The 57,671-nt window shown below is 31.2% G+C and carries 43 protein-coding genes and 1 pseudogene (1 of these 44 running past the window's edge); 28 read left to right on the top strand and 16 right to left on the bottom strand.

The annotated features are described in order from the left end of the window. The 3 genes in view from dapF to mltG are tightly spaced (at most 29 nt apart) and all read left to right on the top strand, a layout consistent with a single transcriptional unit that may run on beyond the window. Positions 1–754, top strand: the 3' portion of a protein-coding gene (gene dapF, locus AQ1689_RS10720) for a diaminopimelate epimerase (protein ID WP_101956074.1). It extends 20 nt beyond the left edge of the window; 754 of the gene's 774 nt are visible here — the last part of the coding sequence; its start codon lies off the left edge, out of view; it ends in the stop codon at positions 752–754. Positions 755–760: 6 nt separating this feature from the next. Then, the gene (locus AQ1689_RS10715; RefSeq protein ID WP_101914498.1) at positions 761–1,297 is read left to right on the top strand and encodes a GNAT family N-acetyltransferase; all 537 of its coding nucleotides are present in this window, start codon (positions 761–763) and stop codon (positions 1,295–1,297) included. 29 nt (positions 1,298–1,326) lie between these two features. Next, complete coding sequence (gene mltG / locus AQ1689_RS10710; RefSeq protein ID WP_101956073.1) at positions 1,327–2,355, top strand: endolytic transglycosylase MltG; 1,029 nt, start codon at positions 1,327–1,329, stop codon at positions 2,353–2,355. 1 nt (position 2,356) lies between these two features. On the opposite strand, the gene AQ1689_RS10705 is transcribed toward mltG, so the two are convergent. From AQ1689_RS10705 to AQ1689_RS10690, 4 genes are all read right to left on the bottom strand, one after another. Further along, positions 2,357–2,878 carry a thioredoxin family protein gene (locus tag AQ1689_RS10705; RefSeq protein WP_101907061.1) on the bottom strand — a complete coding sequence of 174 codons (522 nt, stop codon included), beginning with the start codon at positions 2,876–2,878 and terminating at the stop codon, positions 2,357–2,359. 8 nt (positions 2,879–2,886) lie between these two features. Beyond that, positions 2,887–5,448, bottom strand: coding sequence for a carboxypeptidase-like regulatory domain-containing protein (locus AQ1689_RS10700; protein WP_262509582.1), 2,562 nt, complete (start codon positions 5,446–5,448; stop codon positions 2,887–2,889). Between the two features lie 115 nt (positions 5,449–5,563). Next, positions 5,564–6,235, bottom strand: a complete 672-nt coding sequence (locus AQ1689_RS10695) for a GLPGLI family protein (RefSeq protein WP_101907059.1) — start codon at positions 6,233–6,235, stop codon at positions 5,564–5,566. Positions 6,236–6,296: 61 nt separating this feature from the next. Next, positions 6,297–6,488 (bottom strand): hypothetical protein, encoded by a 192-nt coding sequence (locus tag AQ1689_RS10690; RefSeq protein WP_101956071.1) that lies wholly within the window; start codon positions 6,486–6,488, stop codon positions 6,297–6,299. A gap of 211 nt (positions 6,489–6,699) precedes the next feature. Between AQ1689_RS10690 and AQ1689_RS10685 the strand changes: the two genes are divergently transcribed. From AQ1689_RS10685 to AQ1689_RS13340, 3 genes are all read left to right on the top strand, one after another. Beyond that, the gene (locus AQ1689_RS10685; protein WP_101956070.1) at positions 6,700–6,915 is read left to right on the top strand and encodes a helix-turn-helix transcriptional regulator; all 216 of its coding nucleotides are present in this window, start codon (positions 6,700–6,702) and stop codon (positions 6,913–6,915) included. Positions 6,916–7,222: 307 nt separating this feature from the next. Further along, complete coding sequence (locus AQ1689_RS10680) at positions 7,223–11,587, top strand: collagenase (RefSeq protein WP_101956069.1); 4,365 nt, start codon at positions 7,223–7,225, stop codon at positions 11,585–11,587. A 397-nt stretch (positions 11,588–11,984) separates the two neighbouring features. Further along, positions 11,985–12,548 (top strand): lysozyme family protein, encoded by a 564-nt coding sequence (locus AQ1689_RS13340; protein WP_369800861.1) that lies wholly within the window; start codon positions 11,985–11,987, stop codon positions 12,546–12,548. 91 nt (positions 12,549–12,639) lie between these two features. On the opposite strand, the gene AQ1689_RS10675 is transcribed toward AQ1689_RS13340, so the two are convergent. Both AQ1689_RS10675 and dnaA read right to left on the bottom strand, forming a co-directional pair. After that, complete coding sequence (locus AQ1689_RS10675; RefSeq protein ID WP_101914493.1) at positions 12,640–13,344, bottom strand: SAM-dependent methyltransferase; 705 nt, start codon at positions 13,342–13,344, stop codon at positions 12,640–12,642. Positions 13,345–13,399: 55 nt separating this feature from the next. After that, positions 13,400–14,824 (bottom strand): chromosomal replication initiator protein DnaA, encoded by a 1,425-nt coding sequence (dnaA, locus tag AQ1689_RS10670; protein WP_058885343.1) that lies wholly within the window; start codon positions 14,822–14,824, stop codon positions 13,400–13,402. Between the two features lie 181 nt (positions 14,825–15,005). On the opposite strand from dnaA, the gene AQ1689_RS10665 reads away from it, so the two are divergent. From AQ1689_RS10665 to AQ1689_RS10640, 6 genes are all read left to right on the top strand, one after another. Then, positions 15,006–15,413: an acyl-CoA thioesterase gene (locus tag AQ1689_RS10665; protein WP_101914492.1), complete on the top strand. Its 408-nt coding sequence runs from the start codon at positions 15,006–15,008 to the stop codon at positions 15,411–15,413. A 16-nt stretch (positions 15,414–15,429) separates the two neighbouring features. Further along, positions 15,430–16,002, top strand: a complete 573-nt coding sequence (locus AQ1689_RS10660) for a cob(I)yrinic acid a,c-diamide adenosyltransferase (protein WP_058885345.1) — start codon at positions 15,430–15,432, stop codon at positions 16,000–16,002. Between the two features lie 66 nt (positions 16,003–16,068). Beyond that, a complete protein-coding gene (locus AQ1689_RS10655; protein ID WP_058885346.1) occupies positions 16,069–16,290 on the top strand; it encodes a DUF2795 domain-containing protein in 222 nt (73 codons plus the stop codon). 129 nt (positions 16,291–16,419) lie between these two features. Beyond that, the gene (gene secA / locus AQ1689_RS10650) at positions 16,420–19,776 is read left to right on the top strand and encodes a preprotein translocase subunit SecA (protein ID WP_101956068.1); all 3,357 of its coding nucleotides are present in this window, start codon (positions 16,420–16,422) and stop codon (positions 19,774–19,776) included. A 206-nt stretch (positions 19,777–19,982) separates the two neighbouring features. Continuing rightward, positions 19,983–20,855: a UDP-2,3-diacylglucosamine diphosphatase gene (locus tag AQ1689_RS10645; protein WP_101956067.1), complete on the top strand. Its 873-nt coding sequence runs from the start codon at positions 19,983–19,985 to the stop codon at positions 20,853–20,855. Between the two features lie 5 nt (positions 20,856–20,860). Continuing rightward, positions 20,861–21,880 carry a glycosyltransferase family protein gene (locus tag AQ1689_RS10640; protein WP_101956066.1) on the top strand — a complete coding sequence of 340 codons (1,020 nt, stop codon included), beginning with the start codon at positions 20,861–20,863 and terminating at the stop codon, positions 21,878–21,880. On the opposite strand, the gene ung is transcribed toward AQ1689_RS10640, so the two are convergent. Then, positions 21,867–22,532, bottom strand: a complete 666-nt coding sequence (gene ung, locus AQ1689_RS10635; protein ID WP_101956065.1) for a uracil-DNA glycosylase — start codon at positions 22,530–22,532, stop codon at positions 21,867–21,869. The genes AQ1689_RS10640 and ung overlap by 14 nt on opposite strands. A 51-nt stretch (positions 22,533–22,583) precedes the next feature. Between ung and AQ1689_RS10630 the strand changes: the two genes are divergently transcribed. The 4 genes from AQ1689_RS10630 to AQ1689_RS10615 are packed head-to-tail and all read left to right on the top strand — an operon-like array spanning position 22,584 to position 28,979. Beyond that, entirely contained in the window at positions 22,584–23,813 is a 1,230-nt protein-coding gene (locus tag AQ1689_RS10630) for a hypothetical protein (RefSeq protein ID WP_101956064.1), read from the top strand. A 26-nt stretch (positions 23,814–23,839) separates the two neighbouring features. Next, a complete protein-coding gene (locus AQ1689_RS10625) occupies positions 23,840–25,579 on the top strand; it encodes an L-lactate permease (RefSeq protein WP_101914486.1) in 1,740 nt (579 codons plus the stop codon). Positions 25,580–25,604: 25 nt separating this feature from the next. Continuing rightward, positions 25,605–26,756 (top strand): alpha-hydroxy acid oxidase, encoded by a 1,152-nt coding sequence (locus tag AQ1689_RS10620; protein ID WP_101914485.1) that lies wholly within the window; start codon positions 25,605–25,607, stop codon positions 26,754–26,756. 15 nt (positions 26,757–26,771) lie between these two features. After that, positions 26,772–28,979, top strand: coding sequence for an endonuclease MutS2 (locus AQ1689_RS10615; RefSeq protein WP_101956063.1), 2,208 nt, complete (start codon positions 26,772–26,774; stop codon positions 28,977–28,979). A gap of 747 nt (positions 28,980–29,726) precedes the next feature. Here AQ1689_RS10615 and AQ1689_RS10610 read toward each other — a convergent pair. Both AQ1689_RS10610 and AQ1689_RS10605 read right to left on the bottom strand, forming a co-directional pair. Beyond that, positions 29,727–29,951, bottom strand: coding sequence for a hypothetical protein (locus tag AQ1689_RS10610; protein ID WP_058885356.1), 225 nt, complete (start codon positions 29,949–29,951; stop codon positions 29,727–29,729). A gap of 21 nt (positions 29,952–29,972) precedes the next feature. Next, positions 29,973–31,367, bottom strand: coding sequence for an MATE family efflux transporter (locus tag AQ1689_RS10605; RefSeq protein ID WP_180947582.1), 1,395 nt, complete (start codon positions 31,365–31,367; stop codon positions 29,973–29,975). Positions 31,368–31,478: 111 nt separating this feature from the next. Here AQ1689_RS10605 and tpx point away from each other — a divergent pair, with 111 nt between their 5' ends. The 6 genes from tpx to ribB are packed head-to-tail and all read left to right on the top strand — an operon-like array spanning position 31,479 to position 38,688. Further along, complete coding sequence (tpx, locus tag AQ1689_RS10600) at positions 31,479–31,976, top strand: thiol peroxidase (protein ID WP_101914481.1); 498 nt, start codon at positions 31,479–31,481, stop codon at positions 31,974–31,976. A gap of 5 nt (positions 31,977–31,981) precedes the next feature. Continuing rightward, positions 31,982–32,362, top strand: a complete 381-nt coding sequence (locus tag AQ1689_RS10595; protein ID WP_101914480.1) for a diacylglycerol kinase family protein — start codon at positions 31,982–31,984, stop codon at positions 32,360–32,362. Positions 32,363–32,389: 27 nt separating this feature from the next. Beyond that, positions 32,390–35,317, top strand: coding sequence for a DNA translocase FtsK (locus AQ1689_RS10590; RefSeq protein WP_101914479.1), 2,928 nt, complete (start codon positions 32,390–32,392; stop codon positions 35,315–35,317). 37 nt (positions 35,318–35,354) lie between these two features. Next, positions 35,355–36,008, top strand: coding sequence for a LolA family protein (locus AQ1689_RS10585; protein ID WP_101914514.1), 654 nt, complete (start codon positions 35,355–35,357; stop codon positions 36,006–36,008). Positions 36,009–36,031: 23 nt separating this feature from the next. Then, complete coding sequence (locus tag AQ1689_RS10580; protein WP_198913844.1) at positions 36,032–37,543, top strand: LptF/LptG family permease; 1,512 nt, start codon at positions 36,032–36,034, stop codon at positions 37,541–37,543. 2 nt (positions 37,544–37,545) lie between these two features. Next, on the top strand, positions 37,546–38,688 hold the full coding sequence (ribB, locus tag AQ1689_RS10575; protein WP_101956062.1) for a 3,4-dihydroxy-2-butanone-4-phosphate synthase: 1,143 nt from the start codon (positions 37,546–37,548) through the stop codon (positions 38,686–38,688). Positions 38,689–38,916: 228 nt separating this feature from the next. On the opposite strand, the gene AQ1689_RS10570 is transcribed toward ribB, so the two are convergent. The 4 genes from AQ1689_RS10570 to AQ1689_RS10555 form a co-directional block, all read right to left on the bottom strand. After that, on the bottom strand, positions 38,917–39,858 hold the full coding sequence (locus AQ1689_RS10570; RefSeq protein WP_101956061.1) for an NAD(P)H-dependent flavin oxidoreductase: 942 nt from the start codon (positions 39,856–39,858) through the stop codon (positions 38,917–38,919). After that, positions 39,859–40,668 carry a toxin-antitoxin system YwqK family antitoxin gene (locus tag AQ1689_RS10565; protein ID WP_145993762.1) on the bottom strand — a complete coding sequence of 270 codons (810 nt, stop codon included), beginning with the start codon at positions 40,666–40,668 and terminating at the stop codon, positions 39,859–39,861. Between the two features lie 151 nt (positions 40,669–40,819). Continuing rightward, positions 40,820–42,007, bottom strand: coding sequence for a tRNA 2-thiouridine(34) synthase MnmA (gene mnmA, locus AQ1689_RS10560; protein ID WP_101956059.1), 1,188 nt, complete (start codon positions 42,005–42,007; stop codon positions 40,820–40,822). A 101-nt stretch (positions 42,008–42,108) separates the two neighbouring features. Next, the gene (locus tag AQ1689_RS10555) at positions 42,109–42,801 is read right to left on the bottom strand and encodes a toxin-antitoxin system YwqK family antitoxin (RefSeq protein ID WP_058885363.1); all 693 of its coding nucleotides are present in this window, start codon (positions 42,799–42,801) and stop codon (positions 42,109–42,111) included. Between the two features lie 64 nt (positions 42,802–42,865). Here AQ1689_RS10555 and AQ1689_RS10550 point away from each other — a divergent pair, with 64 nt between their 5' ends. Further along, positions 42,866–43,450, top strand: coding sequence for an adenylosuccinate lyase (locus tag AQ1689_RS10550; protein ID WP_101956058.1), 585 nt, complete (start codon positions 42,866–42,868; stop codon positions 43,448–43,450). Positions 43,451–43,465: 15 nt separating this feature from the next. On the opposite strand, the gene AQ1689_RS10545 is transcribed toward AQ1689_RS10550, so the two are convergent. Together AQ1689_RS10545 and AQ1689_RS10540 are read right to left on the bottom strand one after the other, a co-directional pair. Beyond that, a complete protein-coding gene (locus tag AQ1689_RS10545; RefSeq protein WP_058885365.1) occupies positions 43,466–44,305 on the bottom strand; it encodes a thioredoxin family protein in 840 nt (279 codons plus the stop codon). 189 nt (positions 44,306–44,494) lie between these two features. After that, a complete protein-coding gene (locus AQ1689_RS10540; RefSeq protein ID WP_101914471.1) occupies positions 44,495–45,022 on the bottom strand; it encodes a YkgJ family cysteine cluster protein in 528 nt (175 codons plus the stop codon). A gap of 230 nt (positions 45,023–45,252) precedes the next feature. Between AQ1689_RS10540 and argS (AQ1689_RS13410) the strand changes: the two are divergent. The 5 genes and pseudogenes from argS (AQ1689_RS13410) to AQ1689_RS10520 form a co-directional block, all read left to right on the top strand. Next, positions 45,253–45,954 (top strand): annotated as a pseudogene (argS, locus tag AQ1689_RS13410) (arginine--tRNA ligase domain-containing protein); the annotation flags it as partial. 87 nt (positions 45,955–46,041) lie between these two features. Then, positions 46,042–47,412, top strand: a complete 1,371-nt coding sequence (argS, locus tag AQ1689_RS13405; protein WP_317047043.1) for an arginine--tRNA ligase — start codon at positions 46,042–46,044, stop codon at positions 47,410–47,412. Between the two features lie 306 nt (positions 47,413–47,718). Continuing rightward, positions 47,719–49,107, top strand: coding sequence for a dihydrolipoyl dehydrogenase (gene lpdA / locus AQ1689_RS10530; protein WP_101956056.1), 1,389 nt, complete (start codon positions 47,719–47,721; stop codon positions 49,105–49,107). Positions 49,108–49,537: 430 nt separating this feature from the next. Beyond that, positions 49,538–55,222, top strand: a complete 5,685-nt coding sequence (locus tag AQ1689_RS10525) for a M43 family zinc metalloprotease (RefSeq protein ID WP_101956055.1) — start codon at positions 49,538–49,540, stop codon at positions 55,220–55,222. Between the two features lie 21 nt (positions 55,223–55,243). After that, a complete protein-coding gene (locus AQ1689_RS10520; RefSeq protein ID WP_101914467.1) occupies positions 55,244–55,426 on the top strand; it encodes a hypothetical protein in 183 nt (60 codons plus the stop codon). Positions 55,427–55,534: 108 nt separating this feature from the next. Here AQ1689_RS10520 and AQ1689_RS10515 read toward each other — a convergent pair whose 3' ends face one another. After that, positions 55,535–57,019 carry a thiol-activated cytolysin family protein gene (locus tag AQ1689_RS10515; protein ID WP_159459640.1) on the bottom strand — a complete coding sequence of 495 codons (1,485 nt, stop codon included), beginning with the start codon at positions 57,017–57,019 and terminating at the stop codon, positions 55,535–55,537. Positions 57,020–57,671 lie beyond the last annotated feature (652 nt).

The raw sequence follows: 57,671 nt of genomic DNA, 5'->3' as shown, positions 1-57,671 counted from the left end.
ATACCAAGGAACAGGAAACGATTTTGTTATTATCGATAATCGAAACGAGAATTTCCCTAAAAACGATGCAAAATTAATTAGCAAACTATGTCATCGACATTTTGGTGTTGGTGCCGATGGTGTTATTCTTCTAGAAAATGATGCTGTCACCGATTTTAAAATGTTTTATTTTAATGCCGATGCAAGCCAAACCATGTGTGGAAATGGCGGACGCTGTGCAGTGGCTTTTGCCAAAGAATTAGGTATTATTGATACAGAAACAACTTTTACCGCTTTTGATGGCGAACATTATGCCCAAATAAATAACGGTATCGTTTCTTTACAGATGATAAATGTAAATGAAATTATTATTAAACAACATGCTGTTTTTGCCAATACTGGTACGCAACATCATGTTGAATTAGTCGATAATTTAGACAATTACCCTGTTTTTGAAAATGGTAAAAAAATCAGATATAACGACTACGGAACTCAAGGAACTAACGTAAATTTTGTACAGCAAATAAACAAGAATACTTTTAGAGTTAGAACCTACGAAAAAGGTGTAGAAGATGAAACTTTAGCTTGTGGAACAGGTGTTACGGCTGTTGCCATTGCTATGCACGCCACCAAAAAAACTACTGATAATATAATTAGCTTGCCTGTTCAAGGTGGTTTATTAGAGGTTCGTTTTAATGAAAAAGACGGAAATTATACCGATATTTTCTTAAAAGGAAAAGCCGAATTGGTTTTTAAAGGAGCAATTAAATTTTAAATAAAAATGACAACTTTAAAAGGCGATGTTCTAAATTTAAGAGCCATCGAACCCGAAGATTTAGCCTTTCTTTTTGCTATAGAAAACAACGAGTCTTTTTGGGAAGTTAGCCACACACAAGCGCCATTTTCACGATTTATTTTAAAACAATATCTCGAAAATGCACATTTAGATATTTATCAAGCAAAACAATTGCGGTTGGTTATTGAAATAAGTACTAAAAGTGAAGACAAAAAAGAAGCGATCGGAATGATTGATCTTTTTGATTTTAATCCGCAGCATAAAAGAGCGGGTGTCGGTATTTTAATTCATCCGAAGTATCAACAAAAAGGACTTGCCTTTGAAGCACTAAAACTATTAATAAACTATTGTTTTACGCATTTGCAATTGCATCAATTATATGCAAATATTACTGCGGATAACAAAAATAGTATTCGGCTGTTTACAAAACATAATTTTAAACAAATCGGCATCAAAAAAGAGTGGATTTTTACTAACGGAACTTATAAAGACGAAATTTTATTTCAATTAATAAATACATAATTTCAGAAATAATTTTATCAAAAACAACTATGAAAAAGAAAATAATATACGGAATTATCGCCTCGATATTTTTAATCGGTGGATTTATTGGTTTTAATCTTTATCAGAAAATTTACGCAAAAGCAATTACTAAAAATGGGGCTATTTATATAAAAAATACCGATACTTTTGAAGATGTAAAAAAACAGCTTGCTACTTATATTGCCAAACCTCAACATTTTATTTGGGTTGCCAACATCAAAAAGTTTACAAAACCTAAAGGTGGAAAATATCAGCTGAAAAAAGGCATGAATTTAAACAATCTTGTAAATTTACTTAGAAGCGGAAATCAAACACCGATAAAACTGTCTTTTAACAACCAAGATTCCTTAGAAAAATTAGCAGGAAGAATTGCCCAACAAATTGAAGCAGACTCGGTTTCTTTAGTAAACGCAATGACAGATGCTACTTTTTTATCAGAAAATAATTTTAATCAAAAAAATGCCTTAGCAATCTACATTCCTAACAGCTATGAATTTTATTGGAATACATCGGCTGAAAAATTTCGCAATAAAATATTGCGTGAATACAAGCGTTTTTGGAACTCATCAAGATTAGAAAAAGCGAAAAAATTAAATTTATCAAAAAAAGAAGTGAGTACCTTGGCTTCAATAGTTCAAAAGGAAACTGCGCAAAAAAGTGAACGCCCAATTGTGGCTGGGTTGTATTTAAACAGGTTAAGAGATGGTTGGCCATTACAAGCCGATCCTACGGTAATTTATTGCATCAAACAGCTAAAAGGAGACGATTTTGTGGTAAAACGTGTTTTAACTAAAGATTTAGAAATTGAATCAGCTTATAATACGTACAAAAATACAGGCTTACCGCCTACTTTAATTGCGATGCCTGATGTTTCGGCGATTGATGCGGTTTTAAATTACAAAAAACATAACTACTATTATATGTGTGCGAGTGTTACAAAAATTGGTTTTCATGATTTTGCAAATTCATTAGCACAACACAACAGAAATGCGGTTAAATATCAACGTTGGATTAGTAAACGAGGAATAAATAGGTAGTTTATTTTTGATAAAAATGTTTATACGGTTTACCTGTTATTATTTTTAAAATATCTTGTTCTAAAGTTTCTTGAGGAAGTTCAACAAATCTTCCTAGTTCTTTGTTATTTTTATAAAAGATAAAAGTTGGCACCCTAAAAATAGTAAAACCTTTTTCTAACCCTTTTGCTTTTTTCTTATGATTAACGGCTATGATTTCAATATTTTTTTCAGAGATATTACCTTCTTTTACTATTTTAAGTAAAGAAGGTATTTCTCGTTTACTATCGCTACACCAAAGACCTATAAATGCTTTAATTTTAACATCTCTAAAATATTTTTGCACACTAATTTTTAAGGAATCATCTAATTGATAAGCTTCATAACGCGATTTAAACCATTTTCCATAAGGCTCTTTTAATAATTTTGACATTGTTATAATACCTGTAAACTCCTCTTTACTATTTTCTTCAACGATTATTTTTTTTACTGAACCACAAGCTATAAATAAGACCAAAATACTTATTACTATATAATATCTCATATATTATTTTAAATTTTATAAACCACTTTTGCCAAAATAGTTCTTGGAAAAAGTCTTGTTTTTGTTTCGTAAAATAAAATATCGGATAAGCTAGACGATATTCTATGTGCATTATTTCCAATATTGGTTGCCTTTAGTTCAAAACCCCACATACTATCTTCTTTTTGATAAAAAATAGAAGCATTTGTTTCATTAAAAGTATTCGTTGTTTTTGAAGTTTTATTCTTAAAATACGAATACCTAGTTTCTGCTTTAAACTGCCAATCATTTATATCATAATCTAATGCTAAATTAAATTTTGTTCTATCTGAAATACTGTTAAAAAATAAATTTTTATTGGTATTATAATTATGACTAAAAGAAACATCTATATTAGGACCTTTTATATACATCGATTTAAAGCCTCCAAAAACTGAAAAACTATTATTGGTTGCCAAAATTTCTTTATTTGCATTAAAACTTACATAATTTCTATTTACATAGCTTGTTCTTAAACTTGCCCTCCAATATTTATAACCATATACAACCCTTGTAGAAATATTTAATTCCTTATCTGGAAGAGTCGTATTAACAGGAGTATTTATATAATAAATACCTTTTGATAAATATTTATTTTGAAGCCTACTTTTTATAATTTTATAGTTTATTCTAGGATAAAAACTCCAACCATAACTTTGATATTTTCTAAAATAAATCCTAAACGTATGATAATTACTTTCTCTCAAATTGATATTTCCTAATCTTACCGCATTAAAATCATGTAAACTATTATTAATAAAAAAATCTTGATATCTAGGAAACTTATTCTTTAATAGATAACTAAATTTTAAACTTCGCTTATTATCAATTTCCCAATTTGCTTCAAACTGGGGTAGTAAAAAAAAATTATTATATATTTTATCTTCTAAAAACTGACTGGTGCTTCGTATATAATTTAAATACTCTAGTTGGGTTGTAAAAAAAACATCTCCTAACAAATATTTATATTTAATACAGACTGATGAAAACAATTGCTTATCTAAACTATTATTTTTAAAATTGTCAAAAATTTTATTTTCACCAATTAAAAGCTGTTGTATATTATTGTTATAATCTGTTGCAAACAAATTATTCTTTAGCGAAAAAAATAAATGATTAACTGGGTTTACAATCCAAAAATGTTTTAACAAGCTTTTAAATTCATATTTTTTATTTTCAATATTCTGAGTTACATTTAAATTAGCACTTGGTGTAATAGGTATTTGTGATGAAAATATATTGTTATTCGCTAACCACTTTTGGTTTTCTGATACTTTAGAAAATTTTACATGTAACTTAGCTTGAGAGGTATGATATTCATTAATTTTTCGCTCTATTTTAAGTCCTGATTGTAAACTCAAAGTATTTACATTATTGTTTTTTGAGAAGATTAGATTATTGTTATTTATTAAATTACTTTCATTTTCTAGATTGTTTAATCCTGAAATTATTTCTAGCTTATTTTCAAGTTTTATTCTTAATTTTTTAGAAGGGGCAGATTTTAATTGTAGTTTACCCAATAAGACCGACTGATTAAGGTTTTCATGAGTAACACGTTGCTCTTGAATATCATCGATAATATAATCATTATTTTGTTGTTGTGCTACATCCGTTTTATCTTGTAAAGCAATAAAAAAAGCTGTCCAACGATTCTTAGGATTAGTTTCATATTGAAAATTCAAACCTCCAAAATAATGCTTATTGTCATAAAATTCTTTATTTCTTAACAATTTAGCTACTGAAGAACTAAAAATTTCACTTAAATTATCGGTATCTAAACCACCTTCATAATTTATATAGTCTTTTAATGTGAATGATTTATTACTAGTATTATTTGCGTCTCCTATAAAAGAGTAACTAGTTTTTTTACTATACTTAAATAATGTAGGATGAAAAATATACCTATCCTTTATACCTGCACCAATTTCCATATCACCAAAAGCAAACTGCTTTTTATCTTCTTTTAAATTAATATTTAAAGCAACTTCTTCTGATGTTTCAAAACCTTTTAACAAATCACTTTCGTGATAATCTTCTATTACCTGAATCTCTTTAACTACATCGGCTGGAATATTATTAACCGCTAATTTAGAATCTCCTGTAAAAAACTCTTTATTTTCAACCAAAACAGTAGTAACTTTTTTCCCTTTTACAGTTACATTACCATTTCTATCAACCTCTACTCCTGGTAATTTTTTAAGTACCTCTCGTAATTTATGCTCTTTACCATTGACAAACGATTTTACTCGGTATGTTGTGGTATCTTTTTTAACAACAATAGGTTCTTTATAATTTATAATTATCTCTTGTAATTCATTTGGGTCTTCTTTTAAATTAAAATTTTTAGTTAATTTAGAGGTATTCAATAAAATATCTTCTTTTAAAGTTATACACCCTACAAAACTAATTGTAAACTTATACAATGCGTTTTTAGTTAGTTTTAATGTATATTTTCCATTGACATTTGTAACAGCATAAGAAAATTTAGCTCCTTTTGTTAAAGGTTTTGCTAATATATTAGCTCCTACTAGTACTTCGGTTTTACTTTTTATAATACCCGAAACTATATTTTGACTATAGTTTTTAATAAAAAAATAAAACTAAGACTAAAATGTATTTTCTCATAAAAAAAAATTAGAGTAATTTTTATTTTTTGTAGTATTTTAACTAATCAATAGTAACTTTTCTTGCTTGACGCTTCAATTTAATCAATGTTGCGACATCTATTTTCTTTGAATTTTCAGGAAGAGGAACTTTTATTTGTTTAGGATTCAGAATTATTTTATCTACTGTATATGTCCCTTTCCTGACTCTATACAATTGTAATATTAACCCTGGTAAACCACCATTACCCGCAGGGCCGTATGAAACAGGAATTTCTGGCGTGTACCAAGCTGTAATAATATTTGTTTTTTTATTTCCATATTCTAATTCTTTTCTTATAGCTTTATAGCAAGTATATCCTTCAATAATTTTCGTATCCCCTAATAACTCCCAATTAGAAAACTTTTCATCATGTATTACGGCATAAGTTTTATTCTTTATCTCTTCTTTATAAACAACCTCTTTGTTTTTATTATTCTGAAACCAAGGTCTGTGTCCTTTTATTAAAACTGATGCAATATTAGCATATAACTTATTTAGAGGAATGTGTTTATTCATATAAAAATAAGAATGTTCCTTTTCATATTTTAAGGTAAAAGACATTAATTTTATTTCCTTTCTATATATATCTAATTTCTCACTGTTTTTAAGGTCTGGTATTACCTTATATTTTATAATCCCTGATTGAGAAAAACAAAAAAAAGGAAGTATAATTAAAATAAATAGTATTCTCATAATTACTTTATTAAGTATTAAAACCCACTAGCTTTACACTAGTGAGTTAATAAATTATTTTTTAACAACTTTCATATGCCATATCATAAATAGCATCTGCATCCTCTAAAGATAATTCTCCTCCATTATTACTTTCGTAAGATTCAACCATACCACAAGCGTACGAATGACAATTTTCTCTTCCATCTAATTCTACAGCATTCGCTGATACAAAAGCACCTAAAAATAGTGCTGTTAACAATACTTTTTTCATAATTTAAAATTTAATAAAATATTTACTTAACTTATGAATTATGTATAGTCAACCATAAGATTGCACACTACATTGCAATGTGCCACAAAGCTATTTAATTAGAATCATTATAACTAAATAATCTAACTCCTTTTCCGATTAAGGGTTAACCCTTAATCGGAAAAGCTATTTTTATAATAATAATAATACTTTTACTTTAAATAAAAAAAACATGAAAAACTCAATAGAAACTAAAATGAATTTAATTTTAAATAAATTAAAAAAAGAACGCTTAAAAACAGGCTTATCTCAATGGGACTTTGGAGAAAAAATTGGGCTGAGTCAAAATGCGTATTACAAGCTAGAAACAGGAAAAACTAAGCTAGATTTATATCGCTTTTTAAATATTTGTAAAGTGCTAGATATTGAACCTTCATCTTTTTTCTAGAAAATTGCAAACGCAAATTATACGTTAGCAAAACATTAAATAAAAATTACATATACCCAAAACACCCTGAAATGACTTAAAGCATTTCAGGGTATTTTATTTAAAAAAAATATTAAAATCCTAAAACTAAATACTATTTTATTAATAATCAATCAAAATAAGCTGTTTTTATTGCGTTTTTACAACAAAAACACAATTTAATATTACATATAGCTAATATTGTACTAATGTTAATATTATATTAAAACTAAATTTACATCAAATTAAAATACATTTTATCAATACTCTTTAAAATACCTTTCAATTTATGATTTCTTCAAAAAAAAATCTTCAAAAAAAATTTTTAGCCCTACTAGTATTGTGCTATTCTTACGGGTTTAGCCAACAGGCAGCACCTGCACTTCCTACATCTAAAGTAAAAGAAACAGTCGCCTGTACTAAAGGATATAATCATAAAGGTCATAGCAAACATACTAGCTCAAATAAAATGTCTAGAGCAAATTCTCCTGATACATTTGCTGGTTGGGCATCTTATAGCGGCGCAAACTTAGTTGCTAAACTAAAAGAAACTACCGATTATGACACCAATTTAAGACCGCTTTTTGACTACGGACAATACGGTGGATCTTTATTTTCTAGTACCAATATAAAAGCAGTTGCCGATGCTGTATATAATATGTCAGCCTCTTATGATGGTAGCGAATCAAGTGGGATGCTTGGTTTAGTTACCTACTTACACTGTGCAAGTTATCATGAATTTTTTCAAACAGAAGTAACACTAAATACAAACGCTAAAAGTGCCTATAAACTTGCCGTTAAATACCTTTCTACAAACGCTCGTTTATGGGATACCACAGAATACAGTTTAGGTGTTTTAGATGAATTTTTAATAATGTGTGATTATGATGGTTTAAGAGATAAAGATTTTGTACTAAATGTTATCAAAACAGCCATCCGTAATTTAACTGAAAAAGACAACTGGCGAGCTGTTGTTAGCGACCAACAAATGCTAACAAAATATATTACTGCATACAACAGAATATTCTTTTTAATGTTTAGAGGGATGCAACCTGTAGATGTTGCCTACGAAGCATCGCTTAATAATGATCCTGAATTTTTACAATTATTGTCAAATTTAGCTACGGATAAAGAATTAAGAACTGAAAATGAAGATTTAGCTTTAATGGTAAATAACGCCATTGGAGAAATGACCAGAACTGCTGATAGTTCAGATGTTTTAAAAGATCAAACAGAGCCTTTTATTGCTGAAATTGCACAAAGTTATGATCGATTAACGCCTAACTGGTACAAATCAATAAAATCTATCAATGAATCAGGAAATTGTGCGAAATACAACTTATGTGTAAATATGGATGACATAACTGCCGAAGTTGAAAACATGCTTTTTCCGAACACCTTTACCTTTGACGATGGACGCTTAAAAGTAAGAACTCCGTTAGACTATAAAACAGTTCAAGAATTATACTACGCTTCGAAACAAGTACAAACACAGTTTTTTAGAGCCTTAGCCACAGATGAACCTGTTGCTGGTGACCCAAACTTAAACTTAAATATGGTTGTTTATGGTACTATGAAAAACTACCATGACTGGCAAACAATCTTAAACGGTTTAGCGACCAATAACGGTGGAATGTACATTGAAAGAGGTGCTACTTTTTACACCTACCAAAGAACTTTTGCAGAAAGTACTTTTAGCTTAGAAGAACTTTTTAGACATGAATACGTACATTATTTACAAGGGCGTTATATTGCAAACGGTTTTTGGGGTTCAACTGATTTTTATAAAGATGGACGTTTAATTTGGTTTGAAGAAGGGATGGCTGAACATTTTGCAGGTAGTACCGATAATGACGGTGTTCGAATTAGAGAAAGCCAAGGTAGCAATGTAAAAAATGAAGGCGCTAGTGAATATATGACGGTAAATGAAGTTTTAAACGCTAGTTATGCTGGTGGTTTTAAATTTTACAGATACGGAAATATGTTATGGTCATATTGGTTTAAAAATGATATCAATACTGCTAGAAAACTTATCAACCTTGTTAGAGCTGATGATGTTGCTGGTTTTGATACTGAAATTAATCGATTAGAATCAGATTACACCTTACAAGCAAACTACTTAAACTACTTAAATAACGTAGTTATTGATGATAATAATTGGTGGGAAGTAGTTACGCCTTGGGAAGTTGATGACTTTTTTGTCGTAGGAAATATTGCTGATATTGAAACAGAATTTGAAGCAATTACAAGTAAAGATGTTAGTGTAACCTTAGATGCTTCTACTTCAATTAGAAGATTTAAAGTAACAGGAAGTTTAAATTCAGGGCAGTTTGAAACAGAATTAAACGATTTAATGACCCAATTAAAATCAAGCCCAACGGTGAATAATTTTGATTATATCGGCGGATATTACAAAGAGGTATCAGGTTCAAATGCCACCTTTGTTATTACAGGTTCTTTAAGAGATGCTACTGTAAGCGATGCTCCTATTGCTGATTTTTCAAGCGACTTACCTTCAACAATTGTTGGCGGAACTATTCATTTTACCAACGAATCTACAGGATATATCAATTCATATACTTGGTCTTTCCCAGGAGGAACGCCTAGTACAAGTACTGAAAAAAACCCTACGGTAGTGTATGACACTGCTGGAACTCATTCGGTAACTTTAACCGTTACAAGTGCAAAAAGTGGTAATAATACCAGAACTAAAAATAACTTTATAAAAGTTCATGCTAAAAGTACTACAACTTATTGTGATACAAGTCAAGGAGGTACAGGTACTGGTATTATAAGAGTTAATTTTAGTACATTAGACAATACAAGTGCTCCTCAAAACCCTGCTAATTATTCTGATTATACAAGTTACGCTGCCGAGGTTAAAAGAAATAAAACATACCCTATTACTATTGAAGCAGCAAACACTGCTTGGCCAGATAACGTTGTTAAAGTATGGATTGACTGGAATCAAAATGGTGATTTTACAGATGTAGGAGAAGCCGTATTTTCTTATGAAAAAATTTCTGAAACAGGAAATATAACCATTCCTGCGGATGCTGCTTTAGGTATTACAAGAATGCGAGTTCGTTACGGATATGGTGATGGTAAAACATTAGCCCCTTGTGGATATGATGATTATTTTGGTGAAGTTGAAGACTATTCAATTAATGTAGGAATCGCTGCAGCAACTATTACTTGGGCAGGAACTACAAGCACCGATTTTGCAGAAGCTACAAATTGGGATTTAAACACCGTTCCAACAAGTTATGACGATGTAATTATTCCATCAGGATTAACAAACTACCCTGTAATTTCAACAGCGACCGAAGTAAAAACGCTTACAATTGCTTCAGGAGCAACTTTAATTGCCAATGCCCCATTAACAGGAACGGTTACTTATACGAGAAATTTACCTACAGATAATTGGTATTTAGTAGCATCGCCTTTAAAATATGAAACGATTGAAAAATTAAAGAAAAACAATACTTTTGCTTCAGGAACAGGAACCAATATTGGGCTTGCTCCTTATAAAAATAACGGAACAGCTTGGAATTATTTATCAAACACAAGCAAAGGGAATATTACTTCTGGACAGGGATATTCTGTTAAGTTAAAAAATGCTGCTAATTTAGTTTTTACAGGAAGTATCAATTCAACAGCTGTTAATTATGGTATTACAAAAGGTGCAAATGATTTTAATTTAATAGGAAACCCTTATACTTCGTATGTAAAACTTGGTGATTTCTTTAAAGACAACGCTACAGGAACTGTTTTATCAGAAGCGACGATTTGGCTTTGGAATCAAAACACCAATAGTTATGATTTAAAATTAGGTGCTGCTGATGCAAATTATCAAATAGCACCAGGACAAGGATTTTTTGTAAGTGCTAATGCCAATACTCAAGTAAATTTTAGCAAGGAAAATCAAAGTCATCAATCAGCAACTTTTCAACGACAGGCAAAAACTCAAATCAATTTAAGTGTTCGTGAAAATCAAAATAATACGGTAAAATCTACTAAATTATACTACCTTAATGGTGTTACCACAGGTTTTGACAACGGCTATGACGGTTCTGTTTTTGGAGGAACTACTACTAATTACGCCCTTTACTCACAATTAGTAAGTAATACTAACGGTAAAGATTATGCGGTTCAATCATTGCCTATAAACGATTTAGAAAACACAATTGTTCCTATCGGATTAAAGGCAAAAGCAGGAAAAAAGATCGTTTTTTCAGCAGAATCAATGAATTTACCTGAAAATGTAAGTATTTATTTAGAAGATAAACAAAACAATACATTTACCAATTTAAGTAAAGAAAATTATACAGTAACCTTAACAACTGATGCGAGCCAAGTTGGGCAGTTTTACCTTCATACAAGCTCTAAAGAATTAGATGCTAGTATTCAAACACCTGCTAGTTTTAGCGAGTTAACTGTTTACAAATCATCTAAAACAACACTAACAGTTAGTGGTTTACAAGCTAAAAAAGCGAGTGTAATTATCTATTCGATACAAGGAAAACAAGTGTTTTCAACAGATATTATTTCAAAAAATACAGCAACTGTTACTTTACCAAAAGTAGCGGCAGGGGTTTATTTAGTAAAAATAATTTCAGAATTAGGAACTATCAATAAAAAAATAGTTTTATAATAAGCTTAATACAAACATTATTTTTTATTACAAATACAAAACAGGTTGCTAAAAGCAACCTGTTTTTTTATATAAAAAACTGCTAGAATACCACTACAATATGTACCTAATATATTATTCAAAGAAGTAATTATTAAACTTATAGAGCATTTAAAAGACCTTTTTAAGCCATTAATTATAGTTTACATACGATTACTCGTCTAAAAAAAGAGCTACAATTAACCTTGTTTATTTTATCAAAAAAGAGCTAAACCTCAACTAATCACCAACAAAACAACTAAAAAAAAACAACCAAAACACCTTCTTAAAAATAAATTTTGGTATTATAACAATTAGTGTACCTTTGCACCGCAAAATAGAAAGATAACTAACTATCAAGTATTTAGGATTTACATTTATAGGATTTGCACTACTAGCTAGTTTTACAAGCCCGAAATTTGAGAACGAAAAAACAACAAACATACCAAAAAAGACCGTACCTTCTATTGAAGAAATTAACGTCCCTTTTTTACTAAAAAACTTTGTTGGTTTTAAAGAAGCAGTAGCTTTTAAAGAATCGCAAGGAAAATATAGAGTTGTAAATAAACTGGGCTACTTAGGTAAATACCAATTTGGAAAATCAACCTTAAAAAGATTCCGAATTTACAATACTACGAATTTTCTTAAAACACCTGAATTACAAGAAAAAGCATTTATCGCTTACTGTAAAGTAAATAAATGGATTTTAAGAAAAGATATTAAACGATGTGTTGGAAAAACTATAAACGGTACTAAAATTACCGAATCTGGTATTTTAGCAGCAGCGCATTTAGGTGGGGCTGGTAACGTTAAAAAATATTTACGATCAAATGGTCATTTTCAATTTAAAGATGCCTTTGGAACCTCTATTAAATCTTATATCAAAAAATTTGCAGGCTATGATGTATCGACTATTAACGCCAATAAAAAGGCTAGTGTTTAATATCATCTTATAAATATCTATATCAACTAAAAAAGACAGCTTTAATAGCTGTCTTTTTTATATATAATTTTATACCTTAATTTATACCTTACTATTTATGAATAATAAAAATAGTTGGGCGTTTATGCAAATCTGTTTTTATATGCTTCCATTCTTTAACGGTAAAAGTTTTTATATATTCCGAAGGAAGTGTAATATCGCAGGCAACACAAACACGTGTATCTGCCGATAAAACATTTCTTAAATCATCTAACATTTTTTCATTTCGATACGGCGTTTCTATAAAAATTTGTGATTGATTTTTAACACTAGAAAGCTTTTCTAACTCTTTAATTGCACGTTTTCTGTCTGATTTATCAATAGGTAAATACCCATTAAAAGCAAAGCTCTGCCCATTCATTCCTGAACCCATCATTGCCATTAAAATAGAGGAAGGACCTACCAAAGGTACTACCTGAATGCCTTTTTCGTGCGCTAATTTTACAATCATTGCACCTGGATCGGCAACCGCAGGAACACCCGCATCTGATAATAATCCAATAGAAATACCTTTTTCACAAACATCTAAATAATTTTGTGTTTCAATATCATTCGAATACTTGTCTAACAATAATAATTCTAAAGAAGGTTGTGATTTATTAGGCGTAATCTTTTTAATAAACCCTCTTGCTGATTTTTCATTTTCTACAATAAAAAAATCAAGATGCTCTATTACTTTTTTAACAGAAATCGGCATTACCTCTAAAGGCTCTGTGTCTCCTAACGTTGTTGGTATTAAATATAATTTACCTTTCATTTTGTCTTTTTTAAATTGCCTATTTTGAAGAAATATTTTAACATGAATCGCTTTATTAAAAAGTTAATTTAGCGGTTAATTCCTCTACATATTTTTTAAATTTCTTATCTGTTTCTGTTAAATTATCAACAGTTTTACAGGCATGTAATACCGTAGCATGATCTCTTTTACCTATTTGACTTCCAATACTCGCTAATGATAACTTTGTTAAACGCTTTGCAAAAAACATGGCTAATTGACGCGCCTGAACAATATGTCTTTTACGAGTTTTAGACTGTAACATAGCTACATCCATTTCAAAATATTTAGCAACAACTCTTTGAATATAATCAATTGATATTTCTCGCTGGGTTGTTTTTACAAATTTATCAACAATTTCCCTTGCTAAGCTAACAGTAAAATCTCTTTTATTAAATGATGCTTGGGCAATCATCGAAATAATAACCCCTTCTAATTCACGAACATTCGCCTTTACATTTTTGGCGATATATTCAATTACATCTTCAGGCATTTCAACACCATCTTGATACAATTTATTATGAAGTATCGAAACACGAGTTTCAAAAGAAGGTGCTTGTAATTCGGCTGATAATCCCCATTTAAAACGAGACAATAAACGCAATTCAATATCTTGCATATCTACAGGGGCTTTATCCGAAGTTAAAATTACCTGTTTTCCATTTTGATGTAAATGATTAAAAATATGAAAAAACACTTCTTGCGTACCTGTTTTACCAGATAAAAATTGAATATCATCAATAATTAATACATCGACCATTTCATAAAAATGAATAAAATCGTTTCTAGTGTTCGATTTTACCGAATCAATAAATTGCTGGGTGAATTTTTCCGAAGAAATATATAAAACGGTTTTATCAGGATATTTATCTTTTACCTCAACCCCAATTGCTTGTACTAAATGTGTTTTTCCTAGCCCAACAGGACCGTAAACCAATAACGGATTAAACGACGTTCCTCCAGGTTTATTAGCCACAGCCATACCCGCAGAACGTGCCAACCTATTAGCATCGCCTTCTATATAATTGATAAAATTATAGTTCGGGTTTAATTGCGATTCTATTTTAACTTTCTGTAAACCAGGAATCACAAAAGGATTTTTCAACTCTCTTTTTGACTCTGTTGGCACAGTAGTTTTAGGCGATTTTACCGCTTTCCGATTTGAACTCGGTATTTTAACTATTTGAGGGCTGTTACTGCTATAGGTGTTTTCTAATCGTACATCATAAATTAACCTAGCATCGGCACCTAATTCTTTAACCAAAGCAACTCTTAACAACTTAATATAATGCTCTTCTAGCCATTCGTAAAAAAATTTACTAGGCACTTGAACTGTAAGAGCTTCTTCAGCTAATTTAACAGGTTTAATTGGCTCAAACCAAGTTTTATATGCTTGGTGTTTAATGTTATCTTTAATAAAAGATAAGCATTCCTTCCAAACTGAATCAGCAGTTTTAGTCATTTATTTGGGTTAAAAACAATTTTAGTTGTTAATTTTTATTCTTTTGTAAGGGCTAAGAGGATTTCGCCTTGGTACGAGAGTGCAAAAATGTGAATAAAATTTAGGATAAAAAAATTCAGTACCTATTGCTTCTTAATTATTTTATACGTAACGTTCCTGTAAATTTAAAACAAAAGATACTTTGAAAAAAAATAAAACCACAGTTCGTGTTCGTTATGCCGAAACAGATCAGATGGGCGTTGTATATTATGGTAATTATGCACAGTATTTTGAAATAGGCCGCACCGAATTATTACGCTCTTCAGGAGTTACTTATAAATTTATGGAGGAAAACGGTGTTATGTTGCCTGTCATTTCATTATTATGTAATTTTAAAAAATCGGCACTGTATGATGATGAATTAAGCATTACAACAAGTATTAAAAAAACACCTGCTGTTAAAATTGAATTTGAGTATGAAATTACCAATCAAAACAAGCAATTAATCTGTACAGGAAGTACTGTTTTGGCTTTTATCAATATGAAAACAAAAAAACCGATGCGCTGCCCTGACTATATTTTAGAAGCCTTAAGTTTACAAACCATATAAAAAACCACTACTATTTATGAAAATATACACTAAAACTGGCGACAAAGGCAGTACAGCATTATTTGGAGGAACACGTGTACCTAAACATCATTTGCGTATTGAAAGCTACGGAACGGTTGACGAATTAAATTCTTATATCGGTTTAATTGGCGATAAAACAACCGATCAAACTATTAAAAAAAGCTTGCTTAAAATTCAAGGCGATTTATTTACCCTAGGCGCAATGCTTGCCACACCCCCTGAAAAAGAAACCTTAAAAAATGGTAAAGAGCGCTTAAATATTTATAAGATAACAGATGCTTCTATTGTTTTTTTAGAAGATGAAATTGATGCCATGAACGCCCATTTACCACAAATGACTCATTTCATATTACCAGGCGGACACGAAACTGTGTCATTTTGTCACATAGCTCGCTGTGTTTGTCGTAGAGCAGAACGTTTTGTGGTAGCATTAAACGCTGAAGAAACGGTTGATGCTAGTATTTTACGTTATTTAAACCGACTTTCTGACTATTTATTTGTAGTGGCACGAAAATTGAATAAAAATTTAAACATCACGGAGGTTAAATGGACTCCTGAAAAACTATAAAAAAACACTTGGCTTATTACAAATAAAAATTTATGTTTGTGATAATCTTACTTAAACAGATAAAAAATGTATTGGACACTTGAACTAGCTTCTTATTTAGCAGATGCACCTTGGCCTGCAACGAAAGACGAATTAATTGATTATGCTATTCGTACCGGAGCGCCTTTAGAAGTGGTTGAAAACTTACAAGATATTGAAGACGAAGGTGATTCTTACGACTCAATAATTGAAATTTGGCCTGACTATCCGACCGAAGAAGATTATCTTTGGAACGAAGAGGAATACTAAGAATACCGACCCAAAAAAAAGCCTCTATTAAGAGGTTTTTTTTTTACATACTAATACCTACTTTAAATATAAACATATAACTAGCTCTATTAACCAAACGTTAAAAAGCTACCTAATAATATTTTAAAAATGAGCGTTTTAAATTCGATTCTTAAAATTTTTGTTGGTGATAAACAACAAAAAGACTTAAAACTTTTACAACCAATTGTTGAGAAAGTACAATACTTTGAAAAATCATTCAATAGTTTATCCAATGATGGATTGCGAACAAAGACTATCGAATTTAAATCAAAAATTAAAGAAGCTACAAAATCTTTTACAGATACAATCGCGACTTTAGAAACAGAAGCATTAACTGCTGATATTGACCGTCAGGAAGAAATATATGCTCAAATTGACAAGTTAAAAGACCAAGCCTACGAAAAATCGGAAGCTGTTTTACTAGAAATTATGCCTGAAGCTTTTGCTTTAGTTAAAGAAACTGCAAAACGTTTTACCGAAAATGATGCCGTAGAAGTTACCGCATCTGCTTTTGATAGAGAATTATCAGCAACCAGAGCACATGTTACCTTACAAGAAGATAAAGCTTTTTGGGCGAGTTCATGGGATGCCGCTGGTAAAGAAGTTGCCTGGGACATGGTACATTATGACGTACAATTAATTGGTGGTTCTGTTTTACATCAAGGTAAAATTGCCGAAATGATGACAGGTGAAGGTAAAACATTAGTATCTACTCTACCCGTTTATTTAAATGCCTTAACTGGTAACGGTGTACACGTAGTAACTGTAAATGATTACTTAGCAAAACGAGATAGAGCTTGGATGGCTCCAATTTTTGAATTCCACGGATTATCTACAGATTGTGTAGATTTTCATCAGCCAAATTCAGAAGAACGTAGAAACGCTTATAACGCCGATATTACCTACGGAACAAATAACGAATTCGGTTTCGATTATTTACGTGATAACATGGCATCTTCTAAAGATGATTTAGTACAAAGAGCGCCTAACTACGCTATTATTGATGAAGTAGATTCTGTTTTAATTGATGATGCTCGTACACCTTTAATTATATCAGGTCCTGTGGCTCAAGGAGATCGTCATGAGTTTAACGAATTAAAACCTTTGGTTGCCGATTTAGTTTCATTACAAAACAAATATTTAGTAGGAGTTTTAGCAGAAGCAAGACGTTTATTAAAAGCTGGTGACGAAAAAGAAGGTGGTTTCTTATTATTTAGAGTTTATAGAGGGCTTCCTAAAAACAAAGCATTAATTAAGTTTTTATCTACAGAAGGAATTAAACAAATTCTTCAAAAAACCGAAAACTTTTACATGCAAGACAATAATAAGTTAATGCCTGAGGTAGATAACGAATTATGGTTTACTGTGGAAGAAAAAAACAATCAAATTGATTTAACTGATAAAGGAATTAATCATTTATCAGAAAAAACACAAAATAACACCTTTTTCGTTTTACCTGACATTAGTGTTATTGTAGGTCAAATTGACAAAAGTGAAGATTCTGTTGAAGATAAAGCCAATAAAAAAGAAGAATTATACCGTGATTTTAGCGTAAAAAGCGAACGTATCCATACGATGAATCAACTTTTAAAAGCATATACTGTTTTTGAAAAAGATGTGGAATATGTGGTTATGGAAAATAAAGTAATGATTGTTGATGAGCAAACGGGTCGTATTATGGACGGTCGTCGCTACTCTGACGGATTACACCAAGCACTAGAAGCTAAAGAAAACGTAAACATTGAAGATGCTACGCAAACTTTTGCAACGGTTACTTTACAGAATTACTTTAGAATGTATCGCAAATTATCTGGAATGACAGGTACGGCGATTACAGAATCTGGAGAGTTTTGGGAAATTTATAAATTAGATGTTGTTGAAATTCCAACAAACAGACCTATCCAAAGAGATGATAAAGAAGATTTAGTTTACAAAACTACCCGTGAAAAATACAACGCTGTTATTGAAGATGTTGTAAAATTATCGAACGCAGGTCGTCCGGTTCTTATTGGAACAACATCTGTAGAAATATCAGAATTATTAGGAAGAATGTTACAAATGCGTAAAATTCCTCATAATATATTAAACGCAAAATTACACAAACGTGAAGCCGATGTAGTTGCACAAGCTGGTAATGCAGGAATTGTAACGATTGCTACAAACATGGCGGGTCGTGGTACGGATATTAAATTATCAAAAGAAGTAAAAGATAATGGTGGTTTGGCTATTGTTGGTACAGAACGTCATGATTCTCGTCGTGTTGACCGTCAGTTACGTGGTCGTGCGGGTCGTCAGGGAGATGTTGGTTCGACGCAATTTTATGTTGCTTTGGATGATAATTTAATGCGTTTATTTGGTTCTGATAGAATTGCCAAAATGATGGACAGAATGGGATTAAAAGATGGGGAAGTAATTCAACATTCTATGATTTCAAAATCTATTGAAAGAGCGCAGAAAAAAGTAGAAGAAAATAACTTTGGTATTCGTAAGCGTTTATTAGAATACGATGATATTATGAACGCACAACGTGAGTTTATTTACAAACGTCGTCGTCATGCCTTAGATGGGCAGCGTTTACAAATCGACATTGCAATCATGATTTATGACACTTGTAGTTCAATTGTAAAGCAAAATAAAGCGAGTCATAATTACACGAATTTTGAGTTTGAATTAATTCGTTTTTCGGCAATGACTTCTCCTTTTTCTGAAGAAGAATTTAAAAAATTCAACGAAGAAGAATTAACTGATAAATTGTATGCAATTGTTTCTGCTCATTATAAAAAAGACACCGAAAGACATGCACATACTGCCTTTCCTGTTATTAAAAATGTTTTTGAAACCGAAGGAGATCGCTACGAACGCATTGTAGTTCCTTTTACCGATGGCGCTAAAACAGTACAGGTGGTTACCGATTTAAAGGAAGCTTATGAGTCGGAAGGAAAATCATTAGTAAACGATTTTGAAAAGAACATCACGTTATCTATTATTGATGAAAACTGGAAGGATCATTTACGTAAAATGGACGAATTAAAACAAACCGTTCAAAATGCTACCTACGAACAAAAAGATCCTTTATTAGTGTACAAATTTGAAGCTTTTGAATTATTTCAAGCTACTGTTGATGTCATCAATAAAGAAGTGTTATCTTTCTTATTTAAAGGACATTTACCTAGCCAAGATGCCGATCAAGTATCGGAAGCTCCTGAACACCAAGAAATTCAGCAATTTGACACCCATAAAGACGAGGTTCAAAACTCTTCGCAACAAGCAATGAGTAATGCTCGTAATCAGCAAACGCAAGAAGAACAACCTATTACCGAAACGATTGTTCGTGAAGAACCAAAGGTTGGGCGTAACGAAAAAGTTACCATCAAAAATGTGATGTCTGGTGAAGAAAAAGAATTAAAATACAAACAAGCAATCCCTTTATTAGAATCAGGGAAATGGGTGGTTTATCAAAAATAAATAACCTTTAATACACGCTTTAAAAGACGTAAATACTTGGCTAAAACCATGTTTTTACGTCTTTTTTACATTCTAAATATTTACATTAGTAATACACAGCGTTTACCTTTGTTTAAAGATTTGACTGCGAATACTTCACAATTTGCTTAAGATTAAAACACATTTGAAAAGTATGTTTGTATAAATACATTAGGATACTTTTTAAAATGATAAAAAACAAGAAACGAAAATTAGATATTGTTGTTATTTCTGATGTTCATTTAGGTACTTATGGATGTAAAGCAAAAGAACTTCATAATTATTTAAAAACTGTAGCACCAAAGATTTTAATTTTAAATGGCGATATTATTGACATTTGGCAATTTAAGAAAAGTTACTTTCCTAAATCCCACATGAAAATTATAAAGCAACTCATGTCGTATATAACTTCGGATACCAAGGTGTACTATATTACAGGAAATCATGATGAAATGCTTCGTAAATTTAAAGGATTTCGACTTGGTAGTTTCGAAATAGTCAACAAAGTTGTTTTAGATATTGACGGCAAAAAAGGCTGGTTTTTTCATGGTGATGTATTTGACGTTACTATGCAACATTCTAAATGGTTGGCAAAACTAGGCAGTATTGGTTATGATACTTTAATACTGATAAATATTGCCGCAAATTGGTTTAGTAATAAACTAGGTTATGGAAAATTATCTTTTTCTAAAAAGATAAAAAACAGTGTTAAAGGCGCTGTAAAATTTATCAATAATTTTGAAACTACGGCTTCTGATATTGCCATTTCTAACGGCTATGATTATGTGGTATGTGGGCATATACATCAGCCTGAAATAAAATTGATAAAAAACGAAAATGGTCAAACTACTTATTTAAATTCTGGCGATTGGATTGAAAACTTAACTGCCCTAGAATATGTTGATCAAAAATGGTCGTTATATGACTATGAAAAAGATGAAATTGCTAAAAACATACCTACTGATTTAGAGACAAATCATACTGATTTTAAAAGTGCTGAAAGCAGCAACAGTAAACTTTTTGATGAGCTTTTAGAAGAATTTAATATCCTAAAAAAATAATTTCTATGAAAATATTATACGCTTTTCAAGGCACAGGAAACGGACACGCAAGCAGAGCTATTGAAATAATCCCTTACTTAAAAGAAATAGCAGATGTTGATGTTTTAACAAGCGGATATCAATGTGAATTAGCACTTCCTTTTGAGGTTAAATACAAGTATTACGGATTGAGTTTTATCTTTGGAAAAAATGGCGGAATTAACATTTGGCAAACCATAAAACAGGCGAAAATCAGCAATTTATTTAAAGAAATTAACGCCGTTCCTATTGCTCAATATGATTTAATCATCAATGATTTTGAACCTATTACTTCGTGGGCTGCAAAGCTAAAAAACAGCCCTATTATATCATTGAGTCATCAAAGCGCTGTTTTAGATAAAAAAGCACCAAAATACGGGAAATTTCGTTTTGAGCGTTTAATTTTAAAATACTACGCGCCTATAAAAACAAAATTCGGATTTCATTTTAAAGCCTATTCTTCAGATATTTTCACCCCTATTATTCGTAAAAAAATAAGAAATACACCGATTATTAATAAAGGACACTATACCGTTTACCTACCTGCTTATAGTGATAAAAAAATACTTAAAGTACTCTCTAAAATTGAAAATATTAAGTGGGAAGTATTTTCGAAACACACACAAAAAAACATCATTAAAAATAACATTATCATCAAACCAATAAACGGCGATAGTTTTATTAAAAGTATCAGTTCAAGCAAAGGGGTTATGTGTGGCGCAGGCTTTGAAACACCTGCCGAAGCCTTATTTTTACAAAAAAAGCTACTGGTAATCCCTATGAAAAATCAATATGAGCAACAATGCAATGCCATCGCTTTAAAAGAAATGGGCATACCTGTTTTAAAGACTTTTAACAAAAAACAGGTCGCTAAAATTACTCACTGGGTACACACCCAGCAAAATAGTAAAGTAAACTACCCCGATACCACTAAAAATATTTTAGAAACAATTATTTCACCCTACTATCGTCAGGTCGATTTCCCCATAGCAACTACCATTTTATAGGATTTTGGTTTACACTTTTCAAAAATGTATTGGTTTTTGAAAAGTGTTTACTTCCAAACCAACCTCGCCAAGCTCCTAAAGGAGATGGATGCGGTGCTTTAAAAATAGGATGTTTTTCTGTATTTATAATACTGCCTTTCTTTTCGGCAAATTTCCCCCAAAGTAAAAACACAACACCTTGTTTTTCTTCGGATATTTTTTGAATAACAGCATCGGTAAATTGTTCCCAACCTTGTTTTTGATGGCTCCCTGCCTCGCCTTCTCTAACGGTTAATGTAGCGTTTAACAACAAAACCCCTTGAGTTGCCCAATGCGATAAATCGCCAGAAACAGGCGTTGATACTTGCAAATCTGTAGCGAGTTCTTTAAAAATATTCACCAATGATGGCGGATGCTTTACTCCTTGATTTACCGAAAAACACAAACCATTCCCCTGCCCTATTCCATGATATGGATCTTGCCCAATAATAACCACTTTTAAAGCATCAAAAGAACAATCATTAAAAGCTTTAAATATATTTTCTTTTTTAGGATAACAAGTATTTTCAATAAACTCTTTATCAACAAAATTAGTTAGTTTTTTAAAATATGTTTTTTCGAATTCTGGCTTTAAAATATTTTGCCAATCGATGGGTAGTATTGTATCATTCATAATTTTTTAAATTTCTTTCAAATATTATAAAAAAATGTTATTTTTACAAATATGTTAAAAATAAAAAAAACCAAGGCTACAATAGCCTTACTACTACTTTCCATAGGAATTAGTTTCGGGCAAATGTCTCCAGATTATAAAGGAGGATTTAAAATTAAATTTGACCAAAAAGGCGATAAATATTTACGATTTATCAGTTTCTTACAAGTTCAAGCAAAATACAATAATGACGTACCTAGCGATGTTTCTAAAACCTCTTTTCAATTACGAAGGGCTCGATTAATTGCGTTTTCACAAATTAACAAAGATTTTCTAGTACTGTTTCACTTAGGGCTTAATTCATTTAACAACAAAGGATTAAGCCCTGTTGGAAAAGGCGAATCGTCTCAGTTATTTCTTCATGATGCCTACCTTCAGTACAAAGTATTTGGAGAACATTTATACTTAGGTGGTGGGCTTCATTATTACAACGGAATTTCAAGGCTAAACAATCAATCGTCAACCAATATGGTTACCTTATCGAACAATCGTTCATCGTGGGCTACCGTTGGTCTTGCCGATCAGTTTGCTAGGCAATTAGGTGTTTTTATCAAAGGATCTTTAGACAGAGTTAACTATCGTTTTAGTGTTAACGAAGCTACTATTTCTACCTTAGATAAAGCCGAATTAGTCGCAAATTCTATCAGATATCAAGGCAATAAAGTATTAGGTTCAAGAGATGCCGGTAAAACTTTTTCGGGATATTTTGACTATAATTTTCTTGACCAAGAAAAATCGTTACTTCCATACATGGCAGGAACGTATCTTGGGGCAAAAAAAGTATTTAATATCGGTGCAGGTTTTTTTGCGCACCCTAATGGAGTCGTCTCTAAAAATGCGGCGAATAGCAATATTGGGCATGATGTTAATATTTTTTCAGTAGATGCTTACTATGACGCACCACTTTATAATGGCGCGATATCGGCTTATGCGCAATATCAAAATAACGATTACGGTAGCAACTATAATTTTGGTCCTTATGCTTCTGGAAACATGGTTTATGGGCATGTTGGTTATTTAATCCCTAGTAAAAACAATAAATTTAGAGTACAGCCATTTGTAGCACATTCGTACAGAACTGCCGATGCCTTGCAAAACACCGAATATAATTCGACAAAAATAGGTGCAAACGTTTTTTTAAGCGGGCATAATTCGAAGCTTTCTATTGAGTATCAAAAAGATAATAACTTTGCCAATACTACTACTAATTTAGTAACACTTCAGGCGCAAATTTTATTTTAATTAAAAATATAATACAACATTAATATATGGGTGATTTTATCAAAGACAGCATTTTTATACAAGCATTATTAGCCTTTTCACCAATTTTAGTCTCCGCTATTTTATTAGTTGGTCTGCGTTGGTCTGCAAAAAAAACCATGCCTATTATTTATCTTTTAGTGGCATTAATCGCTTTATTTGCATGGCAAGTTCCTGTAGAAAGAGTTTTTGCATCAACCTTACAAGGTTTAATTTACACCGCCTCTATCCTTTGGATTGTTTTCGGTGCTATTTTACTTTTAAATACTCTTAAAAACTCAGGCGCCATAAAAGCTATTCGAGAAGGGTTTATTAACGTTAGCCCCGACAGACGAATTCAAGTAATTATCATTGCTTGGTTATTTGGCTGTTTTATAGAAGGCGCTTCAGGTTTTGGAACTCCAGCGGCAATATGTGCACCGCTTTTAGTTGGTTTAGGGTTTCCTGCAATGGCAGCCATAACTATTGGAATGATGATTCAAAGCACGCCTGTTTCTTTTGGAGCAGTAGGAACACCGGTATTAATTGGTGTTAAAGGTGGTTTAGATCATCAAACAATAGGACAGCAATTAGCCGAAAACGGAAGTTCTTGGGATATTTTTTTACAAACTATTATTTCAGAAGTAGCCATTACACATGCCATTGTAGGAACATTTATTCCGTTATTTATGTGTGTTATGATGACCCGCTTTTTTGGAAAAAACAAATCATGGAAAGAAGGGCTTGAAATTTTACCTTTCGCTATTTTATCAGGATTGGCATTTACTATTCCTTACGCTCTAACAGGTGTTTATTTAGGAGCTGAATTCCCATCTATTATAGGTGCTTTAGTTGGTTTACCAATTGTAGTTTTAGCAGCTAAAAATAATTTTTTAACACCAAAAAAACAGTGGGATTTTCCTGAAAGTTCTTTATGGCCTAGCGAATGGTTAGGAAACTTACAAGAAAAAGTAGATACTTTAACTGATGATATTAAAGCATCTAAGATGTCTTTAACAAAAGCGTGGCTTCCTTATTTATTAGTTGCTGTACTTTTAGTTTTAAGTAGAATCCCTGAATTAGGAATTGGTAGTGTTTTAAAATATATCAACATTAATTTTAAAAACATTTTAAATCAAGAAGGTATTAATGGAAGTTTTTCTCCTTTATATTTACCTGGAGGAATTATGGTCTTGGTGGTTATTTTAACCTATTTTATACACGGTATGAAACCAAAACAATTATCGAGTGCTATTGGAGAATCGACCAAAACTTTAATTAGCGCAGGGTTTGTTTTAGTATTTACCGTTCCGATGGTTCGAATTTTAATTAACTCAGGAGTTAACGATTTAAATATTGCTAGTATGCCAATTGCCATGGCAGAATTTGTTGCCGATAATGTAGGAAAAGTATATCCTATATTTGCCCCTACTATTGGAGCGATGGGTGCTTTTATTGCAGGAAGTAATACGGTAAGTAACATGATGCTTTCTCAATTTCAATTTTCAACAGCCATGTCGTTAGGTGTTTCAGGCGCTATTTTAGTAGCCTTACAAGCTGTAGGTGCTGCCGCAGGAAACATGATTGCAATACACAATATTGTAGCTGCTTCGGCAACTGTTGGGCTTTTAGGTAAAGAAGGTGATATTTTAAGAAAAACAATAATCCCTACATTATATTACGTAATTTTTGCAGGAGTTATAGGTGTTATTATGATATACCTTTTAGGAATTACAGATCCTTTAGTTGTTGTGCCTGCTGTAAAATAATATTTTTAAAAAAACAAACAAAACAATGTCTTTTAATATAAATACCAATTATCCGTCAATAGAACATCTTCGTGTAAAATCGAAAAAAAGAATGCCTAAGTTTTCTTATGAATACTTAACTGAAGGTTGTAATGATGATTTAAACGTCTATAAAAACACCAAAGAAATTAGAGACATCGAATTGATGCCTCAATATTTAAATAAACACGTAGGTTCAAGCACTAAAAAAGTGTTGTTTGGGCACGAATATGATGCGCCTATTGGTATTTGCCCTGTTGGTTTACAGTCATTAATGTGGCCTAAAACCGCTGAAATTTTAGCAAAAACATCGGTAGACCACAACATTCCTTTTATGCTAAGTACGGTAACCACTTTAAGTATTGAAAAAGCCGCTAAAATAACCAATGGTAATTTCTGGTATCAATTATACCATCCTGCGGATAATACTATTACTGATGATATTTTAAAAAGAGCCAAAGATAATGGTTGTAATGTGTTAGTTTTACTAGCAGATGTACCTACCTTCGGATACCGTCCTAAAGATATTTATAACGGATTAGGAATGCCTCCTAAAATGATGTTAAGAAACATTATAGAAGTAATGAGAAAACCTCAATGGGCTTTTGAAACATTAATGAACGGGATTCCTTCTTTTGATACCATGGAAAAATACATGCCTAAAGGGATGGATTTACAGCAGTTAGGTTCTTTTATGGATGCTACTTTTTCAGGAAGATTGAATGTTGATAAAATTAAAAGAATTCAAGACAAATGGGACGGGAAAATAATCATCAAAGGAATTGCTAGTTGTCAAGATGCTCAAAAAGCAGTTGATTTAGGTATTGATGGTATTATCGTTTCAAACCACGGAGGACGACAATTAGACGCCGGACCTTCTAGTATAAAAACACTACATCCTATTGTTAAAAAATTCAAAGGACAAATACAAATAATGATGGATGGCGGTATGCGTACTGGTCCTGATGTTGCTAGAGTTATGGCTTCAGGAGCTGATTTCACATTTCTTGGGCGTCCTTTTATGTATGGAACAGGAGCTTTAGGAAAAAAAGGAGGCGATCAAGTAGCTGCTATTCTTAAAAGAGAATTTCAACAAGTAATGGAACAAATTTGTTGTGAAAAAGTGGAAGATTTACCTAATTTTTTAATAAAAAAATAAAAAAACACTACTTTTTTGATTCACAATATTTCAGATAAAACGCTTCAAGATTTAGAATTCACAACTGTTTTAGAACAAGTTGCAGCACATTGTATTACCAATTTAGGGAAAGAAAAAACGCTTGAAATACAGCCTATTGCTAATAAAAGAAAGTTATTTTTCGAATTAAATTTAGTAAACGAATACCTCGCTTCTTTTGAAAACGAAAACAGGCTTCCTAATCATTTTTTTGAAGATATCACCCAAGAAACAAGTCGTTTAGCTATTGAGAATAGTTTTTTAGAAACCGAAGCATTTTTAAGAGTTGCTACGGTTACCGAAACAGTCAATGAACAAAAAAAGTTCTTGAAAAAATTTCAAACCTACTACCCTACGCTATTTTCTTTAAGTGATAAAATACAATTTACCACTTTTATTTCAGACAGCATTAAAGAAATAATTACTGCTCACGGTACTGTATCAGACAACGCATCGCCTGTTTTAAAACAAATCAGAAAAGAAGTCAATAACATTCGTGGGAAAATATCAGAAAGCTTTTCGCATGCTTTAATAAGAAATATTTCGAGCGGTTATTTAGATGATATTAAAGAAACCGTTATTGATGATCAGCGTGTTTTAGCCGTTAGTGCTATGCATCGCCGTAAGGTAAAAGGGAGTTTATTAGGGTCTTCAAAAACAGGAGCAATTGTGTATATTGCTCCTGAAGCAACCTTAGCGTATAGCCGTGAATTGCAAAATTTAATTTACGAAGAAAAGCAAGAAGTTGTTAAAATATTAAGAGCTTTAGCTAGTAAAATTCATCCTTATACTTCTTTATTAGAGGAGTATTTGGTATTTTTAACACATTTAGATTCGGTAGGTGCAAAAGCTAAATATGCCAAAAGCATTAATGGATTATTACCTAAAATAACCAAGGATAAAAAAGTGTTTTTCAAAGATGCTTTTCATCCTGTTTTATGGAAAAAAAATAAGGATCAAAATAAAGAAACTTTTGCGCAAACCATTCGATTAGATGAAAAACAGCAAATTATTGTTATTTCAGGACCGAATGCCGGTGGAAAAAGTATTACTTTAAAAACCATTGGTTTATTGCAATTAATGCTACAAAGTGGTTTGTTAATTCCTGTGCATGAACGCAGTGAAACAACGTTATTCAACACTATTTTAACTGATATAGGCGATAATCAATCCATAGAAAACCAATTGAGTACTTATAGTTATCGCTTAAAAAATATGCGTTCATTTTTAAAGAAATGTAACGACAACACCTTGTTTTTAATTGATGAATTTGGTACCGGTTCTGACCCTGAATTAGGAGGTGCTTTGGCTGAAATTTTCTTGGAAGAGTTTTATGAACGAAAAGCCTTCGGGATTATTACTACACATTATGCTAATTTAAAGGTTTTAGCCAACGAATTAGACAATGTTACCAACGCAAACATGCAGTTTGACGAGCGTACTTTAGAGCCGTTGTATAAATTATTTATCGGGCAAGCAGGTAGTTCATTTACTTTTGAAGTAGCGCAAAAAAATGGAATTCCGTATAGCATTATCAACAGGGCAAAAAAGAGGGTTGAAACTGAAAAAATTCGTTTAGATAAAACAATTTCTAATCTTCAGAAAGAACGAAATCGTTTGCAAAAAACCTCTGACAGCTTAGTTAAACAAAAATCGAAAGGACAAGAACATATTGATAGTTTACAGGAAAAGGAAGAAAAAATGCAAAGTAAGCTTTCTGGTTTTCAAGAATTATACGATAATAATCAGCGAATGCTTTCTTTAGGAAGAAAAACTAACGAACTGTTAAATAAGTATTTTCAAACAAATAATAAAAAAGAATTATCAACTGAGTTTTTTAAATGGGTTGCTATCGAAAACACGAAACGCATCAAAAAAGGACCGCTTAAAAAACTATCAAAAGATGAAAAGAAACAAGATAAAATTATAGATCAGAAACAAAAAGAAGCCATCAAAAAAACAGAAAAAGAAGTGCTTCAAAAAGTTATAAAAATTAGAGAACAGAAAAAAGAAGAAGCCAAAAAAATAGCTCTTGAAAAAGCAGCCTACGTTTATAAAATAAATGATAGAGTGCGTTTAATTGATGGTAATTCAGTAGGTACGATTGATAAAATTGAAAAGAAAACCGTTTTTATAAATTATGGAATTTTTACCACCAAGGCAAAGTTAGAACAATTAGAATTGGTTGAGCGTGCTAAAAAATAATTTAACGTTATATATTAGCTATCTATTTTTAAATATAGTGATAGGAAATATATCAATATTAATTTATTTAGGTGAAATTCCATTTATTTATCATCTAATAATTACCCTTTTTGCTATACTCATTCATTCGTATGGCTATATTCAAGTATTTCAAAAAACTACATTACAAACTAAACTAAAAATAAGTTTAGTTTGTATCTGTATGTATTTAATCAACTTATTATTTAGCTGTATATTTATAGCTATTTCATTAAAATTATCAACAGATACTATAATTTCAGCAATATTAAAAGGAGCTACATTTATTTTTATAGCTGCTATTATATTTTCGATACCAGTAGCTGTACTATTATTTTTATGGAACTACATTTGCTTAAAACGTTTAGTTAAATCAAAAAAAGTGACTGAAAAATGAAAAAAATACTTACCGATACATTTTACAAAAATATTACAGAAAATGTTATAGAACGGTTTATAGCCTGTTTAAAAATTAAATAAATGTTTTAGTTAAACTTCTCAGACCTCACAGGTTTTTAAAACCTGTGAGGTCTATTTATTTCAGCATTGCACAACTATGAGAAATCAGGATGCGAAACTCTTCTAGTTTGACAAATTCAATTTCTTGTTTTATAATATAAAACTGTTTTTAGATGAAATTTAAACAGGCTCTAAAGAAAAATATTTTTTAAAAAATAAAAAAAGCGTACAATAAATATTATACGCTTTTTTCTGATTTTTTCAAAAAAACTACTCTAATCCTTCCATTTCTTTATCATAAAACTCTCCTGCTTTATCCATTAAATCGGCAAGTTCTGTTGTTATATCTTCTTCCATTTCTCCTGATAAATCTTCAAACCACTCTACTTCATCATCTTTTAAATTGATTAAAAAACGTGGATATTCGGTATGTAAAACGAAAACGTCTTCTGGGTGATTGCTGTTATCTGCTAATAAAAACTTAGGTAATTCCATAAAAAATGTAGTATTAATATTTTATTTATCCCCAACAATTTCGGGATTTTCTTTAATTAATTTTAATGTTAATCTATTAAATCGAATAAATAGTAAAATAGATGCCGTGGTTAAACCTGCTAATAATCCTAACCAAATTCCAAAACTTCCGTAGGTTTCTGCTGTTCCTAAAAAATAACTAATCGGAAAACCAACCATCCAATACGATATAAAGGTAATTATTGTAGGTATTTTAACGTCTTGCAAACCTCGTAAAGCGCCTAAAACAACTACTTGAATACTGTCTGATATTTGAAAAATTGCAGCAGCTATTAGTAAATTTGCAGCAGTTTTCATTACTTCCATATTGTCAGCATAGTTTTCGACATCGCTTAAATCTATATATAAATTTGGTAACGACTTATGAAATATGTAAAATAATGTTGCAAAAACAATCGCCAAAAGAATCCCTAGTAAAAAAATTGAAAAGGCAATTCTTCGTAAATCTACAAATTTTTGCAAGCCTTTTTGATTTCCTACCCGAATCATCGAAGCAACGCTTAATCCCATTGCAACCATAAAGGTCATCGATGATAAATTTAAAGCAATCTGATTTGCTGCCTGTGCATTTCGTCCTAATAAACCACTCAACCAAATAGCTGCGGTGAAAATACCTACTTCAAAAAACATTTGCATGGCACTTGGCGCACCTAAATTAATTATTTTTCGAAGCATTAATTTATCTAGCACAAAAAATTTAATATTTGTTACAAATTTCTTAGAGCGTTCTTTTTGAGTTAGCATCCACCAAAGGTGTAAAACCATTACAAACCTAGAGAATAATGTTCCGTAAGCTGCTCCTACAATTCCCATTTCTGGAAAACCAAACTTCCCGAAAATTAATAAATAATTTAAAATTACGTTTAAAACATTTCCTAAAATAGTAGCGTACATTGGGTAACGTGTCATGGACAAACCATCACTAAATTGCTTAAACGCCTGAAAAACAATCATTGGAATTAATGAAAAAGCAACCAAATCTAAATACGGAATGGCTAATTTTACAACCTCAACTGGCTGTTTCATTAAATACATTAATGGCTTTGAAAAAAACACCAATAAAAACATCAAAATTCCAATTACGGTACATAAAAACAAACCGTGTTTAAATACTGATTTTGCTTCTTTAAAATTATTAGAAGAATCTGCCGAAGCAATTAATGGGGTTATTGCGGTTGAAAAACCAATTCCTAATGACATGGCAATAAACATAAAACTGTTTCCTAAAGAAACTGCCGCTAATTCAGCCGTTCCTAATTGCCCTACCATTATATTATCAACAAAACTCACAAAAGTATGCCCTAACATTCCGAGCATTACAGGAGCAGCAAGTTGCCAATTATATTTAAATTCTGATGTATATTGTTGTAAATTCAAATCTTATATTATTTCAAAGCGCGAAGATAACTTTTTTAATACGCTAGGTCTTTATCTTCTTCATTTTTTAATTAATTTAATTATCTTTGGTTTTCTAAAAACACACAAAAAATGGCTTCAATAACACTACAAGGAAACCCAATAAATACCACAGGAAATTTACCAGAAATTGGTAGTAAAGCAACTGATTTCGCTTTAGTGGCAAACGATTTATCTATTAAAAAATTAGCAGATTTTTCAGGTAGCAGATTAATTTTAAACATCTTCCCTAGTGTCGATACAGGAACTTGTGCTACTTCTGTAAGAGAATTTAATAAAAAATTAGCCGATTTAGAAAACACCAAAGTTTTATGTATTTCTAGAGATTTACCTTTTGCTCAAGGTCGTTTTTGCGGAGCTGAAGGCATTGAAAACGTACTTATGTTATCTGATTTTTCAACAGGAAGTTTTGGTAAAGATTACGGATTAGAAATAGAAAATGGTCCTTTAGCAGGTTTACATTCTCGCGCTATCGTTATTATTGACCAAAATGGAACTGTTACTTACACAGAGCAAGTAAGCGAAATTGCTGATCAGCCAAATTATCAAGCAGCTTTAAATAGTTTATAATATTTATGAAAAATCCTAACGATGGTTTTATAAAAGGAAGGTTACGTAGCGTAACCTTCGCTTTTAAAGGAATGTGGCTTTTAATTACAACAGAAGACAGTATTAAAGCGCAAGTTTTTTTGGGTATTTTAGCTACTTGTTTGGGCTGGTATTTTAACCTGTCAGAAACACAATGGCTGTTTCAATTTTTAATAATCGGTATGGTTTTAGTTGCAGAGGCTTTAAATACTGCTGTTGAAAAAATTGCTGACTTTATACACCCCGATTATCATGAAAGAATAGGTTTTATAAAAGATATTGCCGCGGGTGCTCCTGCTTTTGCAGCACTAACAGCACTGATTATTGCTGGCATAATTTACCTTCCTAAAATAATAGCTATATTGTAGCGTTCAATTTATTTCTAACATCAATACATGGCAAAAAGAAAAACACCAAATTTAAAGAAACAACCTAGAGATAATTCGTTTATAAAGCTAGCTTCTTTTTTTTTAATAAAACACAACCTAACTATTTTAGGTGCATTTTTAGTCCTTTTTTCAATATTCTTAACCGTTGCTTTTATTTCTTTTTTCTTTTGTTGGCAAGAAGATCAAAGCACCTTATCTGAATTTTCAAATAGGGCTATTGTTACTCAAAATTTACTAGGTAAAATTGGTGCTAAACTAAGTAACTTTTTTGTTTATAAAGGATTTGGTTTGGGTAGTTTTGTAATACCTGTAGCCCTTTTTTTAACAGGTGCTCGAATTTTATTACAAACTAATTTAAGAAAAATAATAACTTCTTGGAATTGGGGATTATTATCGATGATATGGATTGCAGTTGCCTTGGGTTTTTCATCTGCTCAAAATGCTGTTTTACCAGGGATTATCGGCTTTGAATTGAATGCTTATTTTCAAGCCTTTTTAGGAAAAGCAGGAGTCGTTATTTTATTACTTTTCTTCTTAGTGGCATATCTTATTATTAGATTTAAAATTACGCCAGAAAAAATTAATGAAAGAATAAAAATAGCCAAAGAAAACCAGCTTAAAGAAGAACAAATAAAAGAAGCCCAAATAAATGAGGCGGCAATAGCTGCCGAAAAAGAACGTATTTTAAATACCCAAAAACGCCCTGAAACTCCTGTAAATAATAATACACAACATAAAACACCTAGAGTTGTTGAAGATCTACAAGAAACTCCTGACCCTGTTTTTGAGTTACCTATTGAAAACCTACACCCTAATACAACATTTTCTAACGAAATTATTTATCAGGAAGAAGACCATATTTCTTTAGATACCCTTCCTGTTAATGAAAGTCTTATAAGCGACGAATTAACTGATAAAGCAGCGATAAAAGAAGCTTTAATAAACGAACATTTAATAGACCGATCATCTATAAATAAAACATTAAAAAATGAACCTTTAATAGAGAAACAACCCATTGTTGAGCAAGCTATTATTGAAGAAGAAAAAGCGCCAATACAGCAAGATATTCCTATAAAAGAACCTGTTGTTGAAAAACCTGAAATAGCAGCAACTATTACTAAAGAACCTGTAAAAGAAGAAGCGCCAATACAAGAAGATATTCTTATAAAAGAACCTGTTATTGAAAAACCTGAAATAGCAGCAATTATTACTAAAGAACCTGTAAAAGAAGAAGCGCCAATACAGGAAGATACAGCAATTATAAAACCTATTGTTGAAAAACCTATAATCAAAGAATTTATACTTGAAAAGCCTTCCGAAGAAAAAATAGAAGAACCGATCGCAGAAGAAATTGAGGTTTCTGTTGAAAAACATGTAGAAGAGAAAAGTGTTACCCAAAACCTATCGGATGCTTTATTAAAAGATTTTGGTGAATTTGATCCTACCCTTGATTTAGGGCATTTCAAATTCCCAACCTTTGATTTATTAAAACAATACAATGAAGTTATCTCTATTGATTCTGATGAATTAGAGGCCAATAAAAAACGAATTGTAACCACGCTTCAAAACTATAAAATTGGTATTTCAGACATTAAAGCAACCGTTGGTCCTACCATTACCTTATATGAAATTGTACCAAATGCTGGAGTTAGAATTTCAAAAATTAAAAATTTAGAAGATGATATTGCTTTATCGCTGTCTGCCTTAGGAATTCGTATTATTGCGCCAATTCCGGGAAAAGGAACAATTGGTATTGAGGTTCCTAATCAAAAATCGACCATTGTTTCTATGCATTCTGCTATTGCTTCTCAGAAGTTTCAAGATAGCGAAATGGAACTTCCAATTGCTTTAGGAAAAACGATTGCAAACGAAACTTTAGTTGTTGATTTAGCTAAAATGCCTCACTTATTAATGGCAGGTGCAACTGGGCAAGGAAAGTCAGTAGGATTAAATGCTGTTTTAACATCGCTTTTATACAAAAAACATCCTGCGGAAGTAAAATTTGTTTTGGTTGACCCGAAGAAAGTCGAATTAACTTTATTTAATAAAATTGAACGTCATTATTTAGCGAAATTACCTGATTCCGAAGAAGCTATTATTACCGATACCACCAAAGTTGTACATACTTTAAATTCACTTTGTATGGAAATGGACGCTCGTTACGACTTGCTTAAAAACGCCATGGTTCGTAACATTAAAGAGTATAATGTTAAGTTTAAAGCTCGAAAATTAAACCCTGAAAATGGGCATAAATTTTTACCATATATCGTGTTAGTAATTGATGAATTTGCCGATTTAATTATGACAGCAGGTAAAGAGGTTGAAACACCAATTGCTCGTTTAGCACAATTAGCACGTGCCATCGGAATTCATTTAATTGTAGCCACACAACGTCCATCTGTAAACGTAATTACCGGTATTATTAAAGCGAATTTCCCGGCTAGAATTGCTTTTAGAGTAACTTCAAAAATTGATTCCAGAACTATTTTAGACGCACCAGGAGCCGATCAATTAATTGGTCGTGGAGATATGCTTTATTCAGGAGGAAATGAATTAATTCGTGTTCAATGTGCTTTTGTTGATACACCAGAGGTAGAAAGAATAACTGATTTTATAGGCTCGCAGCGGGCATACCCAAGTGCTTATTTATTACCAGAATATGTTGGTGAAGAAAGTGGCACAAATGTTGATGTTGACATTGCAGACAGAGATAAATTGTTTAAAAATGCAGCTGAAGTAATCATTACCGCACAACAGGGTTCAGCATCCTTATTGCAACGTAAATTAAAATTAGGCTACAACAGAGCCGGTAGAATTATTGATCAATTAGAAGCCGCTGGTATTGTAGGTCCTTTTGAAGGAAGTAAGGCTAGAATGGTTTTAGTTCCTGATTTTATAGCACTTGAACAATTATTGGAAAACGAAAAAAAATAAGTGTAACTATTCTGGAAAACAGAGGAAAAAACAAAACATGAGAAAAATAATATTATTAGCTATCGGATTATGTATTAGTTTACATACCGTAGGTCAAAACACTGCTAACCAAGCAAAAACCTTATTAAACGACGTTTCTACAAAAATGGGCGCTTACCACAATATGGTTATTGGTTTTAATTCCTCTTTAATAAATAAAGAAGCTGGCATCACTAATGACCCACCTATACGAGGAGAAATTACACTTTCTGGTGAAAAATACAACTTAAATTATTTAGGAAACACCTTTATTTTTGATAATAAAAAACTTGTTGTTATCAACCAAGATGAAAAAGAAATAACTGTTTCTGATAATGATTTAGAAGAAGAAGATGGTTTTATTTATCCTTCTAAATTATTAACTTTTTACAAAGAAGGCTATACTTTTTCAATGGGAAAATTAAAAAACAATAACGGGCGTAAAGTACAGTATGTAACTTTAACTCCTATTGATAGTAATTCTGACATTGTAAAGGTTCAACTAGGAATTGATGCCAAAACAAAACATATTTATAAATTAGTTCAAATAGGCTCAAACGGAGCTGAAACAACCTTTACGATTACCAAATTTAAAAGTAATCAGCCAATTTCAAAAAATTTATTTTCCTTTAATAAAGATAAATACTTAAAACAAGGATACTTCATCGATTAACCCAATAAAATAAAGTTTTGTTAATGCCTTTAAAAATCATTAACAAAACTTATTATTTTATACACCTAACCATTATCTTTGCTTTTGTGAAAACATTAGACAAATACATTTTAAAAAGCTTCTTAAAGCCTTTCTTCGCTACATTTTTAATCATACTTTTTGTATTGGTAATGCAAGTTTTATGGCTTGCTTTTGAAAATTTTGCAGGTAAAGGAATTAGTATTGGGATTATTTTAAAATTCCTTTGGTACACCACCCTACTTGTTACCCCACAGGCATTGCCTATTGGGGTCTTACTTTCTTCGATAATGACCTTAGGTACTTTGTCTGAAAATTATGAGTTTGCCGCTGCAAAATCAGCAGGTATTTCCTTGCCCAGAATGGTGCGTTCTTTAGTATTTTTAACCTTGTTTTTAAGTGCTTTAAACTTTGTTTTTTTAAACAATGTATATCCGTATGCTATGTTAAAGCAATTAAATATGCGCGTTAACATTAAAAAGAAACAACCTTCAATTGCTTTAGTTGCTGGTAGTTTTAATACTGAATTGCCAAATTTTCAAATTAAATTCAAAAAAAAATACGGAGAAAAAGACAACCTTTTAGAAGAAGTGATGATTTATGATTTATCTGCTAAAAAAGGGAATAACAAAATTATAACGGCTAAAAAAGGGAAAATAATTTCTGAAGATGGAAGTAGATACATGACCTTAATTTTAGAAAACGGTTATTATTTTGAACATCATATAAGAAATGGGTCTCCGCTTAAAGAGCGTCAAAAAATGCCTGCTTCATACGCCAATTTTGACCAATACACCATTAACATTGATATTTCATCTTTAAGTGGCGATAACCTAGAGGAAGAGCGCTATAAAACGCAGTACAACATGCTTAGCCTGTCGCAACTAAAAGACACTATTCCTACTCTTAAAAACAATTATGATGCCTTTATTAATAGTAGGGCTAAAAATTTATTTTCAGGAATCAAAGTAGAAGATTTACATACCTACCCTGATTCATTAGTTAATAAAAAGCTATCAAAAAACACCTTAGATAACTTTAATCTTGTTGAAAAAGAAAATATATTAAATACCGCTAGTTCTAAAATTGATCGCAGTATAAACAATAACAATTCAAACAAAGAAACCTTAAAGCGAAAAAGAAAATACTTAAACTTGTATGATATTGAATTTTACAATAGAGTTGCTTTTTCACTTTCTTGTTTATTATTATTTTTTATCGGTGCTCCGCTAGGCTCTATTATTCGAAAAGGAGGAATGGGCTTACCCATGATTTTAGCTATTGCCATATACGTCCTTTATTTTTTCACGAATACCTTTGGGCGAAACCTTGCTGAAGAAAGTTCTATAACAGCCCTAACAGGCTCTTGGTTAAGTATATTATTAATGCTACCTTTGGCTATCATATTAACAATTAGAGCCACTAAAGATAAAGGCTTATTTGATTTTAAAAGTTTTATTTCACCAGTTAGTAACTTATTTAAAAACCTATTCTCGAAAAAAGAGAAAACCACATAAAAATGACAACACAAACCTCCGCTAAAGTTCAGTTAAATACTATTGAAGAAGCTATAAACGACATCAAAGACGGAAAAGTTATCATTGTAGTAGATGATGAAGACCGTGAAAATGAAGGTGATTTTTTAGCTGCTGCTGATAAAGTAACTCCCGAAATGATTAATTTTATGGCAACTCACGGAAGAGGCTTAATTTGTACGCCACTTACCGAAGATCGTTGTAAAGAATTAGAGTTAAACATGATGGTTAACAACAATACCGACCCTATGGAAACAGGCTTTACTGTTTCGGTAGATTTACGAGGTAAAGGAGTTACCACTGGTATTTCTGCTTCCGATAGAGCTATTACTATAAAAGCTTTAATTGATGCTGATACAAAACCTGCCGACCTTGCACGTCCTGGGCATATTTTTCCTTTAAGAGCAAAAAACGGTGGTGTATTAAGAAGAACCGGGCATACCGAAGCAGCTATTGATTTTGCGCGTTTAGCAGGCTTACAACCCGCAGGAGTTATTGTTGAAATAATGAATGATGATGGTACAATGGCACGTTTACCTCAACTTTTAAAAGTAGCTAAAAAATTCGATTTAAAAATTGTTTCTATTGAAGATTTAGTTGCTTATAGAATGGAGCATGATTCTTTAATTGAAAAGAAGGAAGATTTTAATATTCAAACTCGTTTTGGTGAATTTCGCTTAAGAGCTTACGAGCAAACGACCAATAATCAACTTCATATTGCCTTAACAAAAGGAACTTGGACTAAAAAAGATCCTGTTTTAACAAGAATAAATTCGACCTTAATTAATAATGATATTCTTGGAAGATTAACTAGTAATGCTGATAAAAAACTAGATAAAATGTTTAAGGTAATGAATGATCAAGGTAAAGGAGCTATTCTTTTTATCAATCAACAAAACCAGGCATTAAATTTATTAAACCGTTTACGTGGTTTAAAAGAAAACCAAGCCAATGGAGAAATGAAAGCCCCAAAGGTTAGCATGGATAACAAAGATTTTGGTATTGGAGCACAAATATTACACGACTTACATATTAGTAAATTACGTTTAGTTTCTAACAGCCAACAAACCAAACGTGTTGGTATGATTGGTTATGGTTTAGAAATTGTAGATTATGTAAATTATTAGATATATATTTTTATAAACTTATTATTTTATAAGATAAAAAAGGAAGCTTTAAACAGCTTCCTTTTTATGTTTTAAAGTCTGTTTAAAAATTAAATAACTTACAAAAAAGTTAAAATAAAACTCAAATCCCTAGCCCCGATTGAAGCTTTGTTTGAGCTCTTTTTTATTTTTTTTTCTAAAAAAATAAAAAAAGCGAGTGCGGAAAGCGGGAAATTGCTTCAAAAAAAATTATAAAAACTTTAAACTATCTTTAATCTGTTCAAATTCTGTAACAATTTCTTCTAAAACTTCTTTTGCTGATTTTATCTGATGAATTAATCCTGCAACTTGACCAATTTCAAGTTCTCCTTCGTTTAAATCGCCTTCAAACATTCCTTTCTTTGCTCTTGCTCTTCCTAATAATTCCTTGATTTCTTCAACAGTAGGATTTTGTTTATACAAATCTTGCACATCATTATAAAACTTATTTTTTATCAAACGAACAGGGGCTAATTCTTTTAAGGTTAAATGTGTGTCGCCATCTTTAACGTCAATTATAGTTTGCTTAAAATTAGCATGCGCTGACGATTCTAAAGTTGCCGCAAAACGACTTCCTATTTGAACGCCATCTGCTCCTAAAATCATGGTTGCTAACATCGCTTTTCCTGATGAAATTCCGCCTGCCGAAATTACAGGAATTTCCACTTTTTCTTTAACCATCGGAATTAAAGTAAGCGTGGTAGTTTCTTCTCGTCCGTTATGTCCACCTGCTTCAAAACCCTCACAAACAACAGCATCTACGCCTGCCGCTTCGGCTTTTAAGGCAAATTTCACAGAACTTACTACGTGTACTACGGTAATTCCTTTTTCTTTTAAAAAGGCTGTATAAGTTTTTGGATTTCCTGCGGATGTAAAAACAATTTTAACACCTTCTTCGATGATAATATCCATGATTTTTTGAATATCAGGATACAACATCGGCACATTTACACCGAAAGGTTTATCGGTTGCTTTTTTGCATTTTTGAATATGCTCACGCAAAACCTCAGGATACATCGACCCTGCGCCAATTAAGCCCAATCCGCCAGCATTAGAAACTGCGGATGCCAATTTCCAACCAGAAACCCAAACCATTCCGCCTTGAATAATCGGATATTTTATATTAAAAAGTGATGTTATTTTATTTTGCATTTAATTGTTAAAATTTAATGGCTGAGAAAAATTATATGGAATTTTTCTATTTAAATGCACGGCAGGCTCCCAACCTTTTAAGTTTTCAAAAAAGACAATAATTTCTTTTTTAAGTTTTTCAGGCATTTTTTCATCGATAGTAACATCTTTAATAGTTCCGTTAACATCAATGATATAATTAACAATTATTTTTCCTTTAACTTTAAAAGTTATCTTTTTAGTTAACCTTTTTAAATTTTTGATATACTTTTTATTTCCGCCCTTAAAAATAGGTTTTATATGTTTTAACGCCTCTTTATTAGCAACAAGCTCAGTGTTATTATTATTATTGTAATATGTTGTTTTTAAAACACTATCATTTTTAAAAACAACTCTTGCCGCTAGTTTTCCATTATAATGATAAGCTTTCCAAATACCTTCTCTTTTACCCGCTAGATAAAAACCTGTAATATTTAAACTATCATTATCAAACCATCTTTGGCTTTTACCTTGTTTATTCCCTTTTTGGTCATAAAATAATTCACCTGTTTTTTTTCCGTATTTATTGAAAAAAACTGACTTGCCTCTTTTTACTTTATTTTCTTTAGATATACTATACGAATAATTATATAGTGTTCCACTTTTTCTAAAATTTCTTACCAGCCACAAGGAATCTTCTTTTTTAGTGATAATCTGAAAAGAGCGTGCCTTTTCTTTATTTTTAGTAATTATTCCTTTCTTATCAAAAAAATTAACAATGGAATCTTTTTGGGCAAAAAGATTCCTTGAAAAAAACATTAGTATTACTATTAGTGCAATTTTTATTTTCATTTTCTTTTTAATTTTTATTCGTTCATAGCTTTTAATAATTAAAAATCGCATTTTTTTATAAATAATATAAATACAGCGTTAAAAAATCTGGAAAATTAGAATGCGAAGCTGAAATAAATTCAGCTTGACGGACTCTTTAAACAAACAAGTTCTAAGAAATTACTCCCGAACCTACTAATTCTTCGTTAATATACCAAGCTACAAACTGCCCTTCTTGAATTGCCGATTGTTTGTTTTCAAATTCAACATATAAACCGCTATCAACTTTATGTAATATTGCTTTTTCTAATTTCTGACGGTAGCGGATTCTTGCTTCCACTTCCATAGTTTCACCCGATTTTAAAGCTAAATCTTCACGAACAGCATGTAATTCTTCATTCGAAACAAACAATACATTTCTATATAAACCTTGATGCGTTTTTCCTTCACCTGTATAAATTATGTTTTCATTTACATCCGTTTCAATAACATACAACGCTTCTTTAGTTCCACCAACATTTAAACCTTTACGCTGTCCTTTGGTAAAATAATGCGCTCCTTGATGCTTTCCTACAGTTTTTCCACTTTCTTTTTTGTAAGAAAATTTTGTTGCGAAATATGCTAATTCAGCTTCTTTATTTTCAAACTGTGGAATTTCACGATTATACTGCTCAAAACTTGTTGGAATTTGCACAATTACCCCTTCTTTTGGCTGTAATTTTTGCTGTAAAAAATCAGGTAAACGAACTTTACCAATAAAACACAATCCTTGAGAATCTTTTTTATCGGCAGTAATTAAATCGGCTTTTTTAGCAATTTCTCTTACCTCTGGTTTTGTTAATTCGCCAATTGGAAACATTGCTTTTGCAAGCTGTTTTTGAGATAATTGACATAAAAAATAAGATTGGTCTTTATTGGCATCTTTTCCTGCTAATAATTTATAAACTGCTTCGCCATCAATTACTTCTTCTGCTTTTCGGCAATAATGCCCTGTTGCTACGTAATCGGCTCCTAAACTTAAAGCGATGTCCATAAAAACATCAAATTTAATTTCTCGATTACATAAAATATCAGGGTTTGGCGTGCGTCCTTTTTCGTATTCATTAAACATATAATCAACAATACGTTCTTTGTATTGGTCGCTTAAATCGACGGTTTGAAAAGGAATTCCTAATTTCTCGGCAACCAACATTGCGTCGTTACTGTCTTCTAACCACGGGCAATCGTCTGAAATCGTAACCGAATCATCATGCCAATTTTTCATAAACAAGCCGATAACTTCATATCCTTGCTCTTTTAACAAATAAGCGGTTACACTACTATCTACACCTCCCGAAAGTCCTACTACTACTCTTTTCATTTTTTACTTTTGTAAGCTACAAATTTACGAATAAGTTTCTGTTTTTATAATGGATATTTTTAATAGCAACATCAATTAAATTGATACCTAATTATGGGCTATTATTTTTTAAAATCAGACACTTTCATTTTCTTTTTCTTATTCACTTTTTCGCCATCCATATAAAATTCCCACTTCCCTACTCTTTTACCATTTTTATACATTCCTTCTTCTTTAATACCGCCTTTTAAATCGTAATAAGTGGCTTTTCCTTCTAATTTTCCGTTTACATAAAGAGTTTCTTCAATTAAAATAGCCGAATCGGTAAAGGTTTTAGATACACCATTTTTCTTTCCTTTTAAATAGTGTAATTCTTGTGTCAGATTTCCGTTCGGATAATAATTCTTAAAAATTCCGTCTAGTTTTCCATCTTTATAATTTTCTTGAGAAACAGGTTTTCCATTTGAAAAATAATACACCCATTTTCCAACACGCTTTTTACCAATCATTTTACCTTGGCTTTTTAACTTGCCAAATTCAGTGTAAAATTTTACAGTAGCCGTACCGTTTACATAGGTTTTTGTACTTATTGGTGATCCTGATGATGTAATTGAATAAAACTTAAAAACACCTACTTCTTTGCCATTTTCAAACTGCCCTGTGTACCTTACTTTTCCGTTGGAGTATAGTTTTTTCCAAGCGCCAATTCTGTTTCCGTTCGCGTCTATTTTATTTAATTCCTGAGCTTCTATAGAAGTCATAAAAAAAACGGATAATAAAACTGTTATTGAAAATATCCTTTTTATATTTAACATTGATACTTCTTTTTTTATTGATTAAATAATTTATTGAATTCAAAAATACACAAACCGTACCAATATGAATCTTGATTTTTTAATTTCTGTTTTAGATGATATGAAAACCCCTACTAAAATAAACAGAAATAACACTGCTAATAGTGTGTTGGCACATCCAAAATTAATAAAACAGCTAGTTTATTTAACTTTTGATGTAAATAATAAGCAATCTATTAAAGCGGCATGGGTTTTAGAGTGGATTTGTACACAGCACAGCATTAATTATATATTGCCTTATATAGGTGTTTTTACAGAAAAAATTTCAAGCCTACATTTTGATAGCGCTATTAGACCTTGTGCTAAAATATGTGAAAATTTAGCGATAGAATATACCTCAACAACTCAAAATAAAACAAAAAACACAGTTACAGCAAAACATATTGATGCAATTATTGAAACAGGTTTCGATTGGTTGCTTACCGATCAAAAAATAGCGGTATATGCTTATAGTATGACTTTTTTATTTTTCTTCGGATTAGAAAAAAACTGGGTACATTTCGAATTAAAACACTTAATTACCACAAAAATAATTCACAAAAGCAAAGCCTGTAAAGCGCGAGCAAAGCATATTTTAAAATTGATGGAACAAAAAAAAACGAGGCTATAAAACCTCGTTTTTTCACTATATTTTTCTTGATTTAGAAAGATAAGTTTTATAATTTTTATCGGTCTTTAATTTTTCATACCAAATTTTAGCATTTTCTTTATCCTTTAACTTATTATAAGCTGCAAAACCTATAAAATCAAACAATACTTTATTTTCAGGTAAAATTTCAACTTCTTTAAAGTTTTTATCTAAGTATTTTAACGCTTTTTCATTTTTACCTTTAATTAGTAACTTGTATGCACCTGCTAATAAATTAACTTTTTGCGAATATTTTTGTTTATATTCTTTTTTAGAGGTCAGTTTCTTTATTTTTTTAAAATAAATCCCTCCTAATTTTAAAAAATCATATTTAATTTTTCCCTTTAAATAAATAGAAGCATCTAAATACTTTTCACCTAAAGATAGGGCAATCTCTGGAGTTTGTTTTTTATAAAAAGAGGCAAAATCATTTTGAAATACCTTAGTATTAATAGTGTATTTTTTTAAAACTTTTAACATCTGTTCTTTGGTTTTATAGCCTGTTTCATTGAAAACAACCTCACCATAAGCATCAACAATTAAAACATAAGGAATTCTATTTGCCGAATATTTATTTGAAATTTTTCTAAAAACATCAATATCTATTTTTAAAGGAATGTAAGCGCTTAGTAAGCTTTCAACCTCTGGAGTACGCCAAGTATCAGCTTCCATTTTTTGACAAGGATAACACCAAGTAGCCCAAAAATCAATCAATATTAACTTATTTGTTGCTATTGATAATTTTTTAGCATCTTCAAAAGAAGTCATCCAAGTTGTTGCCTTGGCATGTTGTGATATTGAAATTAATAATACAAATGTTAAAATGATTTTTTTCATAAAGTCTTTTATTTAAGCTATTTTTAAACTCAAAAATACATAAATATCATTTAAAAATAGGCTTCATTTTTAAAATACTGTTTTAAAATCCCTAAAAAATTAGTGTAAAAATATTGTAAAAAATAAATTCCGCTTTACTATTAAATAATAGTAAAGCGGAATTTTTTAAAGGAATATGATATTAAAACACTACCCTAATCTTTTAATTTTTTCGTTAGAGCGCACTGGCAAACGTTTTTTTAACTCTTCAACAATTCTGTATGTTGCAGGGCAAATAGCGGTGTTTGCAATGGTTAAATCTGAAATTTGAATAAATTTCTTGCGGTTTGTATGTGGGTATTCTGAACACGCTTTTGGGCGAACATCATAAATAAAACAAGAATTATCACTTTCGTCTAAAAATGAACATGGCGCTGTTTTTAGTACCATAAAATCATCTTGATCACGCTCTAAATATTGCTCTTCAAAATTACGCACTTTCATTTTTAAATGCTTAGCAATACGCTCAGTATCTTTATCTGTAAAAATAGGGCTGGTCGTTTTACAACAGTTACCACAGTCTAAACAATCAGTTTTTGCAAACTCTTTGTCGTGTAAATCTTGCGCTACAACATCAAAGTTTTTAGGTACTCGTTTTTTTATGGTTAAAAAATATTTTTTATTTTCCTTCTCTACGTCTTTTGCTAACTTCTCTAAGTTCTCTAAATCTCTATCCATGCTGCAAAAATAGTCATATAAACTATTAGAATGAGTTTAAATATTACGCAAATAAACAAACCACTGTAATACTCTTGGAGGTATTTCTTTAAACTTCACTAAATTCGAGAAACAAAGCACCGTAATTTACTTAATTATTAACCCGCTAAAACATCCTGAAAATTGTTAGAATCACTTTAAATATCATCCAAATAAATTATGTAATTTTGTTGTTCAATTTTCAACAACTAATGAGCGTACAAACCTTAATTGAAGCAAAAGTAAAAGAAGGATTTTCAACCTTATATAATATCGAAATTCCGAGTGTCGAATTTCAAGCAACCCGTAAAGATTTTGAAGGAGATATCACTGTAGTGGTTTTTCCTCTTTTAAGATACAAAAAAGGAAATCCTGTTCAAATTGGCGAGGATTTAGGGAAATATCTGGTTGAAAACGTTACCGAAATTACCAATTATAATGTGGTAAAGGGGTTTTTAAACCTGGTTATTGACGATACTTTTTACACTAATTTTTTCAATCAAATAGCAACAAATACTTCTTACGGATTTATTTCGCCTTCGGCAGATGATTCTTCTCGTATGGTGGAATATTCATCGCCTAACACCAATAAACCTTTACATTTAGGGCATGTTCGTAATGTTTTATTAGGATATTCGGTGGCTGAAATTTTAAAAGCATCGGGTAAAAAAGTATATAAAACTCAAATTATTAACGACCGTGGAATTCATATTTGTAAGTCTATGTTGGCTTGGGAAAAGTTCGGAAACGGAGAAACTCCAGAAAACACCGGTTTAAAAGGCGATAAATTAGTAGGAAACTACTACGTAAAATTTGACCAAGAATATAAGAAAGAGCTAAAAAATACAGAAGAATTAAATAACCTTAAAAAAAGAGCTAAATATTATTCAACTGCTTTAGAAAATAACAATAATAAAATACAAGGAATAGGTGATTTTAATCAAATTATAAATAAAAAAACAGAAACGTCTTACTCTCCTAATAAAAATATTTGGTTTGCTTTGGGAGGAGCTGCATTAGCAACCTATTTTTACACAAAGAAAAAAGGAAATGAACAATCAAATAAAAACATTGCAGATATTGTAACTGGTTTATCTTTGGTTTTTGCAGCAAATTCTTTTGACAAAAAAGTTGAAATTTTCGAAAGCGTAATTGAAAACAAAAAGTATAAATTTAAAGAATTAGAAAATAAATTTCTTAAAGAAAACAAATTTCTTAAAAAAAATAAATATCAAATTCAACAAGAATTATTTATTAAGGAAAGAGAGCAATCTAAATTATTATATCAAGCACAAGAAATGCTTCGTAAATGGGAAGCTGGTGATGAGCAAGTTGTAACACTTTGGAAAGAAATGAATTCTTGGGTTTACAAAGGATTTGATGTTACTTATAAAAGTATCGGTGTTGATTTTGATACATTATATTACGAAAGTAATACCTATTTATTAGGAAAAGATACGGTTGACCAAGGTTTAGAAAGTGGTGTTTTTTATAAAAAAGAAGACGGCTCTGTTTGGTGTGATTTATCGGAAGATGGTTTAGATGAAAAACTGGTTTTACGTTCAGACGGAACATCAGTTTATATGACTCAAGATATTGGAACTGCTATTCAACGTGCAAAAGATATGCCCGATGTTGGCGGAATGGTTTATACAGTTGGTAACGAACAAGATTATCACTTTAAAGTATTGTTCTTAATTTTAAAGAAATTAGGATATTCTTGGGCAGAACAATTACATCATTTAAGTTACGGAATGGTAGATTTACCTTCTGGAAAAATGAAATCTCGTGAGGGAACTGTTGTTGATGCCGATGATTTAATGGACGAAATGACAGATACGGCTCGTACTATTTCGCAAGAATTAGGAAAATTAGAAGGTTATTCTGACCAAGAAAAAGAAGAATTATATAGCGTTATTGGTTTAGGAGCTTTAAAATATTTTATCTTAAAAGTTGATCCTAAAAAGAGAATTTTATTCGATCCGAAAGCTTCTGTAGATTTTCAAGGAAATACAGGACCTTTTATTCAATATACATATGCTAGAATTCAATCTATTTTAAGAAAAGCAACTTTTGATTATTCAAATGCTGTTTCGATTGAATTACACGCAAAAGAAAAAGAATTAATTAAACAATTAGAATTATATCCTGAAGTAATTCAGCAAGCGGCTAATAATTATTCGCCTGCCGTAATTGCTAATTATACTTACGAATTGGTAAAAGAATTCAATTCTTTTTATCAGAATGTACATATTTTAGGAGAAGAAAATCAAGATAAAAAAATATTCAGAGTTCAATTATCTAAAAAAGTTGCCGATACTATTAAATCTGCATTTGCTTTGTTAGGTATTCAAGTTCCTGAAAAAATGTAATAAAATGTTGCTTCTGCCCTATTTATTTTTTGATAAAAGAACTAAAACTCAAAAAATTAAAAATAAATAGGGTTGAAAAAACGAAAATTCGCGTTAGGGATTGAACGGCATATTTGAGCTCTTTTTTAGTTGTCAGTTCGAGTGAATTTGCTTTTTTAGCAAATTTATATCGAGAACAAAACTAAAAAAAGCGAGTAGTGAAAGCCCGCCCGAACGCCCAAATTCTCGATATGATTTTGAAAATAAAATCACTCGAAGTGAAAAAAACATATAAAATAAACAAACAATAAGTAAAAAATTAACAACATGAAATACGACGTATTAATAATCGGAAGTGGTCCTGGAGGATATGTAACTGCTATTAGAGCATCGCAATTAGGCTTTAAAGTTGGAGTAATTGAAAAAGAAAGTTTAGGTGGAATTTGCTTAAACTGGGGGTGTATTCCTACAAAAGCATTGTTAAAATCTGCTCAGGTTTATGATTATTTAAAACATGTTGACCAATATGGTTTAAAAGCGGAAGCAATCGATAAAGATTTTGAAGCAGTTATTAAACGTAGTCGTGGTGTTGCCGAAGGAATGAGCAAAGGTGTTTCTTTTTTAATGAAGAAAAACAACATTGACATTATTGACGGTTTTGGTAAAATTAAAACTGGTAAAAAAGTTGATGTTACCGCTAAAGATGGTTCTGTAACTGAATATTCTGCTGATAATATTATTATCGCTACTGGAGCACGTTCTAGAGTTTTACCAAATTTACCTCAAGATGGTAAAAAAGTAATTGGTTATCGTCAGGCAATGAGCTTACCTAGTCAACCAAAATCTATGATTGTTGTAGGTTCGGGTGCTATTGGTGTTGAGTTTGCACATTTTTATAATTCAATGGGAACGGATGTTACTGTTGTTGAATTTATGCCAAACATTGTGCCTGTTGAAGATATTGATGTATCGAAACAAATGGAGCGTTCTTTCAAAAAATCGGGTATTAAAGTAATGACAAGTTCATCTGTTGAAACTGTTGATACTTCTGGCGATGGCGTAAAAGCTACCGTTAAAACGAAAAAAGGTGAAGTTGTTTTAGAAGCAGATATTTTATTATCGGCAGTTGGAATTAAAACAAATATCGAAAACATCGGTTTAGAAGATGTTGGAATTATTACTGATAGCGATAAAATTTTAGTAAACGATTTTTATCAAACAAATATTCCTGGTTATTTCGCTATTGGTGATGTAACTCCTGGACCAGCTTTAGCACACGTTGCTTCTGCTGAAGGAATTACTTTAGTTGAAAAATTAGCTGGTTTACATACTGAAGCTATCGACTATGGAAATATTCCTGGTTGTACGTATGCTACTCCTGAAATTGCTTCTGTTGGAATGACAGAAAAGCAAGCAAAAGAAGCTGGTTACGATTTAAAAGTTGGTAAATTTCCTTTCTCTGCCTCTGGAAAAGCAACTGCTGCTGGAACTACAGATGGTTTTGTAAAAGTAATTTTTGATGCAAAATACGGAGAATGGTTAGGTTGCCATATGATTGGTGCAGGTGTTACCGATATGATTGCTGAAGCTGTTTTAGGTAGAAAATTAGAAACTACTGGTCATGAAGTTTTAAAAACAATTCACCCTCACCCAACTATGAGTGAAGCAGTTATGGAAGCTGTTGCTGATGCTTATGATGAAGTGATTCATTTATAGAATTTTCAATATTAATTTAAGGGGTTATTTTTTCGGAAATTCAACTTAAAATTATTTTATATACAATAAAACCTCGTCAAATTTGACGAGGTTTTTTTTATGTATTTTATAAGGCAATCATCTCTTTTATACATATTTAAAACAAAAAAAGCCTAAAAAAAATCATATTACACAATAAACATGTATTAGTTTCGTAATACTCTAAAGTAAAAAGTAAATCTGTTTAAAAAAACTATGATTATAGATTCTATATTCAAAAGTAAAACACACTTAAATATCCTCAGCAAAAGGAGTAAATATTCACAAACATATACAATATTATCAATATTTAAGCTAAAACAGTGCTAATCAAACAATAAAACTTATATTACCCGCAAATTAACATTAAATTAACTTTAAACTACTTTTAAAGTAGTTCTAAAACATCAAAATGAAGAATAAAATTACACTGTTGTTGCTAATTTTGGTTACTTTTTTACAGTCCAAAATTTTTGCACAAAAATCGGAACACAATAAACATGCTTGTAAGGCGAGTATTCAAAATGAATTGATATTCAAAAAACATCCTAAAGCAAGAAAGGAATACCTTGAATTTAACAAAACCACCAAACAATTAGCAAGAAATCAAAAATCGCAACGTGCTAGAACCTACACTATTCCTGTAGTTTTTCATGTATATGGCGAAAATCAAAATGGAGCTACAGTTACTGTTGAAAAAATTCAAAAAGCAATCGAAAAACTTAATCTTGATTTTCAAGGTTTAAATGATGATTTTGATGGTGTTGACCCGTTATTTGACCCTATAAAAAGTAGCTTAGATATCGAATTTAAATTAGCAAAATTAGACCCGAACGGAAACTGTACTAGTGGTGTTGTTTTTTACGATGAAAAATCAGGTTACGGTAATGGTGGTGGTTATGATGCTCAAATTGCTGCCGATGCTTGGGACAATTATAAATATATGAACATCTATCTTCAGGCAGAATTATATGCCGATGGTGATACTAGTCAATCTGGTGTTGCTTGGTATCCTACGAGTTCAATGTCGGATGCAAATACCGCAAGAGTTGTATATAACGGTGCCTATTTACATGGAAATACAGGAAAAGAATTTGCTTCTGTATTTACCCATGAATTTGGTCACTTCTTTAACCTTATACATACATTTCAAGGAGGTTGTACTGCTACTAATGATGAAGTAGATGATACACCTGCCGAAGATAAAGATGTGGTTGGTGCTAATTGTTCTCCTACTAAAAACTGTAATGGAGAATTTATCAACTATGAAAATTACATGGGATATAACGGTGCCGCCGATGGTTGTTACAGAATGTTTACCAAAGGACAAACAGATCGTATGTTAGCGGCTTTACAACATCCTGCTCGTAAAACTTTATGGCAAGATCAAAATTTAATTGATACCGGTGTTAATAATACTGGCGGTGCCATTGCTTTAAATAATAATACAGTTAAAGAATTAGTAGTAAACGATGGTAGCTTTAACCAAGAAATAACGGTAACTCTTGATAATGCTACTTTTAATGCTTCAAGTGGTAACTTAACTCAAGGTAATCAATATAGTATTGCTTTACCTCAAGGATTATCTTCTACAGTAGCAATTACCTCTACAACAACAGCGACTCTAACAATATCAGGTATTGCAACAAATCACCTAGAAACCAATAATGAAACAGTAAACTTATCTTTTGATACTAGTGCGTTTAGTCCAGGGCAAACCTTAAGCTGTACTTCTATCGGTTTAGACTTTAAATTTTATAGCCCTTATGAAATTATTTATCATGATATTACAGATATTTCTGCAAGCACAGCTGTTTCTTGGGATAATTTAAATTTAACCAAAATAAATGGTGGTAATACCTATGGTACTTGGGCATATAAACCAGGGCATTTAAAATTAGAAACCTATGGTAAAAAATTAGTTACCAATACAGGAACAAGAGACATTACACTTTTAACCAAAAATACATTAATTTCTACGGTAAGTAATTTTACCGCTCCTGAAGCTTATCCTGGTCAATTAGATATGAGTTATGATACTTATACTGCTTGGGACAGAAAAACTGGATATATCGGATTTGAAGCAGATCATAATGGTGAAACTATCCACGGATGGATGAAAGCAAGTGTTTCTCCCGATGGTGAAACCTTAACTGTTTATGAATACGCTTTTTCTACCCAGCCTAGTGGTGATATTTTAGCAGGGCAGACTTTATTTGATACCTCGGCATCTGAATTACTTTTTGTATCTAAAGAAATTAAAGAAGCAACGGATAATACAGGAGCATTTAATTATTCAACTAAAATTACACTTTCTGGAACTGCAGAATTTTCAAATAAAACATTTGTAAAAGGAACTGATTTTACAACAACTTTTCCAAGTGATTTTACAGTTGCCTTTAATTATATCAGTAAAGATGAACTTCAAGTAACCGTTACAGGAACAACTACAAACCATGCTATAGCTGATAATTCTAATTACAATATTAGTTTAAATAGTGGTGCCTTTACAACTGGATTTGACAGTGTAGTAAATAAAACCAATACTTTTGATGTTGTCTTTAGAGATCCTTATGAAATTATTTATGATGATATTGCAGATATTACAGCGACCACAGGAGCTGGTTGGGATAATTTGAATTTAACCAAAATAAATGGATCTAATGATTATGGTGTTTGGCTTTTTGAAGCAGGTAAATTAAAATTAGAAACCTACGGAAAAAAATTAGTGACCAATACAGGAACAAGAGATATAACTCTTTTAGCTAAAAACGAATTAATTTCTACTGCAAGTAATTTTACTGCTCCCGCTGCATATCCAGGTCAATTAGATATGAGCTATGATGCTTATACCGATTGGGATAGTAAAACTGGATATCTTGGATTTGAAGCTGAACATAACGGTGAAATTATCCACGGATGGATGAAAGCTAGTGTTTCTGCAAATGGTGAAACTTTAACGGTATATGAATATGCTTTTTCTACCGAACCTAAAGGAGATATTAAAGCAGGGCAGAAATTATTTGATTTAGATGCCTCTGAATTACTTTTTGCATCTAAAGAAACTAGAGAAACTACTGATAACGCAGGAGAGTTTAATTTTTCAACTACTATTACTGTTGATGGCGTTGCAAATTTCGCTAATAAAACCTTTGTAAAAGGAACTGATTTTACAAGTACTTTTCCAAGTGATTTTACCGTAGCAGTTAGTTATGTAAATGCTAAAGAAGCACAAATAACTATTACAGGAACGACTATAAATCATGATAAAAGTGAAACAACTAGTTTCGATATTTCTTTTAATAGCAGTGCCTTTACTACTGGATTTGATAAAGTTCAAAACAAAGAAAATAGCATTGCTCTTAAATACAGAGACCCTTACGAAATTATTTTTGTAGATAATGCTGACTTATCAGCAAACAAGGCTAATAATTGGTTTAATTACAATTTAACAGCAATTGACGGTTCTCATTTTTATGGTGTTTGGGCGCATACAGATAAAGACACTCAAAAAGAGTATTTAAAGTTTGAAACTTATGACAAAAAATTAGTTACCAATACAGGAACAAGAAATATTGCATTATTACCAGCAAATACCTTAATATCTACTGCTAGTAATTTTACAGCTCCTCAGGCGTATCCTGGGCAGTTAGATATGCGACATGAAACTTATACCGATTGGGATGGTAAAATTGGATATATTGGTTTTACAACCGATCATGATAGTGAAACCATTCACGGATGGATAAAAGCAAGTGTTTCTGCCGATGGAAAAACATTTACTGTTTATGAATACGCTTTTTCTACAGAACCAAATGGAGATATCGAAGCAGGACAATTAGTATTTAGAGGTGATAATTCTGATTTAGAATTTAGTTCTAAAACTGTTTCTGAAAACGAAGATAACACAGGAATTATTAATTTCACTTCAACAATTCGTATTGGAGGTGTAGCTAATTTCACAGATAAACAATTTGTAAAAGGAACCGATTTTACAACAACAATAGCTAATGATTACGATGTTGAAGTTACCTATTTAAACGAAAAAGAAGTACGTTTAACAATTACAGCAACGTTAAGTAATCATGGAAATGATGCTTCTGCGAATTATGAAATTACTTTTAACAGTACTGCCTTTAATAATGGTTATGCTGATGTCAATAATAAAGTAAACACCCTTGACTTTAATTTCTCTGACCCTTATCAAATTATTACAGGAACTTTAACAAGTGGCACTCCTTGGGGTCCTTTTATGCTTTATGATTTAGATACTGATAATCAGGCATACGGTGCTTGGAAATCTGGAAGTGATTTAAAATTAGAAACTCATTCTAGAAATTTAATCTTAAATGGTGGTACTAATAATATTACACTTATCAACGCTGGAGAATTAATTTCTGAAAAAAATAACTTTATGCCTACACAAAGTCAAGGAGATGTTTATACACCTTCTTATACTGCATGGAAAGGGAAAACAGGATATATTGGTTTTGAATCATTATACCAAGGTTCTACCGTATATGGTTGGTTTAAAGTTACTGTTCTAGCAGATGGTACTCAATATTCTATTACAGAATATGCTTTTTACACCAAACCAAAAGGAGCAATTTTAGCAGGTGCAACAACTTTACCTACTACTATTACATGGTCAGGAGCAACAGATACTGATTGGAATAATGCAAACAACTGGGTAACAAATACTGTTCCTACAAGTGCTGATGATGTTATTATCCCTGCAAATGCGAGTAATTTCCCTACATTAACACAAGAAGTTACTGTAAATAAAATTACGATTGAATCAGGAGCTACATTAATTACAAATAGCAAATTAACCGCTAATATTACTTATAACAGGAACTTAACAACTGATAACTGGTATTTAGTAAGTTCACCATTAAGTAATGAAACTTTAACAAACATTATTGTAAATAATAATTTTGCTTCAGGAACAGCTAAAAATATCGGTTTAGCTCCTTACAAAAATGACGGAACAGCTTGGAATTATCAAACAACAGCTGCAACAGGAAGTATTGTTTCAGGAAAAGGATATTCTGTTAAATTAAAAACTGTTGATGCTATTAAATTTACAGGTAATGCAAATTATCAAACTGTAACAACTGCTGTAACAACAGGAGTAAATAACTATAACTTAGTTGGAAATCCGTATGCTGCTTACATTAATTTAGGCGAATTTTTCAATACGAATCCTTTAAATACCGTTGTAAAAGAAGCTACAATTTGGTTATGGAATCAAGCAACTAATGATTATGATTTAAAACTAGCAGGTATTGATAATACTTTTCAAATTGCACCAACACAAGGTTTCTTTGTAAGTGCTAATGCAAATACCAATGTAACTTTTGATAAAAATAATCAATCACATACTGCGGGGATTTTTCAAAGACAAGCGAATACCAAAACACAAATAAACATTACAGCAACTTCAAGTAAAGGAACTGCTAAAACAGCAAAAATCTATTACTTAAACGGTGCAACTACTGGTTTTGATAATGGTTTTGATGGAAGTGTTTTTAAAGGATCAAAAAGTAATTTTAGTGTGTTTACAAAATTGGTAAACAAGCAAAACACTACAGATTATGCGGTTCAATCGTTACCAATTAATGATTTAGCTACAACAATTGTTCCTGTAGGAATTAAAGCAAACGCAAACCAAACTATTGTTTTTTCTGCCGAATCTTTTAATTTACCAGCAAATACTAGTGTATTTTTAGAAGATAAAGAAAACAATAAATTCATTAACTTATCAAAAGAAGATTATAGTGTAACCTTAAAGAAAACGACTAATTCAGGACAGTTCTTTATACATACAACTTCGAAAAAAGCAAGTAATGAAGCGCAAATATTAAGCGATATTTCAATTTCTCAATCAGCTACAAACCAGTTAACTATTACAGGATTACAATCAGAAAACAATACGATTGTTATATATTCAGCAATAGGAAAACAAATTTTAAGCAAAACTTTTAAATCAAACGGAACAAGCATAATAAACTTACCTAAAGTATCAGCAGGCGTTTATATTGTTACTGTAACAAGCGATTTAAAGAAAGTAAACAAAAAAATTATTTTAAACTAAAAATTTAAAAAACAAAACAACATGAAAAAACAAGATATATCAAAAGACACCAATATTAGCCGTAAAGAAGCTTTACAGAAAATCGGAAAACACGGTAAGTACGCCGCTTTAACAGCACTTGGAACCTACATGATTTTAAGCCCTCAAAAAGCACAAGCTCAAAGCCCTACAGGTCCTGAAGCTCCAGGTACTGGTGGTTTTTAATAAATCAATTAAAATACTTTAAATTAAAAATCTCCAAGAACAATTGTTCTTGGAGATTTTTTTTTAAAATCAAAAAATTATAAATTTAACTTAAAACATGAAGTCGTTTTAATAAATTTTATACGATTCAATCCCTAGCGTTAATATTGATGAATTATGATATAACTCCTCCGTTTTTAACGGACTTTTATCTAAAGCATATAAATGCGCATTACTTGTTAGCAATCCTTTTTTAATTAAATCAAGCATTGCAGGCAAAGCAAAAACATGCGTATCTTTATTGTTATAATCTCTAAAAACAACATAAACCTTATCCTTTTTAGTTAATAACTCAAGCCTACTTTTCACTTTATATTCCGAACCAAAAAACAATTCTTTTTCATTCGATTTCCCCGTTACAACATCTACCCTTTTAATAAATATTCTTTCAGGTTTCAATACCGATCCAGCTTTGGTTTTTAAACCATACCAATCTAAATTAATATCAAAATCAATACTTTTATTAGAAATCTGATCAACTCTTACTCTTTTGGTATATTTAGAATACAACACATTAGTAAAAACCTCATTATTACCTAACTCCCTTAACCTATAAGCAATAGGCAATCCAGGGTTTTCTTTACTATACGAAGCACCGCTAGCTATAAACTCTTTTACCGCACTAAGATCACCAATTTCCTGTCCTGCAATCGTAGCACTACCCCCTACAATTGTAGCCTTTATTGTTGATGTTTTTACTATTTTACCAAACTCAGTTTCAGCATTTACTCCTACTGATCCACCTAAAAATGAAGCCTGTAAAGCCGCCTCTAATTCCACCTTACTCATAGTAGACTCTATACTCATTAAAAACACTCGACCATAAGTTACAGACGACACATATAAAGGCTTATGATTCACTATTTTTTCTTTAAAATCAAAACTTTCGTTAAAAAAAGCAGCTGATTGATCAGGCACATCAACATCTATAGTATAAAATTTTTGGATCATTTTAACCACAACCTTCGTTGTTTCTTGCTCATAGTTAAAGGCTAAACTCCCTGATACATTTGTACCAAACCCTTCATAATTACCACCTAGCGCTATTTTCAAGTGATTATTACTAAAAACTTCATCAGTAGTATAACGTAAATTAGCAGGAGGAATATCAAAATTTCGATCCTTTAAAAGTGTACTAATAGCATCTCTTGTAGTCGATAATTTTGGAGAATCAACAGTAATTGATGTTTTATCACCAGTTAACGAAGTAGACAAAACAATCGCAGCCCTTGGTGCCGATATTGGTTTATAAGACCCCTGAACAACCGAACTTGCTACAACCAATGACCCGGGATAAAAAATTTCACTACTAGGATTAAATAAAAACTGTTCATCAAAACCCACTGCAACCTCATACTCCTCTAAAGTATACTGATCTCTACGCGCATTTTTTTGAATTATTTTTCGCTCCTCAAAAGGCGCTATCTGCAAAACAGAAGGTAAAGTATTTAAATACTCATTTAATTCAACCTTATCAAATACAGGCATTGTTTCATTTTCGCTACAAGCCAAAAATAGAAAAGCCATTACAAAAGGTAATACTATTTTAGTCATTTTATACATAATTATGTTTTTCACCAAATATACATTTTATAAGTAATTGCAAGGTTTAAATCATATAAATATTAAACACAGCTCATAAACACAAATACTATATTACCTAAAAGCTAACATACAGGTAGTTACATTCAAAAAGATCATCTATAAATCTTATTAAGACTACTTGAAAAGTATTTACTCACATTAAAAAACAACTTTTTCATTAAAAAAATTACTTTTAACCAGCAAAACACCATTAATACTGATTAAAATAACATTGTTTAATTTAGAATTCACAGTACTATTTTTTTGAAGCAATTTCCCGCTTTCCGCACTCGCTTTTTTTGTTTAAAAAAAACAAAAAAGAGCTCAAACAAAGCTTCAATCGGGGCTAGGCATTTGTGTTAATTTTCATAAATCGATACATCAACTATAATTCCACCAATCTCTACCCTATCAATTCGAGTGATTTTTTTAAAAGAAACATCATACTGAATTTAGTTCAGCATCCCATCAAAAAGAGAACTATGGTAAAAAAAATCTAAAAATTACAACTGTCAGTTCGAGTGATTTTTTTCCTTCAAAAAATTGTATCGAGAACTTTTTTAGTATCAAAAGAAAACAATTCAAATTCTCGATACTATTTTAATTCCTTTTAGTCATTAAA

Source organism: Tenacibaculum finnmarkense (assembly GCF_900239185.1).
Taxonomy (GTDB): domain Bacteria; phylum Bacteroidota; class Bacteroidia; order Flavobacteriales; family Flavobacteriaceae; genus Polaribacter; species Polaribacter finnmarkensis.
Note: the sequence above shows the minus strand (reverse complement) of the source record. Positions and strands in the feature narration are given on the sequence as shown.

What these genes read in the sequence shown, in the direction of transcription:
- AQ1689_RS10715 (WP_101914498.1), top strand. Translation starts at nt 761, where the DNA reads ATGACAACTTTAAAAGGCGATGTTCTAAATTTAAGAGCCATCGAACCC.
- mltG (WP_101956073.1), top strand. Translation starts at nt 1,327, where the DNA reads ATGAAAAAGAAAATAATATACGGAATTATCGCCTCGATATTTTTAATC.
- AQ1689_RS10705 (WP_101907061.1), bottom strand. Translation starts at nt 2,878, where the DNA reads ATGAGATATTATATAGTAATAAGTATTTTGGTCTTATTTATAGCTTGT.
- AQ1689_RS10695 (WP_101907059.1), bottom strand. Translation starts at nt 6,235, where the DNA reads ATGAGAATACTATTTATTTTAATTATACTTCCTTTTTTTTGTTTTTCT.
- AQ1689_RS10690 (WP_101956071.1), bottom strand. Translation starts at nt 6,488, where the DNA reads ATGAAAAAAGTATTGTTAACAGCACTATTTTTAGGTGCTTTTGTATCA.
- AQ1689_RS10685 (WP_101956070.1), top strand. Translation starts at nt 6,700, where the DNA reads ATGAAAAACTCAATAGAAACTAAAATGAATTTAATTTTAAATAAATTA.
- AQ1689_RS10680 (WP_101956069.1), top strand. Translation starts at nt 7,223, where the DNA reads ATGATTTCTTCAAAAAAAAATCTTCAAAAAAAATTTTTAGCCCTACTA.
- AQ1689_RS10675 (WP_101914493.1), bottom strand. Translation starts at nt 13,344, where the DNA reads ATGAAAGGTAAATTATATTTAATACCAACAACGTTAGGAGACACAGAG.
- dnaA (WP_058885343.1), bottom strand. Translation starts at nt 14,824, where the DNA reads ATGACTAAAACTGCTGATTCAGTTTGGAAGGAATGCTTATCTTTTATT.
- AQ1689_RS10660 (WP_058885345.1), top strand. Translation starts at nt 15,430, where the DNA reads ATGAAAATATACACTAAAACTGGCGACAAAGGCAGTACAGCATTATTT.
- AQ1689_RS10655 (WP_058885346.1), top strand. Translation starts at nt 16,069, where the DNA reads ATGTATTGGACACTTGAACTAGCTTCTTATTTAGCAGATGCACCTTGG.
- secA (WP_101956068.1), top strand. Translation starts at nt 16,420, where the DNA reads ATGAGCGTTTTAAATTCGATTCTTAAAATTTTTGTTGGTGATAAACAA.
- AQ1689_RS10645 (WP_101956067.1), top strand. Translation starts at nt 19,983, where the DNA reads ATGATAAAAAACAAGAAACGAAAATTAGATATTGTTGTTATTTCTGAT.
- AQ1689_RS10640 (WP_101956066.1), top strand. Translation starts at nt 20,861, where the DNA reads ATGAAAATATTATACGCTTTTCAAGGCACAGGAAACGGACACGCAAGC.
- ung (WP_101956065.1), bottom strand. Translation starts at nt 22,532, where the DNA reads ATGAATGATACAATACTACCCATCGATTGGCAAAATATTTTAAAGCCA.
- AQ1689_RS10630 (WP_101956064.1), top strand. Translation starts at nt 22,584, where the DNA reads ATGTTAAAAATAAAAAAAACCAAGGCTACAATAGCCTTACTACTACTT.
- AQ1689_RS10625 (WP_101914486.1), top strand. Translation starts at nt 23,840, where the DNA reads ATGGGTGATTTTATCAAAGACAGCATTTTTATACAAGCATTATTAGCC.
- AQ1689_RS10620 (WP_101914485.1), top strand. Translation starts at nt 25,605, where the DNA reads ATGTCTTTTAATATAAATACCAATTATCCGTCAATAGAACATCTTCGT.
- AQ1689_RS10610 (WP_058885356.1), bottom strand. Translation starts at nt 29,951, where the DNA reads ATGGAATTACCTAAGTTTTTATTAGCAGATAACAGCAATCACCCAGAA.
- tpx (WP_101914481.1), top strand. Translation starts at nt 31,479, where the DNA reads ATGGCTTCAATAACACTACAAGGAAACCCAATAAATACCACAGGAAAT.
- AQ1689_RS10595 (WP_101914480.1), top strand. Translation starts at nt 31,982, where the DNA reads ATGAAAAATCCTAACGATGGTTTTATAAAAGGAAGGTTACGTAGCGTA.
- AQ1689_RS10590 (WP_101914479.1), top strand. Translation starts at nt 32,390, where the DNA reads ATGGCAAAAAGAAAAACACCAAATTTAAAGAAACAACCTAGAGATAAT.
- AQ1689_RS10585 (WP_101914514.1), top strand. Translation starts at nt 35,355, where the DNA reads ATGAGAAAAATAATATTATTAGCTATCGGATTATGTATTAGTTTACAT.
- AQ1689_RS10580 (WP_198913844.1), top strand. Translation starts at nt 36,032, where the DNA reads ATGCCTTTAAAAATCATTAACAAAACTTATTATTTTATACACCTAACC.
- ribB (WP_101956062.1), top strand. Translation starts at nt 37,546, where the DNA reads ATGACAACACAAACCTCCGCTAAAGTTCAGTTAAATACTATTGAAGAA.
- AQ1689_RS10570 (WP_101956061.1), bottom strand. Translation starts at nt 39,858, where the DNA reads ATGCAAAATAAAATAACATCACTTTTTAATATAAAATATCCGATTATT.
- AQ1689_RS10565 (WP_145993762.1), bottom strand. Translation starts at nt 40,668, where the DNA reads ATGAAAATAAAAATTGCACTAATAGTAATACTAATGTTTTTTTCAAGG.
- mnmA (WP_101956059.1), bottom strand. Translation starts at nt 42,007, where the DNA reads ATGAAAAGAGTAGTAGTAGGACTTTCGGGAGGTGTAGATAGTAGTGTA.
- AQ1689_RS10555 (WP_058885363.1), bottom strand. Translation starts at nt 42,801, where the DNA reads ATGTTAAATATAAAAAGGATATTTTCAATAACAGTTTTATTATCCGTT.
- AQ1689_RS10550 (WP_101956058.1), top strand. Translation starts at nt 42,866, where the DNA reads ATGAATCTTGATTTTTTAATTTCTGTTTTAGATGATATGAAAACCCCT.
- AQ1689_RS10545 (WP_058885365.1), bottom strand. Translation starts at nt 44,305, where the DNA reads ATGAAAAAAATCATTTTAACATTTGTATTATTAATTTCAATATCACAA.
- AQ1689_RS10540 (WP_101914471.1), bottom strand. Translation starts at nt 45,022, where the DNA reads ATGGATAGAGATTTAGAGAACTTAGAGAAGTTAGCAAAAGACGTAGAG.
- lpdA (WP_101956056.1), top strand. Translation starts at nt 47,719, where the DNA reads ATGAAATACGACGTATTAATAATCGGAAGTGGTCCTGGAGGATATGTA.
- AQ1689_RS10525 (WP_101956055.1), top strand. Translation starts at nt 49,538, where the DNA reads ATGAAGAATAAAATTACACTGTTGTTGCTAATTTTGGTTACTTTTTTA.
- AQ1689_RS10520 (WP_101914467.1), top strand. Translation starts at nt 55,244, where the DNA reads ATGAAAAAACAAGATATATCAAAAGACACCAATATTAGCCGTAAAGAA.
- AQ1689_RS10515 (WP_159459640.1), bottom strand. Translation starts at nt 57,019, where the DNA reads ATGACTAAAATAGTATTACCTTTTGTAATGGCTTTTCTATTTTTGGCT.